The sequence below is a fragment of the Halorubrum xinjiangense genome (assembly GCF_900102375.1).
Lineage (GTDB): Archaea > Halobacteriota > Halobacteria > Halobacteriales > Haloferacaceae > Halorubrum > Halorubrum xinjiangense.
In genome coordinates this window covers 111,748-167,276 of the sequence record NZ_FNBO01000003.1, presented here as the reverse complement: position 1 = coordinate 167,276, position 55,529 = coordinate 111,748, and the positions used below count along the sequence as shown (strand labels likewise).

The 55,529-nt window shown below is 69.9% G+C and carries 54 protein-coding genes (2 of these 54 only partly in view); 29 read left to right on the top strand and 25 right to left on the bottom strand.

All coding sequences use genetic code 11. The features are described from left to right. On the bottom strand, positions 1-202 hold the 5' portion of the coding sequence (locus F3H13_RS05380) for a potassium channel family protein (protein WP_149798026.1). The gene continues 452 nt to the left of window position 1, outside the view; 202 of the gene's 654 nt are visible here — the first part of the coding sequence; it begins with the start codon at positions 200-202; its stop codon lies off the left edge, out of view. Between the two features lie 207 nt (positions 203-409). On the opposite strand from F3H13_RS05380, the gene F3H13_RS05375 reads away from it, so the two are divergent. Beyond that, entirely contained in the window at positions 410-1,864 is a 1,455-nt protein-coding gene (locus F3H13_RS05375) for an APC family permease (RefSeq protein WP_149798025.1), read from the top strand. 4 nt (positions 1,865-1,868) lie between these two features. Next, entirely contained in the window at positions 1,869-2,522 is a 654-nt protein-coding gene (locus tag F3H13_RS05370; protein ID WP_149798024.1) for a potassium channel family protein, read from the top strand. A gap of 24 nt (positions 2,523-2,546) precedes the next feature. On the opposite strand, the gene F3H13_RS05365 is transcribed toward F3H13_RS05370, so the two are convergent. The 5 genes from F3H13_RS05365 to F3H13_RS05345 form a co-directional block, all read right to left on the bottom strand. Then, a complete protein-coding gene (locus F3H13_RS05365; protein ID WP_149798023.1) occupies positions 2,547-3,911 on the bottom strand; it encodes a glutamate-5-semialdehyde dehydrogenase in 1,365 nt (454 codons plus the stop codon). After that, the gene (gene proB / locus F3H13_RS05360; protein ID WP_149798022.1) at positions 3,895-4,770 is read right to left on the bottom strand and encodes a glutamate 5-kinase; all 876 of its coding nucleotides are present in this window, start codon (positions 4,768-4,770) and stop codon (positions 3,895-3,897) included. The genes F3H13_RS05365 and proB overlap by 17 nt, the downstream gene beginning before the upstream one ends. Beyond that, positions 4,763-5,539: a pyrroline-5-carboxylate reductase gene (proC, locus tag F3H13_RS05355; RefSeq protein WP_149798021.1), complete on the bottom strand. Its 777-nt coding sequence runs from the start codon at positions 5,537-5,539 to the stop codon at positions 4,763-4,765. Before proC ends, proB begins: the two co-directional genes overlap by 8 nt. 88 nt (positions 5,540-5,627) lie before the next feature. Next, on the bottom strand, positions 5,628-6,662 hold the full coding sequence (locus tag F3H13_RS05350) for a glycosyltransferase family 4 protein (RefSeq protein ID WP_149798117.1): 1,035 nt from the start codon (positions 6,660-6,662) through the stop codon (positions 5,628-5,630). Between the two features lie 34 nt (positions 6,663-6,696). Continuing rightward, positions 6,697-7,563, bottom strand: a complete 867-nt coding sequence (locus tag F3H13_RS05345) for a hypothetical protein (RefSeq protein ID WP_149798020.1) — start codon at positions 7,561-7,563, stop codon at positions 6,697-6,699. Positions 7,564-7,712: 149 nt separating this feature from the next. Here F3H13_RS05345 and F3H13_RS05340 point away from each other — a divergent pair, with 149 nt between their 5' ends. Next, complete coding sequence (locus F3H13_RS05340; RefSeq protein ID WP_149798019.1) at positions 7,713-8,726, top strand: lysylphosphatidylglycerol synthase transmembrane domain-containing protein; 1,014 nt, start codon at positions 7,713-7,715, stop codon at positions 8,724-8,726. A 186-nt stretch (positions 8,727-8,912) separates the two neighbouring features. Here the strand turns inward: F3H13_RS05340 and F3H13_RS05335 are convergent, their stop codons facing one another. Both F3H13_RS05335 and F3H13_RS05330 read right to left on the bottom strand, forming a co-directional pair. Further along, positions 8,913-10,658, bottom strand: coding sequence for a DUF2070 family protein (locus F3H13_RS05335; RefSeq protein WP_149798018.1), 1,746 nt, complete (start codon positions 10,656-10,658; stop codon positions 8,913-8,915). Further along, entirely contained in the window at positions 10,659-11,723 is a 1,065-nt protein-coding gene (locus F3H13_RS05330) for a glycosyltransferase (protein WP_149798017.1), read from the bottom strand. Between the two features lie 286 nt (positions 11,724-12,009). Here F3H13_RS05330 and F3H13_RS05325 point away from each other — a divergent pair, with 286 nt between their 5' ends. Continuing rightward, complete coding sequence (locus tag F3H13_RS05325) at positions 12,010-13,467, top strand: NAD(P)H-hydrate dehydratase (protein WP_149798016.1); 1,458 nt, start codon at positions 12,010-12,012, stop codon at positions 13,465-13,467. Next, on the top strand, positions 13,460-13,993 hold the full coding sequence (gene moaC, locus F3H13_RS05320) for a cyclic pyranopterin monophosphate synthase MoaC (protein WP_149798015.1): 534 nt from the start codon (positions 13,460-13,462) through the stop codon (positions 13,991-13,993). The genes F3H13_RS05325 and moaC overlap by 8 nt, the downstream gene beginning before the upstream one ends. 32 nt (positions 13,994-14,025) lie before the next feature. Here moaC and F3H13_RS05315 read toward each other — a convergent pair whose 3' ends face one another. Beyond that, the gene (locus F3H13_RS05315; protein WP_149798014.1) at positions 14,026-14,505 is read right to left on the bottom strand and encodes a hypothetical protein; all 480 of its coding nucleotides are present in this window, start codon (positions 14,503-14,505) and stop codon (positions 14,026-14,028) included. Positions 14,506-14,598: 93 nt separating this feature from the next. Beyond that, positions 14,599-15,783 (bottom strand): glycine cleavage system aminomethyltransferase GcvT, encoded by a 1,185-nt coding sequence (locus tag F3H13_RS05310; protein ID WP_149798013.1) that lies wholly within the window; start codon positions 15,781-15,783, stop codon positions 14,599-14,601. A gap of 182 nt (positions 15,784-15,965) precedes the next feature. On the opposite strand from F3H13_RS05310, the gene F3H13_RS05305 reads away from it, so the two are divergent. Then, positions 15,966-16,628, top strand: coding sequence for a S26 family signal peptidase (locus F3H13_RS05305; RefSeq protein WP_149798012.1), 663 nt, complete (start codon positions 15,966-15,968; stop codon positions 16,626-16,628). A gap of 462 nt (positions 16,629-17,090) precedes the next feature. On the opposite strand, the gene F3H13_RS05300 is transcribed toward F3H13_RS05305, so the two are convergent. Further along, a complete protein-coding gene (locus F3H13_RS05300) occupies positions 17,091-17,693 on the bottom strand; it encodes an NYN domain-containing protein (RefSeq protein WP_149798011.1) in 603 nt (200 codons plus the stop codon). A gap of 104 nt (positions 17,694-17,797) precedes the next feature. Here F3H13_RS05300 and F3H13_RS05295 point away from each other — a divergent pair, with 104 nt between their 5' ends. Then, positions 17,798-18,124, top strand: coding sequence for a hypothetical protein (locus F3H13_RS05295; protein WP_149798010.1), 327 nt, complete (start codon positions 17,798-17,800; stop codon positions 18,122-18,124). 114 nt (positions 18,125-18,238) lie between these two features. Continuing rightward, complete coding sequence (locus tag F3H13_RS05290) at positions 18,239-18,493, top strand: hypothetical protein (RefSeq protein WP_149798009.1); 255 nt, start codon at positions 18,239-18,241, stop codon at positions 18,491-18,493. A gap of 410 nt (positions 18,494-18,903) precedes the next feature. On the opposite strand, the gene ilvD is transcribed toward F3H13_RS05290, so the two are convergent. The 4 genes from ilvD to purS form a co-directional block, all read right to left on the bottom strand. Beyond that, a complete protein-coding gene (gene ilvD / locus F3H13_RS05285) occupies positions 18,904-20,691 on the bottom strand; it encodes a dihydroxy-acid dehydratase (protein WP_149798008.1) in 1,788 nt (595 codons plus the stop codon). Between the two features lie 110 nt (positions 20,692-20,801). Continuing rightward, a complete protein-coding gene (locus F3H13_RS05280; protein ID WP_149798007.1) occupies positions 20,802-21,194 on the bottom strand; it encodes a VOC family protein in 393 nt (130 codons plus the stop codon). A 37-nt stretch (positions 21,195-21,231) separates the two neighbouring features. After that, positions 21,232-21,909 carry a phosphoribosylformylglycinamidine synthase I gene (gene purQ / locus F3H13_RS05275; RefSeq protein WP_149798006.1) on the bottom strand — a complete coding sequence of 226 codons (678 nt, stop codon included), beginning with the start codon at positions 21,907-21,909 and terminating at the stop codon, positions 21,232-21,234. Next, positions 21,906-22,157 carry a phosphoribosylformylglycinamidine synthase subunit PurS gene (gene purS / locus F3H13_RS05270; RefSeq protein ID WP_008442483.1) on the bottom strand — a complete coding sequence of 84 codons (252 nt, stop codon included), beginning with the start codon at positions 22,155-22,157 and terminating at the stop codon, positions 21,906-21,908. Before purS ends, purQ begins: the two co-directional genes overlap by 4 nt. A gap of 180 nt (positions 22,158-22,337) precedes the next feature. Here purS and F3H13_RS05265 point away from each other — a divergent pair, with 180 nt between their 5' ends. Both F3H13_RS05265 and F3H13_RS05260 read left to right on the top strand, forming a co-directional pair. Next, the gene (locus tag F3H13_RS05265) at positions 22,338-23,318 is read left to right on the top strand and encodes a formyltetrahydrofolate deformylase (RefSeq protein ID WP_149798005.1); all 981 of its coding nucleotides are present in this window, start codon (positions 22,338-22,340) and stop codon (positions 23,316-23,318) included. Between the two features lie 127 nt (positions 23,319-23,445). Further along, complete coding sequence (locus F3H13_RS05260; RefSeq protein ID WP_149798004.1) at positions 23,446-23,634, top strand: hypothetical protein; 189 nt, start codon at positions 23,446-23,448, stop codon at positions 23,632-23,634. Between the two features lie 19 nt (positions 23,635-23,653). Here F3H13_RS05260 and F3H13_RS05255 read toward each other — a convergent pair whose 3' ends face one another. From F3H13_RS05255 to F3H13_RS05240, 4 genes are read right to left on the bottom strand one after another with little or no spacing between them, the layout of a single operon-like run. Then, the gene (locus F3H13_RS05255) at positions 23,654-24,427 is read right to left on the bottom strand and encodes a class I SAM-dependent methyltransferase (RefSeq protein WP_149798003.1); all 774 of its coding nucleotides are present in this window, start codon (positions 24,425-24,427) and stop codon (positions 23,654-23,656) included. Further along, positions 24,424-25,560, bottom strand: a complete 1,137-nt coding sequence (locus F3H13_RS05250; protein ID WP_149798002.1) for a glycosyltransferase family 4 protein — start codon at positions 25,558-25,560, stop codon at positions 24,424-24,426. The genes F3H13_RS05255 and F3H13_RS05250 overlap by 4 nt, the downstream gene beginning before the upstream one ends. Positions 25,561-25,567: 7 nt before the next feature. Further along, positions 25,568-25,939: a 6-pyruvoyl trahydropterin synthase family protein gene (locus F3H13_RS05245; protein WP_149798001.1), complete on the bottom strand. Its 372-nt coding sequence runs from the start codon at positions 25,937-25,939 to the stop codon at positions 25,568-25,570. Beyond that, a complete protein-coding gene (locus tag F3H13_RS05240; RefSeq protein ID WP_149798000.1) occupies positions 25,927-26,988 on the bottom strand; it encodes a zinc-dependent alcohol dehydrogenase in 1,062 nt (353 codons plus the stop codon). Before F3H13_RS05240 ends, F3H13_RS05245 begins: the two co-directional genes overlap by 13 nt. 160 nt (positions 26,989-27,148) lie before the next feature. Here F3H13_RS05240 and F3H13_RS05235 point away from each other — a divergent pair, with 160 nt between their 5' ends. Beyond that, the gene (locus tag F3H13_RS05235; RefSeq protein WP_149797999.1) at positions 27,149-27,508 is read left to right on the top strand and encodes a DUF7475 family protein; all 360 of its coding nucleotides are present in this window, start codon (positions 27,149-27,151) and stop codon (positions 27,506-27,508) included. Positions 27,509-27,545: 37 nt separating this feature from the next. Here F3H13_RS05235 and F3H13_RS05230 read toward each other — a convergent pair whose 3' ends face one another. After that, positions 27,546-28,340 (bottom strand): CDP-alcohol phosphatidyltransferase family protein, encoded by a 795-nt coding sequence (locus F3H13_RS05230; protein ID WP_149797998.1) that lies wholly within the window; start codon positions 28,338-28,340, stop codon positions 27,546-27,548. A gap of 1 nt (position 28,341) precedes the next feature. Continuing rightward, a complete protein-coding gene (locus tag F3H13_RS05225) occupies positions 28,342-31,350 on the bottom strand; it encodes an ATP-dependent helicase (RefSeq protein WP_149797997.1) in 3,009 nt (1,002 codons plus the stop codon). 132 nt (positions 31,351-31,482) lie between these two features. On the opposite strand from F3H13_RS05225, the gene cmk reads away from it, so the two are divergent. After that, positions 31,483-32,097 carry a (d)CMP kinase gene (gene cmk, locus F3H13_RS05220; RefSeq protein WP_149797996.1) on the top strand — a complete coding sequence of 205 codons (615 nt, stop codon included), beginning with the start codon at positions 31,483-31,485 and terminating at the stop codon, positions 32,095-32,097. A gap of 202 nt (positions 32,098-32,299) precedes the next feature. Continuing rightward, the gene (locus tag F3H13_RS05215; RefSeq protein WP_149797995.1) at positions 32,300-32,539 is read left to right on the top strand and encodes a hypothetical protein; all 240 of its coding nucleotides are present in this window, start codon (positions 32,300-32,302) and stop codon (positions 32,537-32,539) included. A 135-nt stretch (positions 32,540-32,674) separates the two neighbouring features. Here F3H13_RS05215 and F3H13_RS05210 read toward each other — a convergent pair whose 3' ends face one another. Then, positions 32,675-33,145: an MGMT family protein gene (locus tag F3H13_RS05210; RefSeq protein ID WP_149797994.1), complete on the bottom strand. Its 471-nt coding sequence runs from the start codon at positions 33,143-33,145 to the stop codon at positions 32,675-32,677. Positions 33,146-33,275: 130 nt separating this feature from the next. On the opposite strand from F3H13_RS05210, the gene trpC reads away from it, so the two are divergent. The 5 genes from trpC to F3H13_RS05185 all read left to right on the top strand — a co-directional run bounded on the left by trpC (position 33,276) and on the right by F3H13_RS05185 (position 38,420). Further along, a complete protein-coding gene (gene trpC / locus F3H13_RS05205) occupies positions 33,276-34,148 on the top strand; it encodes an indole-3-glycerol phosphate synthase (protein WP_149797993.1) in 873 nt (290 codons plus the stop codon). Next, on the top strand, positions 34,145-35,449 hold the full coding sequence (gene trpB / locus F3H13_RS05200) for a tryptophan synthase subunit beta (RefSeq protein ID WP_149797992.1): 1,305 nt from the start codon (positions 34,145-34,147) through the stop codon (positions 35,447-35,449). Before trpC ends, trpB begins: the two co-directional genes overlap by 4 nt. Further along, complete coding sequence (gene trpA / locus F3H13_RS05195; protein ID WP_149797991.1) at positions 35,450-36,295, top strand: tryptophan synthase subunit alpha; 846 nt, start codon at positions 35,450-35,452, stop codon at positions 36,293-36,295. Positions 36,296-36,397: 102 nt separating this feature from the next. Continuing rightward, positions 36,398-37,189, top strand: a complete 792-nt coding sequence (locus tag F3H13_RS05190; RefSeq protein WP_149797990.1) for a 2-amino-3,7-dideoxy-D-threo-hept-6-ulosonate synthase — start codon at positions 36,398-36,400, stop codon at positions 37,187-37,189. A gap of 58 nt (positions 37,190-37,247) precedes the next feature. Next, a complete protein-coding gene (locus F3H13_RS05185) occupies positions 37,248-38,420 on the top strand; it encodes a 3-dehydroquinate synthase II (protein WP_149797989.1) in 1,173 nt (390 codons plus the stop codon). A 65-nt stretch (positions 38,421-38,485) separates the two neighbouring features. On the opposite strand, the gene F3H13_RS05180 is transcribed toward F3H13_RS05185, so the two are convergent. Both F3H13_RS05180 and F3H13_RS05175 read right to left on the bottom strand, forming a co-directional pair. Beyond that, entirely contained in the window at positions 38,486-38,743 is a 258-nt protein-coding gene (locus F3H13_RS05180; RefSeq protein ID WP_149797988.1) for a hypothetical protein, read from the bottom strand. Further along, entirely contained in the window at positions 38,743-40,440 is a 1,698-nt protein-coding gene (locus F3H13_RS05175; RefSeq protein WP_149797987.1) for a sugar-transfer associated ATP-grasp domain-containing protein, read from the bottom strand. Before F3H13_RS05175 ends, F3H13_RS05180 begins: the two co-directional genes overlap by 1 nt. Positions 40,441-40,701: 261 nt before the next feature. On the opposite strand from F3H13_RS05175, the gene F3H13_RS05170 reads away from it, so the two are divergent. Then, positions 40,702-41,319, top strand: coding sequence for a hypothetical protein (locus F3H13_RS05170; protein ID WP_149797986.1), 618 nt, complete (start codon positions 40,702-40,704; stop codon positions 41,317-41,319). Between the two features lie 139 nt (positions 41,320-41,458). After that, entirely contained in the window at positions 41,459-42,562 is a 1,104-nt protein-coding gene (locus F3H13_RS05165) for a sensor histidine kinase (protein ID WP_149797985.1), read from the top strand. 34 nt (positions 42,563-42,596) lie between these two features. On the opposite strand, the gene F3H13_RS05160 is transcribed toward F3H13_RS05165, so the two are convergent. Further along, positions 42,597-44,123 (bottom strand): carboxypeptidase M32, encoded by a 1,527-nt coding sequence (locus F3H13_RS05160; protein WP_149797984.1) that lies wholly within the window; start codon positions 44,121-44,123, stop codon positions 42,597-42,599. Positions 44,124-44,248: 125 nt separating this feature from the next. On the opposite strand from F3H13_RS05160, the gene F3H13_RS05155 reads away from it, so the two are divergent. From F3H13_RS05155 to F3H13_RS05115, 9 genes are all read left to right on the top strand, one after another. Next, positions 44,249-45,295: a threonine aldolase family protein gene (locus F3H13_RS05155; protein ID WP_149797983.1), complete on the top strand. Its 1,047-nt coding sequence runs from the start codon at positions 44,249-44,251 to the stop codon at positions 45,293-45,295. A gap of 165 nt (positions 45,296-45,460) precedes the next feature. Further along, positions 45,461-45,817 carry a DUF2209 family protein gene (locus F3H13_RS05150; RefSeq protein ID WP_149797982.1) on the top strand — a complete coding sequence of 119 codons (357 nt, stop codon included), beginning with the start codon at positions 45,461-45,463 and terminating at the stop codon, positions 45,815-45,817. Beyond that, the gene (hflX, locus tag F3H13_RS05145; protein WP_149797981.1) at positions 45,814-47,166 is read left to right on the top strand and encodes a GTPase HflX; all 1,353 of its coding nucleotides are present in this window, start codon (positions 45,814-45,816) and stop codon (positions 47,164-47,166) included. Before F3H13_RS05150 ends, hflX begins: the two co-directional genes overlap by 4 nt. A gap of 168 nt (positions 47,167-47,334) precedes the next feature. Beyond that, positions 47,335-49,290, top strand: coding sequence for an acetate--CoA ligase (gene acs, locus F3H13_RS05140; protein ID WP_149797980.1), 1,956 nt, complete (start codon positions 47,335-47,337; stop codon positions 49,288-49,290). 69 nt (positions 49,291-49,359) lie between these two features. Then, on the top strand, positions 49,360-49,599 hold the full coding sequence (locus F3H13_RS05135) for a DUF2061 domain-containing protein (RefSeq protein WP_149797979.1): 240 nt from the start codon (positions 49,360-49,362) through the stop codon (positions 49,597-49,599). A gap of 159 nt (positions 49,600-49,758) precedes the next feature. Then, positions 49,759-51,546, top strand: a complete 1,788-nt coding sequence (locus F3H13_RS05130) for a bacterio-opsin activator domain-containing protein (protein WP_149797978.1) — start codon at positions 49,759-49,761, stop codon at positions 51,544-51,546. Positions 51,547-51,694: 148 nt separating this feature from the next. Next, a complete protein-coding gene (acs, locus tag F3H13_RS05125) occupies positions 51,695-53,689 on the top strand; it encodes an acetate--CoA ligase (protein WP_149797977.1) in 1,995 nt (664 codons plus the stop codon). 108 nt (positions 53,690-53,797) lie between these two features. Continuing rightward, positions 53,798-54,337: a DUF4212 domain-containing protein gene (locus F3H13_RS05120; protein ID WP_149797976.1), complete on the top strand. Its 540-nt coding sequence runs from the start codon at positions 53,798-53,800 to the stop codon at positions 54,335-54,337. Beyond that, positions 54,334-55,529, top strand: the 5' portion of a protein-coding gene (locus F3H13_RS05115; RefSeq protein ID WP_149797975.1) for a VC_2705 family sodium/solute symporter. Its footprint extends 592 nt past the window's final position; only the first 1,196 of its 1,788 coding nucleotides appear in the window; the start codon lies at positions 54,334-54,336; its stop codon lies beyond the right edge, outside the window. Before F3H13_RS05120 ends, F3H13_RS05115 begins: the two co-directional genes overlap by 4 nt.

The window sequence follows — 55,529 nt, the reverse complement described above, 5'->3', positions numbered from 1 at the left end:
CGAGGTCCGCCTGCCTGAGGATCGACTGCTGCGTGGCGTCGCCGTGGATCACTGGGCCGAGGTACGCGTCGGACAACTCCGCGACGCGGTCCCCGTCGATCTCGATCAGCAGCACCTCGTGACCCTGTTCGGTGAGGTTCTCCGCGGTCTGAAGCCCGACTCGCCCGCCGCCCGCGATGACGAATCGTTTTGACTGGGTCATCGTGTCGCGTCTCGACGGCCGGCTCCTTTAATCCGACCTGAATTCCGGTGCGTCCGGAACAGCGGGCTCACGCGGCGGCTCACGGACGCCGGTATCACTCCCTGCCAGAATTCCGAGACCGACGAAATTCACCATAGAGATAAAGTGGCAAGAACACGGTCTGTGGGAGCGTACGATGGACGACACGGGACGAGACGACCCCGAGCGATGAGCGGGAGCCAGACTCGGTCGCCGGAGGCCGAGCTCGGGCTGCTCGACGCGACGATGATCGGCATGGGGGCGATGATCGGGGCCGGTATCTTCGTGCTGACGGGGCTCGCCGCGGAGATCGCCGGGCCGGCGGCGATCATCGTCTTCGCACTGAACGGCGTCGTCACCGCGTTCACCGGCCTGTCGTACGCCGAGCTCGCCAGCTCGATCCCGAAGAGCGGCGGCGGGTACGCCTTCGTCCGCGAGATCTTCGACGACCTCTCGTCGTTCATCATGGGGTGGATGCTCTGGTTCGCCTACATGATCGCGGGGGCGCTGTACGCGCTGGGGTTCGCCCCGAACTTCCTCGAACTGCTCCACGTCTACGGGGTCGTCGCGCCGCCGGGAGAGGTCGGCGCCGTGGTCGTCCCGGTCGTCGACACCGCGGTCACGCCCGGCTTCCTCTTAGCCTTCGTCGCCGTCTTCGGACTGGTGGCGCTCAACGCCGTCTCCACGGCCGCGAGCGGGAAGGCAGAGACGGTGTTCACGATCGTCAAGGTGAGCATCCTGGTGGTGTTCGTCGCCTTCGGGCTGGCGTCGCCGATGTTCTCGGGGGCCGAGTTCCAACCGCTGTTCCCTGCCGGCAGCGGAGCGGGCGCGGTCCTCCCGGCGATGGGGCTCACGTTCATCGCCTTCGAGGGGTACGACCTCATCACCACCGTCACGGAGGAGGTGAAGAACCCGCGCGAGAACATCCCGAAGGCGATCTTCGTGAGCCTCGCCGTGACCGTGGTCGTCTACCTGGCCGTCGTCACCGTCGCCCTCGGGACGCTCGGGGCAGGAGGCCTCGCCGACGCGGGAGAGGCGGGGATCGCCACGGCGGCCACCTCGTTCATGCCGACCGGGATCCCGATCATCCGAAACGGCGGCGCGCTCGTCGTCTTCGGTGCGGTGTTCTCGACGTTGACGGCGCTGAACGCGGTCGTGATCGCCTCCTCGCGGGTCGCGTTCTCGATGGGGCGCGAGGGACAGCTGCTCCCGTCGTTCGGCCAGATCCACCACCGCTACGGGACGCCGTTCGTCGCCATCCTGGCCAGCGCGGTGGTGATGCTCGGCTCCGTCGCGCTGCCGACCCAGAGCGCCGGCAACATGTCAAGCCTGTTTTTCCTGCTGTCGTTCGTCATCGTCAACGTCGCCGCGATCCGGCTGCGCCGGGAGCGCCCGAACATGTACCGCCCCTACGAGATGCCGTTCTACCCGGCGCCGCCGCTGATCGGCATCGCGCTCAACCTGGTCCTGACGGGGGTGCTCGTGGAGTACCTGCTCCGGACGGACCCGTTGGCGCTGGCGCTCAGCGCGGCGTGGATCCTGCTCGGCGGCGTCGCGTACCTCCTGCTCAACAGGGCGCGCGCGGACCCGGATTCCGCGTCGCCGACCGGCGAGGGCAACCCCGCACCGCGGGGAGAGGACTGAACTCATGGCAAACTCACTCGATATCGTCATTGCGGGCGGCGGACGCGTCGGCTTCCAGACAGCGGAGATCCTCTCGGAGCGCGGCCACGGGGTGACCATCGTCGAGCGCGACGAGCGGGTCGTCTCCGAGATAGCCGACGAGTACGTCGCAACGGTGATCCGCGGCGACGCGACGAACCCCGATATCATCGAACAGGCCGGTATCGAGGGGGCAGACGCGATCGCGGCGCTCACGGGCGAGACGGGCCTGAACCTCGCAGTCTGTCTGGCGGCGAGGGAGCTGGCGCCGGGTATCCGGACGGTCGCCCGCATCGACCGCGCCGCCGGCAAGGCGTACACGCGGTTCGTCGACGCCGTGCTGTTCCCGGAGCGCGCCGGCGCCCGCGTGGCGGCGAACGAGGTCCTCGGCAGCGACGTTCAGACGCTGGCAGACGTGACCGGAAACCTCGACATCATGCTCATCCGCGTCGCGGAAGGGGCGCCGGCCGCGGGGAAGTCGCTCACCGAGGTCCGCTTCCCGGCGGGGGCGGTGGTCGTCTCCGACGCCGATGGGCACCGGATCGCCCGCTCCGACACGACGCTGACGCCCGGGGAGCGCTACGTCGTCGCCGTCGAACCCGACGTCGCAGACGAAGTGTTGAACCTCCTCCAGGGGTGAGCCGCCGCGGCCCGCCGGGGTCGCTTACTCTCCGCCCGGGCTCCACTCGGCGCCGTCGAGCTCGCGGTGCGTGAACGGGAGGGCGTCCTCGCCGCTGTAGCTCGCGACGAGATGGCCGTCGCCCTCGAGGTAGTACTTGTACGTCGTCAGCCCTTCCAGCCCGACCGGCCCACGAGCGTGGATCTTCCCGGTCGAGATGCCGACCTCGGCGCCGAGCCCGTAGCGGTAGCCGTCCGCGAAGCGGGTCGACGCGTTGTGGAAGACGCTCGCGGCGTCGACGCCGGTCATGAACGTCTTCGCCGTCTCCGAGTCCTCGGTGAGGATCGACTCGGTGTGTTTCGACCCGTGGTCGTTGACGTGGTCGATCGCGTCGTACGCGTCGTCGACGACCCTGATCGACAGTTCGAGGTCGCCGTACTCCGTGTCCCAGTCGTCGTCGGTCGCCGGCGCGACGTCGACGACCTCGCGGGTCCGCTCGTCGCCGCGGAGTTCGACGCCGGCGTCCTCGTAGCGCGCCACGAGCTCCGGGAGGAAGGTGTCCGCGACGGAGTCGTGGACGAGCAGCGTCTCGACGGCGTTGCACACCGCCGGATACTGGACCTTCGCGTCGAAGGCGACGTCTTCGGCCATCGTCAGGTCGGCGTCCGCGTCGACGTACACGTGACAGATCCCCTCGGTATGGCCCAGCACAGGAATTTGGGTGTTCTCTTGGATGTAGGAGACGAACTCCGAGGAGCCGCGCGGCATGACGAGGTCGACCCGGTCGTCCAGTTCGAGCAGGCGGTCGACCTCCTCGTGGGCCTCGATGAGCGCGGCCCACCCGTCGGGGAGGTCCGCGGTCGCGTCGACGATAGCCTCGTGGAGGACGCGGTTCGACTCGCTGGCCTCGCTGCCGCCCTTGAGGACGACGGCGTTGCCGGACTTCAACGCGAGCGCCGCGATCTGGACCAGGGCGTCGGGCCGCGACTCGAACACCGTTGCGACGACGCCGATCGGCACCGCGACCCGGTACAGCTCCAAGTCCTCGTCGAGCTCGCGCGCCGCCAGCGTCTCGCCGAGCGGGTCGTCTTGGTCGGCGACCGACTCGACCATCGACGCGATCTCCTCGACTTTCGTCTCGTCAAGCTTCAGCCGGTCGACCAAGGCCTGCGTGTACTCGCCGTCCGCGAGCATCTGCTCCGCCTCCTCGACGTCGACAGCGTTCGCCTCCAGTATCTCGGACTCGCGCTCGCGGATCGCGTCCGCGATCGACCGGAGCGCCTCGTTCCGGGTCGCCTCGTCGGCGTTCGCGAGCCGTAGGGCGGCGCGTTCGGCTCGGCGGGCCAGTTCGTCCGTGTCCGCTTCGACGTCCGTCTCCGGTTCGGTGTGGCTCTCACTCATGCTCGTCACCCATCTTCGGCACGAATAGCGTGCCCGTCGGCTTACCCGCTGCGATCCGGGCTAACACGTCCCGCTCGGCGGAGCCAGCGATGATCGCGGGGATCCCGTGGCGGCTCACGTCGTGGGCGCCCTCCACCTTCGTGCGGATGCCGCCGAAGTCCGTCTCGGTGCCGTCGCCGACGATCTCGCGCAGCCGCTCGTACCCGTCGTCGACCGCCTCGATGAGCTCGGCGTCGTCGTCGCGCTTCGGGTTCCCGGTGTAGACGCCGTCGACGTCGGTGAGGGTCACGAGGAGATCGGCGTCGAGGCCGATCGCGACCGAGGCCGACAGCATGTCGTTGTCGCCGATCCGCAGCTCATCGGTCGCCACCGCGTCGTTCTCGTTGACGACCGGGATGACGCCCCACGACAGCAGGGTCTCGACGGTGTTGGTGAAGTTGTCGAACCGCTCGGGCGCGTCGAGGTCGGTCCCCGTCACGAGGATCTGCGCGACGTCCTGGTCGAAGCGCTCGAAGCTCTGGGTGTAGTGGCGCATCAGCAGGCCCTGGCCGACCGTCGAGAGCGCCTGGCTCTCTGCGATGGAGTCGACGCCCTCCCGCGACTCAGGCCCCTCGGCGAGCCGGCCCGTCCCGGCGCCGACCGCCCCCGACGAGACGAGGACGACCTCCGCGCCGCGCCCGCGGAGGTCCATCACGTCGGCGACGAGCTTGTCCAGCTTCACGCGGTCGAGCCGGGAGTCCTCGTCGGTCAGCGAGTTCGTTCCGGCCTTGACGATCACGCGGTCGGCCCCGGCGGCCTCCCGTCGGGCGGCTTCGACGCGCTCGGGATCGGCCGCGCCGACGCGCTCGACGCCCGCGTCCTCAGGCATCGTCGAACGCCTCGGCGAGTTCGCGGGACCGGCGCTCCGCGGCCGCGACGGCGTCCTCGACCGCCGCGTCGGCGTCGCTGTCCCACAGCACCTCCATCCCCTCGATGGTCGTCCCGTTCGGCGAGCAGACCGCGTCGATCAGTTCGTCGACGCTCCGGTCGTCGCGCAGCACCGTCTCCGCTGCGCCCTTGAACGTCTGCGCGGCCAGCGTCTCCGCCTGCTCGGGGTCGAGCCCGCCGTCGATCCCGCCCTGTTTCATCGCGTCGATCAGGTAGAAGGCGAACGCCGGCCCGCTGCCGTTGACCGCGGTCGAGACGTGCATCAGCGACTCGTCGACCTCGACGAACTCGCCGACCGCGTCAAGCATCGCGCGGACCTCGTCGGTGAGGCCTGCGTTCGTCGCCGCCGCGGCCATGTCGCCGGTCTCGGCCGCGAGGTTGGGCATGATCCGGACGACCGACGCGTCGGTGCGCTCGGCGACGAACTCGCGGGGGAGCCCCGCCGCCAGCGTCACGAGCTGCTGGTCCGCGCGGAGGTCGAGCTCGTCGAGGACCGCCGGCGCCACGTCGGGCTTCACCGCGAGGACGACGATGTCCGCGTCGCGCGCCGCCGCCACGTCCTCGGTCGTCTCGTCGGCGGCGTCTTCGATCGCGGCGAGCGCCTCGGGATCGAGGTCGATCGCCGTGAGGTGGTACCCCTCCGCGCGGGCGAGCCCCCTGAGCAGGGCGCCCCCCATGTTCCCGCAGCCGATAACGCTCACTCGAGTCATTTGGGTCAACGCACTCGACGGGCGGACATACCAACTGCGGTTTTCGCAAGATTCCGCGATCGGCGCGGGACCTGCCGCTCGGCGCCGCCTACGCCAGATCCGCGTACAGCGAGCGGTAGCGGTCGGCGATCGCGTCGAGAGAGAACTCCTCGCTGCGCTCGGCGGCGCTCGCGCCGAGCGCCGCGCGGCGGTCGGCGTCGCGGAGCTCGTCGATCGCGTCGACGAAGCCCTCGACGTTGTCGCCGCGAGCCTCGGTGTCGGCCGCGCTCGCTTCCCCCGTCGCGTCGCGCTCGTCGCCCACCTTCAGACACTCCTCTCCGTCTTTCAGCCACGAGAACGTCTCGATGTCGCGGACGACGAGCGGCTTCCCGGCCGCCATCGCCTCCAACAGCGCGATCCCCTCGTTTTCCTCGTGAGTCGGGAAACAGAAGATGTCGCCCGCGGCGTACGCGCCGCGGATGTCGTCGACGAAGCCGGTGAACGTACAGTTCGCGGGCGCCTCGTCGACCAGCCGCGTTGTCTCGCGCCCCTTCAGCGACCGGTCGATGGGGCCGAACCAGACGAAGTCGACGTCGGGGGTCCGGTGGGCTGTCTCGACGAACGTCTCTAACCCCTTCCGCTTGATCACGTGCCCGACCATGAACACCGTCGGCAGGTCCAGGTCGTAGCGCCCGCGGTACTCGTCCTCGAAAGACTCGAACCCCGCCAGCTTCTCGCGGTCGACGCCGTTCGATATCACGGTCGTGGGCACGTCCGCGTACTCTTCGATTAGGTCGCGGTTGTACTCAGAGGGGCAGACCAGCCGGTCGGCGAGCCCGTACGCGCGCCGGAGGTACGGCTTCAGCGGCCTCGCGAGCGCGTTGGTGAACCGGAAGCTGTCGCCGAAGTCCTCGGCAGTGACGTGGGTGTGCGCGACGACCGGGACGCCCGCCGACCGGGCGCGGCGCGCGTACCAGACCGATCGCGGCCCCATCAGGTTGAAATGGATCACGTCGGCGTCCAGCGTCGGCTCGGTGGTGTACTCGATCCCCACCCGGTCGAACATCTTCCGCTGGTGGTCGACGGACGCCGCCACGCCGCCGGTGACGTGTTCCTCGAACTCGAAGTAGTGGCTGACCTTCATCGTCGACACCGAGGGCTCCCCCCGACGCGGCCGGTCACTCGACTTCTAGCCACGGGACCTCCATCAGCGCGGGGATGTACGTCTCGATGTGGTGTTCCCAGACGCCCTCCTCGCCGAACGCCTCGCCGTGGTCGGCGGTGACGACGACGTCGCCGTCGAGCTCTTCAACGAGTTCGGCGACGCTCTCTAAGGCGATCCGGAGGTTCTCCTCGTACATCGACAGCGCCGTCACGCGCGTGCCGTCCGTCACGAGGTCCTTCGGGTCGAGTTCGAGCCACAGGCCGGCCTTCTGGGCGAACTCGCTGTCGTCCAGCCGGCTCTCTATCTTCGGCCGGACCGAGTCGCTGAGCGAGGAGAGCAGCCCGCCGTCGTCGTCGCTCCCGCCCTCCGCCTCCTCTTCCTCCTGGCGTTTGATCCCCTTCTGGATCTGCTTGAGCTTCTGGCCCTTCCCGCGAGAGAGGTAGGGCGCGTGCGGCTGCATGTAGTGGAGAACGGTGCGGTCGGCGCGCTCGACCGCGTCGAGGTTGTTCCGGTACGCCGCCGCGAGCCCCTCGGGCGGCACGGTGCCGAGGTCGTCGTCCCACTGGGTCTTCCAGACGTCGTGGATGTCGCTGATGTGCTCGGAGGCCGTCCACTCGTAGTCGCAGCTGGCGCCCCACTTCAGCTCGTTCAGCGGGATCCCCAGATCGTTGATGAAGGGGTTCCCGGAGAAGTACGCAATGTCGTGATCGCCGGTGAACGTGCGGTAGGCCCACTCCGGCGTCGAGGAGCCGACGCTGCGCCGCTTCTCGAGCGTCCCGTCGAGGTACTCGTCGTACACGTCCGCGAACACGTCGTACCGGCACGCGTCGAGCACCAGACAGTAATCCCACTCCGACTCGAGGAACCGCTGATCTTCCATTGGGTGGGCCGTCGGCCCGCCGGTACGTATGTATTCTCATTCTCGCCCCGAGGCGGCCGATCGCGGGAGAGCCGCCAGCGCCGGAGAGCCGCCCTTGCGGGGCGGCCGCGAAGCAGACGTTTCAAGTTCGCTACCGCGTCACTCCGTCTATGGAAGGCCCACAACGGCGCGCGCTAATCTTAGGGGCGGGCGGCGCCGTCCTCCTCCTCGCGGTGCTGTTCGTCGTCGTCGGGGTCGACCGCGTCGTCGACGCGCTGGCGGCCGCGGACCCGGCGCTCGTCGGCGTGACCGCCGGCCTCGGCCTCTGCTGGCTGGCGGCCTGGAGCCTCATGCTGCGCGCCGTGTTGGGTGCGCTCGACGTCGAGATGTCGGTTTGGACCGCGTTCCTCGTCTACAGCGGCGCCGCCTTCGCGAACAACGTCACCCCGTTCGGGCAGGCGGGCGGCGAGCCGGTCGCCGCGGCGCTCATCTCGAAGGTTGGCGAGGCGCGCTACGAGACGGGGCTCGTGGGCATCGCGAGCGTCGACGTGCTCAACGTCGTCCCCTCGGTGTCGCTCGTGTTCCTCGGCGTGGGGTCGTACGCGGCCACCACCGCGGTCGGCGAGCGCGTCGAGTTCGCCGTCGCGAGCGCGGTCGCGCTGATCGCCGCGATCGTGACGACGATCGCGTTCGTCTGGCGCTACCGCGTCGCCGTCGTCGACCGCGTTCCGGGCGCGATCGGCCCGTTCCTCGGCCGGTTCGACCGCTTCGACGCGGAGACGATCGAGACGGGCCTCGCCGACCGACTGGGGAACTTCTTCGCCGACATCGAGCGCGTCGGCACCGACCGCACCCGGCTCCTCGGGATCGTCGCGCTCTCGCTCGTGGGCTGGCTCTTTCAGGCGGCCGCGCTCACCGCCGCCTTCGCCGCCGTCGGCCACCCGATCTCGCCGCTGATCCCGATCTTCGTCGTCCCGCTGTCGTACGTGGCGGGCGCGACGCCGCTTCCCGGCGGCCTCGGCGGCATCGAGGCCGCGCTCGTCGGCCTGCTCGTGCCCACAACCGGCGTGGCCGCGTCCGCGATCACCGCCGCGGTCTTGGTGTTCCGCGGCGCCGTCTACTGGCTCCCGATGCTGATCGGCGGCGCGTCGGCGTCGGCGCTGGGCGTTCGGGTGCTGGAGTAGCGCGGAGTTTCGCGCGGACTCGGCGCGCTCCGAGCGACGCCGCGACGGAGGCGACCGCGCCGAGCGCGACGTTCGAACCGCGACCGGTGCCGCGGAAGAGGGCGTCCGGGAACACGGCCCGCGATCGGAGCAAGGGCGCAAAAAGCGCTCTGGGAAGCGTGAGAGAACCGCTCCGGGTGAGTCGCCTCAGAAGAACAGCCACAACACGAGGAGCGCGTACAGCGTCACGAGCGAGATGATCGTCAAGCGGATGAGGATATTGACGCTGAACACGAGCCCGTTGTAGTCGTTCTTCAGGAGCTTCACCGGCTCGGTGCGGCGGCTCTCGAACCCGACCGTCGCGGGCGCGAGGTCGTCGACGGCGCGGTCGACCGCGCGCTCGATGGCGTCGACGTCGGACTCGCGCATGTTCGCCAGCTCGTGGATCGAGGCGTGGGTGTCGGTCGAGAAGGGGATCACCGCGTCGAACTCGTCGCGGTACGCGTCCGCGGTGGCCCGCACGTCGGGGGTGAGCCCGTTCGTGTCGACGCCGATCCAGAGGGCCTCCTGGCCGTCGACGCGTTCGACCATCGCCAGCGCGTTCTGCTCCGTCCGCGTCACCGCGAAGCCGGCGGCGTAGTCGTCGGCGAGCTCGGCGTCCGCGAGCCGGTCGCGGAAGTCGTCGAAGGCGCGCTTCAGGCGGTCGGCCTCGGCGGAGCCGTACTGGATCTCGACGTCGGGGCCGTTCTGGATGTCGTGTTTATGCTGGTCGATCAACAGCACGTCGTCGTGGTCGACGTCGCGCATGAACACGCCGGTGTCGTAGTCGTCGATCCCTTGACCGTGGAGGACGACCACGTCCTTGTCGCCGATCCGGCGGCCGTGGAACCGGACGTCCGCGTACCCGTCGCGGTCGCCGTACGACTCGGTGACGAGCCGCGAGGCGCGCCCGGTCCGCTCCGGCTCGGCGACCGCGTCGAGGATCCGCTCCGCGTCCGCCGGGTTCGAGAGGTCCTCCTTGTGCGTACACGGGACGTGGAAGAAGAACCCGGCCGAGCCGTCGGTCGCGGCGGCCTCGGCGCCCCCGTCGGCCGCGGCCTCCGCCTCGGCGCGCTCGGTCCCCTCAGCCTCCCGACCGTCGTTCAGCGCGTCGATCAGGTTCCTGCTCAGCTGGCCGCCGCCGAACCCACCGAGCGGTCCCGGGTGGACCCACGGGGCCGCGACCGTGAGCCGATTCCCGTTGTCGACGGTGAACGTCTCCACGGCCGGGCGGGCCTCGACGCCCAGGTCGAGCGACTCGCGGTCGTTCCGGAGGAGCCCGGAGGTGAGCGCGAACGCGGAGACGTCGGTGTTGCTCCGGATCAGGTAGTCGACGACGAGCAGGACTAAGACGAGGAAGCCGGCCGCGATGAGCAACGAGGCGAACGCGAACACGTGGCGGTACGTCGAGAAGCCGAGGTCGCTGCCGCCGAGGGCGTAGAAGGCGGCGATGAGCAGCGCCGGCTCCGCGAGCGACGCGAGGAGGATCCGGTCCGAGTGGTCGATGCCCGTCGAGACGACGAGCACTAAGATGTTGATCAGGTACAGCGTGATGAAGCTCAGCCAGATGATGCTCCACGCGTTCCCGACGTTGTTCGCGCCGGAGAGCACCAGCGCGTACACGAACAGGACGAACTGCGACGTGAGCGCGAGAAAGTAGCTCCACGGACGCGGGTAGCCGTCGAGGACGCGGGGGAAAAGCTCCGCGGCGACGACGAAGGGGATGAAGAAGATGAGGACGGCCACCGGAACGATTCGAGAGGGATCCGGCGCGAACGGCGTGAAGAGCGTTATCGCCGCGACGGTGGCGATCCCGTACAGTCCGCTGAGGAGGACGAGCGCGGCCGCCTGAACCCGGAGCCGCGGCACCGAGAACACCAGCCGCTGGAAGGCGTCGACGTTGTCCGCGCCCATCTAGCCGGTCACCCCGTATATCGACTCGAGCTCGTCTATCGTCCGCTCGACCGAAAACCGCTCGACTGCGGCGCGGGTGTCTCTGTCGCCGTCGAGGCAGTCGCGGACCGCGCGCTCCATGTCGTCGAGGTCGCCGAGCGCGAAGCGGGCGCCGTTCTCGGAACCGATCGTCTCGTCGAACGGCGCCACGTCCGCGGCGGCGACCGGGGTGCCGCAGGCGTTCGCCTCCAGCGTCGAGAGCCCGAGCGTGTCGCAGGTCGACGCCGTGAGGAAGACGTCGAGGGCGGCATAAAAGTCGGGGAGCTCCTCCCGCGGGAGGAAGTCGTGGAACCGGACGTTCTCGGGCGCTTCGGCCTCCAGCTCCGCGCGGACCGGCCCCTCGCCGACGAGTTCGAACCGCACCTCGGGCAGCCGCGCCGCGAGCCGGAGCGTCTCGTCGACGTTCTTTTTGTGAGTCATCCGGCCGCTGTACCCGACCACCGACGCGTTTGCCGCGGTCGGACCGCCGTCGGTCGCCGGCGCGGCCATCCACGCGCCTTCCCGCGGCCGGAACCGGTCCATTTCGATCCCGACCGGCAGTCGGTACGGCTCCACGTCGCGGCGGATCCGCGAGGTCGAGGCCGTGACGCAGTCGAACGCCTTCAGGAAGCGGTTCTCGTAGGCGACGTACGCCCGCCCGGCGAGCGAGGCGAGGCGCTCCGATTTGAGGCCTTGGACGAAGTAGTCCTCGACGGGAGTGTGGTGGGTGTACACCGAGGTGGCGTCGTACCGTTTCGCGTACCGCAGCCCCATCAGGCCGGTCGACGCCGGGCCGTGACAGTGGACGACGTCGAGGTCGGGGAGCGTCGACAGGCGACGGTAGGTCGGGAGGCGGTACTGTCGGTAGAAGGGGTTCGGCAGCGACGGGACCGGTATCTCCCGCTCGTCCGGCTCGTGGCTGCTCTCCGGATACACGACGTACACGTCGTGGCCCCGAGACTCGAGGCGGTCGCGCCACGCCTGAATCGTGTAGGTGACCCCGTCGATGCCGGGGAAGTAGCTGTCGGTGAAGAAGCCGATGTTCATGGTCGCGTCTGGCGGTTGGGGGGGCGCCGGCGGCCCGGGCCGCCACGGAGGAGCCGACCGGCGGGGACGGCGCCGGTCGGGGCGGGGCTCGGGTCGTCGTCCGCGCCGACGGCTACTGCGAGTACCACGGTCATTCGCCGACTTCACTACCTGACCGCTTCAACATTTTCATTTCCGGAGACGCCGCTCCGGGGCCGGTAGCGGGCGGCGCGGCGCGACCCCGCCCGCTTCTCCGTCCGCTCTCGGACCCCGCCCGCTTAATCCGTCCGCGCCCGAACCGCCGGCCATGATCACGACCGACCGCATGGCGGCCGTCGACGCCAACGCGGCCGCGCTCGGCGTTCCCCGCAAACAGCTGATGGAGTCGTCCGGCAACGCCGTCGCCCGCGAGGTCCGCGCCGTCGCGGAGCCCGGCGCGACGGTCGCGCTCGTCTGCGGCCGCGGGAACAACGGCGGCGACGCGCTCGTCGCGGCGCGCTTCCTGAAGGGCTACGACGTTACGGCTCACCTGCTCGGCCGTCCGGAGACGATCCGCACCGACATCGCGAGAGAGAACTGGGACGCGCTCGAAGCCGCCGAAATCACGGCCGAAACCGTCACCGACTCCCGCGACATCGACCTCGCCGGTCCCGACGGCGACGACCCCGACGTGATCGTCGACGCGATGCTCGGATCGGGCGTATCGGGCGGCCTCCGCGAACCGGAGCGGACCGCCGCCGAGGCGATCAACGCGACCGACGCGACGGTCATCGCGGTCGACGTGCCCTCGGGAATCGACGCCGACACGGGCGACCCGACTGGCGGCCCGGACTCGGTCAGGGTGCGCGCAGACCGCGTGGTGACGTTCCACGCCGAGAAGCCCGGGCTGGCCGCGCTCGACGCCGACGTGACGGTCGCCGACATCGGGATCCCGGCCGCCGCAGAACGGTTCACCGGGCCGGGCGACCTACTCGGACTCGACCGCGACTCGGACTCGCACAAGGGCGACAACGGCGAGGTGCTGGTCGTCGGCGGGGGGCCGTACACCGGGGCGCCGACGCTGTCCGCGCTCGCCGCGCTCCGCGCCGGGGCCGACCTCGTCCGCGTGGCGTGTCCCGAGCGCGTCGCCGGCGCGGTCCAGGGGTTCTCGCCGAACCTCATCGTCCGCGCGCTGCCGGGCGACCGCGTCGGTCCCGCCCACGTCGATCGGGTCGCGTCGCTCGCGGCCGGAAACGACGTCGTCGTCCTCGGGCCGGGCCTCGGGCGCGGCGACGGTACCCACGAGTTCGTCCGGGAGTTCCTGACGGCGTTCGAGGGGCGCGCGGTCGTCGACGCCGACGCGCTCCGGGTCGTCCCCGACGTCGATACCGACGCCGACCTCATCTGTACGCCGCATCAGGGCGAACTCGTCGGCATGGGCGGCGAGACGGCGTCGGACCCGGACGCGCGAGCCGAACTGGTCCGCGAGTTCGCGGCCGAGGTGGGCCACGCGCTGCTCGTGAAGGGCGCGGTCGACGTGATTTCCGACGGCGAGGACGTCCGGCTGAACCGCACCGGCAACCCCGGGATGACCGTCGGCGGGACCGGCGACGTGCTGGCGGGGACGGTCGGCGCGCTGGCGGCCGTGACCGACCCGTTCCGCGCGGCCGCGGCCGGCGCGTACGTCGTCGGGCGCGCGGGCGACGCCGCCGCAGAGGCGAACGGAGCCGGGCTGGTGGCGACGGACTTACCCGACCGGCTGCCGGAGGCTATGCGTAATGAGTGACGAGGAAGCGGCCCGGTCGGGCGGACCGAGCGCGGAGTCCGCGGGGACGGACGCGCTGACCCACACCGACGAGGCGGGCGACGTCCAGATGGTCGACGTCGGCGCGAAGCCCGACAGCAGCCGACGCGCGGTCGCTCGCGGCGAGATCCGGCTGACGCCGGAGACGGTGGCCGCGGTCGAGGCCGACGCGGTCGAGAAGGGCGACGTGCTCGCGACCGCCCGGGTCGGCGCGGTCCAGGCGGTCAAACACACGTGGGAGACGATCCCGATGTGCCACCAGATCCCGATCACGAACGTCGACACCGAGTTCGCGGTCGGCGACGACCGGATCGAACTGACCGTCGCGGTCGAGACAACCGGGAAGACGGGCTGCGAGATGGAGGCGTTAGAGGGCGTCACGACCGGCCTCAACACCGTCTGGGACATGGTGAAGGCGGCCGAGAAGAACGCGGACGGCGGGTACCCGGACACGCGGATTTCGGACGTCGAGGTCGTTGAGAAGCGGAAGCGCCCTACGGAGGAGTGAACCGCGGTCGCGGCTATCGCGCGTTCACGACCTCACGCTTCGCTCACCGTGACCGCGTATTCGTAGTCTTTCGAGCGGCGCTCGCCGACCGTCTTCCCGACGTTGAACCCGTACTCGTACCTACCGGGTTCGGCATCCTGCGCAGCTTCGACCCTCACGTGTAGCGTCGTGCTGGCGCAGTCGTCCCACAGATAGATCGGCGGACAGGAGTCGGCCTGCGCGTCTATCGGGTTTCTGAACTCGACGTCCCTGAACTGTACCGGTGCGTCACTCGGACCGCACTTGTACAGCCGCGAATCGAACGAGAACTCCGTAATACCGTCTACGCGGATGTCGAACACCTCCGAGTCGCCGGGAGCGAGCTCCGGTTCCTCAACCTCGACAGTCGGCGGCCAGCTCCCCTCACCCGTACACGACGGACAGTCGCCGAGACAGATCTCGTCGCCGAGACAGCCACCCAACCCTGCCACCGTCGTCCCGACGCTTCCGGCGAGGAACTGACGTCTCCGCATGGGTTCAGATTCGTGTGAATCGGAATAAAACTGCCCCAGCGTCGTCCGTTCTGGACGCCGCTCCGTCTCGATCGCGCCCGGACCCGGTTTCCCTTACCTATCGAGGAACGGCGGGATCACGACCTCGGCGCGCTTCTCGTCGCCGCGCACGACGACGCTCACCTCGGTGCCCGCGTCGGCGTACGACTCGTGGAGGTAGCCCAAGCCGATCGGCTCGTCGAGCGTCGGGCTCATCGTCCCGGAGGTCAGCTTCCCGACGCGGGTGAGGTCGCCGTCGGTGACCGCGTAGCCGCCGCGGGGCACGCCGCGGTCGCGGAGGCGGACCCCGACGAACTTCTCGGCGACCCCCGCCTCCTTCTGCGCCTTTAAGGCGTCGCGACCGACGAACTCCGTGTCGAGTTCGACGACGAAGCCGATCCGCGCCTCGTAGGGGGTCCGGGGCTCGTCTTCGGGGTCGAAGTCCTGTCCGGAGAGCAGGAACCCCATCTCGGTGCGGAGCGTGTCGCGCGCGCCCAGCCCGCACGGCTGCGCCTCGCGGGGCGCGTCGACGAACGCCGCCCAGACCGACTCGACGGCGTCGGCGGGACACATCACTTCGAAGCCGTCCTCGCCGGTGTAGCCGGTGCGCGCGACCCAGCTCTCGGTGCCTGCCACCGCCGCAGCGGTCGCCTCAAACTTCGAGAGGTCGACGACGCGGTCGCGGGGCGTGGCCTCGTCGAGGGCGTCGGCCGCGTCGGGGCCCTGGACCGCGAGCATCGCCCAGTCGTCGGTGGCGTTCGCGACGGTCGCGTCGAGTCCCCACTCGTCTCGGTGCGCGGTCCATCGGTCCTGCATCTGCTCGTCGTGGCCCGCATTCGGCACGAAGAGGTACGCTGGGTCGCCGCTCGGCGCGTCGAGGTCGCCGTCGTGGGCGTCCTCCAGGTCCGCGAGCGACGCGGCGGCCTCCCCGGCCGCGGTCCCGTCGGGGAGCCGGTAGACGACGGTGTCATCGAGCATCACGCCCTCTTCGTTCGTGATCGCGGCGTACTGGGAGTCGCCGGGGTCGAGCGCGCGCACGTCGTTCGTCGTGAGCCGGTTCATAAGCTCGGTCGCGTCCGGGCCGGCCACCTCGATCTCGCCCATGTGCGAGACGTCGAAGACGCCGACGGCGTCGCGGACCGCGGCGTGTTCCGTCTGGATCGAGTCGAACTCGACGGGCATCTGCCAGCCGCCGAAGTCGGTGAACTTGGCTCCGCGTTCGTCGTGGGCGTCGTGGAGCGGAGGAAGGCGATCGGTCATACTCGCACCTCTCCGGGACGAACCTAAGGTTTTGTCATCGACCAACGACTGAAGCCGCGAGCTTCCTCCTTGTATCCGTGTGACATCGGGTGTCCCCGTGTCCGGAGCGGGCCCGGTGCGTCGCTCTCGGCGGGCTCCTCGCGGCCGACAGCCTCAAGCGGTCGCCGCTCCCCCTACCGGGCGTGAGCAGTCCCCGACTCGATGGCACGGGCGCGGTCGCCCCCGCGGTCGCGGTCCTCCTCGCCGCGGTGCTGCTGGGCGCGCTCGTCGGGACGTGGCCGCCGTTCGTCGCGGTCGAGAGCGGCAGCATGACCCCCGGCGTCGAGCGCGGCGACCTCGTGGTCGTCACCGCGACCGACCGCGAGCCGTGGGGCGACCTCTCGACCGCGGCCGACCCGGACGCGCCGACGCGGCTCGGGGAGACGGGCGACGTGGTCGTCTACACCGTGCCGGGCGCCGGGGGGAGACCGGTGTTTCACCGCCTCGCGTTCCCCGTCGAGGCCGGCGAGGACTGGACGGAGCGGGCGGACCCGGAGCTCCTCGCCGCCGATTGCGCGGAACTCGCGACCTGTCCCGCGCCGTACGACGGGTACGTGACGCGCGGCGACGCGAACGAGCTGTACGACCAGAGCGCCGGCATCGCGCCGGTCGTCCCCGAGGAGTGGATCGCGGGGAAAGCGCTGTTCGCGGTGCCGAACCTCGGCTGGATCCGCGTGGGGGTCGACGCGGCGGCCGCGCGGTACGGCGGCGTCGCGACCGGCGTCGTCCTCGTCGGCGGCGCGGGACTGGCCGGCGGAGTCGGTGCGCTGCTTCTGGGTCGGTTTCGGCGGAAAGGGTCGCGGTGAAGTAGCTCGATGGCAGCGATAATTTATAAATAGCGGAGCGGTTGGCGCGCGCCTCCGAGCGGCCGCCCTCGGCGGCCGCGAGGAGCGCGTGCGAGGGACGCCGCGAGCGACCGAAGGGAGCGAGCGGCGAGGCTGGGGAGGTGAGAGGCTGCGGTGCTGTGCGGTGGGGCGGGATTCAAAGGGGCAGCCGGGAGGCGGGCGCAGGCGACGTAAGCACCGCAAGGAGCGAGTGAAACGAGTGACTGAGGAGCGCAGCGAGCGTGCGCCCGCCTCCCGGCTGGGGCTTTGGAGGTGTTCTCCGCGGTGGCAACGACGTAGTACCGAGCGGCTGGGGCTTTTTACGGTGTCTGTTGTCGATCCCTTATAAATAGCTTCTAACTGAGAAGTGGGGATATCAGAAGCGCTCACTACGGTATCGTCGCTCACTTATAAACAGCCACCGCCGACACCGTGTTTCGATCGCTACTGCGTCGATGCCGATTCGGCGTCTGCCCCGTCGCCTCCGCTGTCGGCCACGTCGTTCTCGTCGCCGTCGAGCGTCACGGAGCCGTTGGCGGCGTTCCGCAGCGCGTCCGAGCGGCCGAACTCGCCGGGCGCGATGGCGAGCGTCCGGATCCCGTAGCCGTTCGCGGTCTCGACGACCGGCTTGAAGTCCGTGTCGCGCGAGGCGATCGCGAGCGTCTCCATCCGGCCCTCGGCCGCGAACCGCGCGGCGTCGACCGCGAGCTTCACGTCGACATCGCCGCTCGTGATCACGACCTCGAAGCCGCGGGCCTCCGCGGCCTGAATGAGGCCCGGCGTCGCGTGTTCATCGAGGTAGAGGCGTGTGGTCACCAGCGGTCCCTCGGCCTCGCCAGCTCGCCGCACGTCGTCTAAGTCGACGTCGAACTCCTCGCGCAACACGTTGGGGCCGTCCACGAACAATGCCACGCCGCCGGCGGCCCCGTCCGTCACGCCGTCCGGCCCGATCTCGGTCTCCGTCTCGTCCACCGGTCCGACCTCGCCGTTTGCGCTCGGCTCGCCGTCAGCGGTCGTCTCGCCTTCCGGCCCGTCGCCTCGGTCCATGGCCGGCCTTCGCCGTCGTCGGGAATAGGCGTACTGATCCGCAGGCAGGTCTCGGATCCGACACCGGCGACAGTTTTTATCGCCTGCGTGAGACTTGAGGTGGCATGCCCGCCGAGCGACTCCGCAAGGTCAGAGACGCCGTCGTCGCACAGCGGACGGCCCTCATCGAGCGCGCCGCGCTGCTCGCGATCGGGCTGGCGATCGCCGGGTGGAACATCTACGCGCTCGGGTCGGTGTCGCGGATCGGGACGTTCCGGTCGGTCCCGTTCTTTTTCGGCGCCACGATCGCGCTGCTCGCCGTCTCCGAGTTCCTTCCCGAAGAGCGGACGACGGCGATCCTCGCGATCCGGCTGGCGTTCCTCGCGCTCGCGCTCGTCACGGTCGCGTTCGGCGCACTACTGCTGCTGTTCATGGCGAACAACACGCCCTGAATCCGCCTGATCGTTTCGGAACTTCAATACCTTATATCGATATTACGACTTCGGTGACGACCGTAGTGAATATACGGAGATTTGAAATAGGATGTCCAGCAATAACGAGATAAGATGTCGCAATCAAACGCGTACACCGTCATTTCAGCACAGAATGATCACGAATGTACCACGGTACGTGCCCATCCGCGCAACGAGACGTACCACGTCGTCGAGTACGCCGACGAGGACGCCCGCGAGCGCGTCGCCGACCTGCCGGTGGGGTCGGTAGTAAAGATGGAGCTGTCGCGCGCCGGCCGCCGGAGCAACGTCTGGCGCGCCGAGTCGGTCCGGACCGCACGGACCGACGGCGGAGCGAGTGAAGAGTAGTTCGAGTGGCTACTGCTGTGGATCTCCGGATTTACTAATTTCTCTGTAATAACTGATCGAATGCGCTGCGGAGGACACTTCCAAATCCTCAGCCGCTCACTTATAAATAACCGACCGCCGATCGGCGACAGATATCTCCAAAGCCCCAGTCGCGACGGCTCGCGCGGCTTGCTGCGTTCCTCGCTCGGTCGCTAGCCCTCCCTCGCTGCGGTACTTGCTGCGCCGTGCTTCGCCCTCGCGACTGCCCCTTTGAGTCCCGCCCCGCAACCGCACCTCACACCTCCCCAGCCTCGTCGCTGGCGCCAAACGGCGCCAGCGACTCCCTCGCGCGGCGCTCCTCGCGCCCACCGGGCGCTCGGAGGCGCGCGCCACAGCATATCTAAAAACCACAAAACGCCCGCTCGTCTCGTTTATAAGTCGCGCGTGAGCCGCGGGTTCGTCACGGCGCCGTCAGCGGCGGAGGCGAAGTCGCGGCCGTACTTCGCTAGGATGCCGCCCTCGTACGGCGGTTCGGGCGCGTCCCACGCCTCGCGGCGCTCGTCGAGTTCCTCCTCGGAGAGGTCGACCGTCAGGTCGCGTTCCGGAATGTCGACGGTGATGTGGTCGCCGTCCTCGATGAGACCGATCGGGCCGCCGACGGCGGCCTCGGGCGCGACGTGCCCGATCATCGGGCCGCGGGTGCCGCCCGAGAAGCGGCCGTCGGTGAGCAGCGCCACGTCGTCCTCGTGGCCCGCGCCGACGACGGCGGCGGTGACGCCGAGCATCTCGCGCATCCCGGGCCCGCCGCGGGGGCCCTCGTTGCGGATGACGATCACGTCGCCGGACGCGATCTCGCCGGACTGGACGTACTCCATCGCGTCCTCCTCGTTCTCGAACACGCGGGCGGGCCCCTCGTGGTAGAACTCGTCGTCGCCGGTCACCTTCAGCACCGAGCCGTCCGGCGCGAGGTTGCCGTCGAGGATCTTGATCGCGCCCTCCTCCTCCTTCGGGTCGTCGACGGTGTAGAGGAAGTCGGCCTCGATCTCGTCGTCGTCCGGGAGGTCGCCGTTCTCCTCCAGCGCCGCGATCTCCTCGGCGAGCGTCCGGCCCGTCACGGTCATCGCGTCGCCGTGGAGCAGGTCCGCCTCCAGCAGGCGCCGGAGCACGACCGGCACGCCGCCGACCTCGTGGAGGTCGTTCATCACGCGGCTCCCGCCGGGCTGGAGGTTCGCGATCTTCGGCGTGCGCCGCGATATCTCGTCGAAGTCCTCGATCGAGAGGTCGACGTCGGCCTCGGCCGCGAGCGCGAGCAGGTGGAGCACCGCGTTCGTCGAGCCGCCCATCGCGGTCTGGGCCGCGATCGCGTTCTCGAACGACTCCCGCGAGAGGATGTCGGATGGGCGGCGGTCGTTCTCGATACAGTCCATCGCCAGCTCGCCCGCGCGCTCGGCGACCGCGTATCGCGCTTCGTCCTCGGCGGGCGGTGAGGCCGAGCCGAGCGGCGCCAGCCCGAGCGCCTCCGAGAGCGACGCCATCGTGTTGGCGGTGAACATCCCGCCACAGGAGCCCGCGCCGGGGCAGGCGTGCCGCTCTAAGTCGTCGAGCTCGTCGGCGTCCATGTCGCCCTGCGCGTACGTGCCGACGCCCTCGAACACCTGGACGATCGTCACGTCGCGGCCGTCGTGTTGCCCGGGCATGATCGAGCCGCCGTAGAGGAAGACGCTGGGGAGGTCCGTCCGGATCGCGGCCATCATCATCCCGGGGAGGTTCTTGTCGCAGCCCGCCACCGTAACCAGCGCGTCCATGCGCTCCCCGAACGAGACCAGCTCGACGGAGTCGGCGATGACCTCCCGCGAGATCAGGCTCGCCTTCATCCCCTCGGTCCCCATCGAGATGGCGTCGGAGATGGTGATCGTCCCGAACTCGATAGGCATCCCGCCAGCGGCGTCGATACCCTCGAGCGCGGCGTCCGCCACGTCGTCGAGGTGGACGTTACACGGCGTGATGTCGGCCGCCGGGTTCGGCACGCCGATGATCGGCGACGAGAGGTCCTCGTCGTCGAACCCCATCGCGCGGAACATCGCGCGGTGCGGCGCCTTGTCCGGCCCCTCCGTCACGTCGCGGCTCCGCAGGCTCTCGTCTTTCCCGCCGGCGAATCGGTCCGTCTCCCGGCGACGCCGCCGCTCGTCGTCGTCGGATTTCGGCTGCTGTTCGCTCATACTCGACCCTGTCGCTCGGGACTCTTAAACGGCCGCGTCGGGGCGAGGGTTGCTCGACGGGGCGAACTGGTTCGGGGCGAGCGTTCGAAACCGTTGGCGAGGGGGCGTCCTCACACCCGCGCCTTCAGCTCCACCCGGTAGCCGAACGGGTCCCTGACGTACACCGCGCCCGCCTCCCCGGTCGCGCCGAGCGGCGAGTCGAGGGTCTTCTCGACCGCGACGCCGGCGGCTTCCAGTTCGGCCTCGATCTCCGCCGCCGACTCCTCGACGACGACCGCGACGTGGTCGTAGTTCGTCTTCGTCGGGCGCTCGAACTCGTCGGTCGGCCACAGGTGGATCACGGCGGTCGCCGAGAGCCGCACGTCGAAGAAGGGCTTCTCGTCGGCCGCGTACAGCGCGTCCTCGATGCCGAATCCGAGCCGCTCGCCGTAGAACTCGCGGGCGGCGTCGGCGCCGTCCGCGGGGATCCGGAGGTTGACGTGGTCGATGTGTCGCGCTCGCATGGCGGATCGTTCGTCGGCGAAGTTAAAAAAGCGACAGTCAGGCGAACGCCCGGAGGATCCCCGCGCCGTCGGTGCTGCGACCGAGGTCCGGGAGCGTGGCGCGCTCGGGGTGGGGCATCAGCACGGCGACCGTCTCTCGCTCGCCGAGGACGCCCGCGACGTTGTCGGTCGAGCCGTTCGGGTTGGCGGCGTCGGTGACGTTCCCGTCGGCGTCACAGTAGCGGAAGAGGACGCGGTCGTCGGCGACGAGGTCGGCGTGGGCGTCCTCGCTTATCTCGAAGCGCCCCTCGCCGTGCGCGATGGGGACCTCGATCACGTCGCCCTCGTCGTAGGCGGCGGTCCACGGGGTGTCCGCGCGCTCGACGCGCAGGTGGACGGGCTCGCACTGGAAGCGCGCGGACGCGTTCGTGGTGAACGCGCCGGGCGTCAGCCCCGACTCCGAGCCGATCTGCGCGCCGTTACAGATCCCGATCACGGGGACGCCCTCGTCGGCAGCCTCGCGGACCGCTTCCATGACCGGCGCACGGGCGGCCATCGCGCCGGCGCGGAGGTAGTCGCCGTAGGAGAACCCGCCGGGGAGGACGATCCCGTCGGCGTCGTCGGGAAGGCCGTCCTCGTGCCAGACGCGCTCGGCGTCGACGCCGAGGTGGTCGAGCGCGCGGACGGCGTCGCGGTCGCAGTTCGAGCCGCCGAATTGAACAACTGAGACCGTCATCGCTCGGCGACCGCGACGTCGTAGTCGTGGATCGTGGGGTTCGCGAGCAGCCGCTCGGCCATCTCGTCGGCGCGCGCGGCCGCCTCGTCGGCGTCGGCGGCGTCGAGGTCGACCTCGAAGCGGTCCGCCGAGCGGAGGTCGGACAGCTCGAACCCGAGCCGTTCGAGGGCCTGCTGGGTCGTCTCGGCCTCCGGGTCGAGGACGCCCCGCTTCAGCCGGACCGTCACCGTCGCCGTGTATGCGGTCATGGTCGTTGGTGCGGAGTCGTGTGTAAAAACCGTTTTGGAACGCCGTTTATAGGCACGTTCGTGGATAGTTACCGGTCGATAATGCGGGAGGCAGGGACCGAACGGAACGAAAGGGGCAAACCCCTCCGCCTGTTGGGGAGAGTGTATGCAGCCGTTCGAACCCGCGGAGGTGATCGTCGCATGACCCGCGAACTGACCGAGATCACGGTCGTCGGAGGAGACAAGACCGGACTCATCGCGCGGGTCACCTCCCTGCTGTTCGAGCGGGGAATCAACATCGAGGACCTCGATCAGGCGGTCCGCGAGGGCGTCTTCCGGATGACGACCCGCGTCGACACCGCGGAGATGGAGACCTCTCGGGGCGAGCTCCGCCGCGCGCTCGCCGAGCTCGGCCGCGAGCTCGACGTCGACATTCAGGTCCGCTTCCCGAGCGACCGCGACGCGCGCCGGATCGCGCTGCTGGTCACGAAGGAGACCCACGCGCCCGAGGCGCTGCTGGAGGCCGAGGCCAGCGGCGACCTCGCCGACGACGGCGAGGAGGCCGAGATCCCGGTCGTCATCGGCAACCGCGGCGACCTCCGGTCGCTCGCCGAGCGCTACGACAAGCCGTTCTACGACGTCGGCGACGGCAACGGCAACACCGACGAGGGGCGCCTGCTCGACCTGCTGGCCGAGTACGACGTGGACCTGATCGCCTTGGCCCGCTACATGCGCATCCTCTCGCCGGAGGTGGTCTTCCGGTACGAGGGCCGGATCATCAACGTCCACCCCTCGCTGCTGCCGGCGTTCCCCGGCGCGGAGGCGTACCGGCAGGCGAAGGACGCCGGCGTCCGCATCGCGGGCGTCACCGCCCACTACGTCACGACGGACCTCGATCAGGGCCCGGTCATCGCCCAGCGCGCCTTCGACGTGCCGCCCGGCGCCGACGTCGACGAGATCAAGCACCGGGGGCAACCCCTCGAGGCCGACGTGCTACTCGACGCAGTCCGGCTCCACCTCGCGGACGCCATCGCGGTCCACCGCGGCACCGTCCACGTCCGCGAGAACGCCGACGTCGACGCGCAGCTCGGCCTCCCCGACGCCGCCGTCGACGCGAACCCCGACGAGCCGGTCGACGGCGAGCCCCTCGGGCGCACCCGCCCGTCCCCCTCAGACGACTGAGCGACGCGCCGGCTCGGCGGCAGGCCGACCCGTCGTCTCAACTCACCGACTTGTCTCCCCGACTCACCGACCCGTCGCCCCGACTCACCGACCATTTTTAAGCGGACGCGAGCGCAACGACCGGTCGATGCCCCGCTTTCGCCTCCCGACGCGGTTCCTCGCGGACACCGCCGCGGTCGTCCGCAGCGACGAGCGGCTGATCCTCCTGTTCCTGCTGTTGCTGTCGGTCGCGGCGCTGGCCGTCTTCCTCCACTACACGACGCTGCTGCTGGAGGGGCTCCCCGACCCGCTCCCGACAGGCCTGAGCGGGTCGTAGTCGGCGCGAGCGGCCGGGATCACTCCAGCCGGACCAACAGGTCGCGGTTCGCCGCCTCGTAGCGCAGCCGGCCCTCGTCGAGCGCCTCCCGCCGCCGGTCCGCCCAGTCGCCCGCGTCGTACCCGGTCTCCCCGACCGCCGACTCGACCGTGTCGAGCAGGTGCGAGAGGACCGTCCGCTCGCCCGACTCGTACGGCGGTTCGATCGCCCACGGCGACGGCCCCTCGGCGATCACGGCCGCCTCGCGCGCCAGCGCCGCCGCGCCCGCTGGGCCGCCGGGTCGGAACTCCCGCATGTGTCGATGATAGCGGTCGAGGACCGTCTCATCGTCCGGGTCCGGCGGCGCGAAGCGCGTCTCGCCGTCGTAGGTGATCGGCGCGTACGCGAGCGGCGCCACCTCGGCGAGGGCGTCGACCGCGGGCGCCGCGTCGACCACGTCGAAGAACGCGCAGCCGACGACGGCGTCGAACCGCCGTCCCGCGGCCGCCGCCTCCCGTGCGAACTCGAAGGCGTCGGCGACCCGATACTCGACGACGACGTCGCCGACCGAGCCGCCGATCCGGTCCTCGCCCGCCGCGAGCGCCTCCTCGTGGGAATCGACCGCGACCCAGCGGCCGCCGTCGATTGCGTCCCAGTCGACGAGGCGCTCGACCATCGTCGCTGTGCCGGCGCCGACTTCGAGCACCTCGGGCTCCGGCGGGAGCTCGGCGGCGAACCGGTCGAGGACCGCGCGGTTCAGCGACCGGTCGTCGAGCGCGCGCTTCGCGTCGAGGTACGTCGCGTGGTCGGTCACGCGGCGTCACCCCGCGTCTCCGTGCCCCGGACCGTCGCCGCGAGAAAGTCCACGACGCGGTCGAGCGTCTCCGGCCACCCCGGCCGCGACTCGTAGTCACGGCGCGCGGCGACGCCCGTCTCGGCGAGGCGGTCGCGGTCGTCGAGGTCGCGGACCGCTCGGGAGACGGCGCCCGGGTCGTCCGGGGGCACGAGGATCCCCGACTCGCCGTCGCGGACGAACTCGCCCGCCCCGCCCGCGGTCGTCGCCACCGGAACGCAGCCGAACCCCATCGCCTCCAGGTACGCCATGCCGAACGGCTCGTAGCGCGAGGGGACGGCCAGGGCGTGGCTCTCGCGGAGCCGCGCCGCGACCGCCTCGTCGTCGAGCCGACCCGCGAAGCTGACTCGGTCGGCGATCCCGGCCGCCGCGACCGCGTCCGCGACCGCCTCCGCGTGGGCGGGTGCGACGGTCCGGTCGCCGACGACCGTCAGCCGCCAGTCGACCTCGCACGGGTCGAGCCGCGCGAGCCCGTCGACGAGCGCGTCGAGCCCCTTCCGGGGAACGACGTTGCCGAGGAACGTCACCTCCAGGGGCCCGGACCGCGCTCGCTCGCGGATCTCCGACTCGGAGACCACGGGCTCGAATCGGTCTCCGGCCGGCGGCGCGACGACGATCCGGTCCGGGCCGCCGAGCCCGGTCGCGTCCCGCCGCGTCGTCTCCGCGTTGTACACGGCGCCGTCGACTCCGCGGAGGAACCGGCGCTCGACCGCTGCTATCGCGCGACGCTCGACTGCCGAGCGGACGCGCTCGACGCCGCTCGCCGCGCCTCTGGCCGCCCCCGCCGCCGCCCGCGCCCGCCAGGCAATCATGTGGACGAGCGCGACGGTCGGCGCGTCGAGCCGCCGGTTGACGCACAGCACGGAGGGGTGCGCCAGCCCGTCCTCGACGACGACGTCGAACCCGGTGAGCCGGTCGGCGAGCCGGCGAGCGCGGAGGTTCGGCGCGAGGCGCCGGCGGTACGACCCCCGCGGGAGGGAGACCACCTCGACCGCGTGCCCGCGCTCGCGGAGCCGGTCGCGGAGCCGCCGATCGTAGTAGAACCCGCCGGACTCGGACTCGATGTCGCCGGCGAGGACGAGCGCGACGCGCATCGGGCGGTCACCGAAGTTCGCCGGCGTAGGCGACGCTCGCGATGTCGTCCTCTCGGACCGTCACGGACAGTTCGGTCGCGGCCGGCGCGTCCACCGCCGCGAGGTCGTCGAACAGCGCCCGGGCGAGCCGCTCGGCGCTCGGGTTGCCGTCGAGGTGCTCGTTGAGCGTCTCGTCGCGGTAGCGGTCGGCCGCGTCGGCCAGCGCGTCGAGCGCGAGGTCGATGTCGAGCAGGTAGCCGTACTCGCCGAGCTCGGGCCCCCGGAACGTCGCCTCCGCGGTGAAGGTGTGCGAGTGAAGCTCCGCCTCGTCGGCCGGCGGGTTCGGGACGGTGAGGTAGTGCTGTGCGACGAACGACTCGCTGACGGTCAGTTCGTACATGCGTAGGTGAAGAGGAGTTGGAGGGTCGGTTCGGTCTCGTCGGCGAGCCGCCGGTACGCGGTCGGCGCGCCCGTGACGGCGACGCGGTCGGTGACGAGGCGGTCGGCGACGTCGAGGTCGTCGTCGAGGCGCCGGAGTTCGCGCCAGGCCGTCTCGCGGCGACGCGCTCGGTCCCAGCGCCCACGGAGCTCCGGCGCGATGGTGGTGACCTGGCTGCTCTGTACGGTCACTCGCCCGCGGTGGAAATGGTCGCCGAAGCCGAGGTCGGCGCGCTTGGTCCCGTACCACGATCCCACGAGGACCCGCCCGTCGAACCGCGTGGTCTCGACGGCCGTCTCGAGCGTCTCCGGGCGCCCGGAGACCTCCACCGCGAGGTCGACGCCGCCGCCGGCCTGCTCGCGGACGGCGTCCACGACGCCAGCGCGCCCGTCGTACCGGCTCGGATCGACGACGGCGTCGGCGCCGAAATCGGCCGCGAGCGACCGTCGGCGGTCCTTCGGCTCCACGGCGACGACGGTCTCGGCGCCGCTCCGCGCGAGCAGCGCGGCCGTGAGCAGCCCCACGACGCCCGCTCCGAACACCGCGACGCGCTCGCCGATCCGGGGGGCGGCGTCGAGCGTCAGGGTGACCGCGGTCTCCGCGTTCGCGAACAGGGTCGCCGTCTCCGAGTCGATCCCCTCGGGGACCGGGCGGAGCGCGTCGGGCGAGACGGCGAACCGGCTCTCGTGGGGGTTGAACGCGAAGACGGTCCGGCCGCGCCACGAGGGGTCGACGGCGTCGCCGACCGCGGTCACCCGGCCGACGACCGCGTAGCCGTAGCGGAGGGGGTACGAGAGGTCGCCGTCGAGCGAGGACAGCTCCTCGTCAGCGACCGTCTCCGGGTCGAGTTCCCCGCGGTACGCCAGTAGCTCGGACCCCGCGCTCACCGCCGAGACGGACGCGGAGACGACCACCTCGTCGGGCTCGGGGACGGGCGGCTCGATCGAGACGACCTCGACGCGCTCAGGGGCCGCGAACTCCACCGCTCGTTCGGTTCCTTCATCGCTCACGCGGACTCACCCGTCCGCGGGCGACGATTTAACCGGTGTGGCATTAACGGTCAGACGAGCCGATCCAACATAAAGCCCCGGCGGCGGGGGATCGGAGATGGACCGACGGCGGCCGCGCGGGAGTAGACATAAGCCCGCCGAGCCCGTGTTTCACGTGTTCATGGCACACACCGACGCCGGCGCCGACGTCGAATCGCTGACGCCCCTCCACTGGGTCGGGATAGTCGCCGCGACCGTGACCGGGATCGCCCACGTCGTCTTGGGGGTTCAGTCCGGCGGGACGTTCATGGTCCTGTTCCTCTTCGCGACGCTCGGATTCGGCGCCGGCGTGGCGGCCGTCGTCGTCGGCTACCGCCGACGCCTGGTGTACGCGCTGGGGATCCCCTTCACGGCGGGGCAGATCGTGCTGTGGTGGGCGCTCAACGACCTCCCGCCGATCCCAACGAGCCACGCGATCGACAAGGTCGCGCAGGTCGTGCTGATCGCCGTCCTCGCGGTCCTTTTGTACCGGGAGTCGTGAGGCGCCGGCCTCCGCATCGCTTCCGCCACCGGCCCGATCAGGGACCGTCTCGCCCGGCCGCAATCGGGGGGTCGTCGCGACCGAGCCGACCCGTCGCGGCCGCCCAGTCGCGGACAAAACTCGCCAGCAGCGCCGCGAGCGCGACTCCCGCGGCCGCGGTGAGTCGGGAGTCCCCGCCCGCGCCGGCGACGTCCGGAAGAAGCGCGAGCGCGACGACGGCGAACTGCGCGGTGCCGATGAACGGGCGGACCCGGCTTGGCGGGAGTTCGAACACCGGCGCCCCGGCCCGTCGCCGCCGCCACAGCGACCCGGCGTAGGCGTACCAGACCGCGCCGGCGAGGAGGTACCACGCCGGGAGGGACCCGAGCGCGACGCCGACCGCGGCGCCGACGAGGACGGCCAGGGCGTCGGTCGCGCCGTCGAGGCGCGCGCCGAGGACCGTCTCTCGGGTGCGCCGGGCGACCGCCCCGTCGACCGCGTCGAGGCCGACCGCGCCGACGAAGAGGGCGAGGGGGACCTGCGGGTCCGGCGGCGGAGCGACCACCGCGCCGGCGAGGACGGCCGCGAGCCAGCCGCGGACCAGCGTGATCGCGTTTGCCGGGCCGAGCCGCGGGCGCGGGTCGCCGCCGTCGGGCGGGCGGTTCGCGTCGAGGTTGGTCCACGCGTACGCGGCCAGGTACGCTCCGGGGAGGGCGGCCGCGAGGACCCACGCGGTCCCGAGCGGGCGCGACAGCGCGGCGAGTCCGAGGGCGCCGAGCGCGACGGCGCCGGCGAACCGTAGGCGGATCTGAGACGGGGCTGCCGCGGTCGGGGAGGAATCGGGGCCCGGCATGTCAGTCCGGTCGGCGGTCCGCCGGCGGTTCGGCGTCGCGGTCCATCGCTCCGTCGCTTCCGGGTCCGGTGTCCCCGCCGCCTCGGTCCCGTTCGGCGCTCCGCTGTACCTCGCCGATCTCCTCTATCACGCGGGCGTGGAACTCGCGGAGGACGGCGGACTCGTCGTCGGCGATGACGGTGTCTGAGTCCACGAGCGTCGCGAGGCCGAACGCGACCGGGCTGGGCGAGTCGATGACGCGGTGTTCCACCGCGAGGTCGCCGCCCGCGATCCGGCCGACGACCTCGCTGATGCCGTCGACGTCGAGCCGGTCCTCCAGCAGCTCGCGGTACGTCTCCTCTACCACCGCGAACTCCTCCAACTCGGCCGCGAACGACAGCAGCATCTCCGCGGACACCTGCTGTTCGGCGGCCGACTTCTCGTACCCTTTATACCGCTTTAAAATGAGCAGCGCCCGCCCGGCGTTGATTCGGAAGTAGCGCTGGAGCAGGTCGGTCCCCTGGACGGCCTCGCGGAGGTCCTCGCGGACGGTCTCCGGGTCGAGGTCGGCCAGAATCTGTGCCACGTCGACCTTGCGGTTCAGCGGGAGCGCGAGGCTGAAGCCGCGGTCCGCGACCGCGACCGCGACGTTGGCGTCGGTCCGGTTCGCCACTTCGGCGGCGACCAGCCGCGAGAGGCCGTCGTTGAACCGCCGACCGTAGGTCGAGTGGACGTAGAAGCGGCGATTGTACTCGTTCCGGTCGAGCTCCTCCTCGACGACGAGGCGGTCGGGCGTCGAGACCGAGTCCGGGCCCGCGTACCGGACCTGCTCGTCGTACATGCGGGCGAGCGCGCGGACCGCGTTCTCGTCTACGGGGAACTCACGGAGCCACGCGCGCACCGCGGCCGGCCCGGCGCTCGGGCCGTCGCCGACAAGTCGGTCGAGGAGTTCGGCCTGGAAGTCGAGGACCTCCCGCGCGAGGTCCGCCGAGAGCGGGAGCCGCTCGGCGAACCACGAGGGGACCGTCGGGCGCTCGCTCGTCCGGTCGACGTACACCTTCGAGCCGCGGCGGTAGCGGAATGCGAACCGCTCGCCGCCCAGCGCGAACACGTCGCCCGACTCCAGCGTGTCGAGATAGGACTCGGCTAAGGTGCCGACCCACTCGTCGTCGCGCGTGAACACGTCGCAGGTGAACGAGTCGGGGATCGTGCCCACGTTCGTCATGTAGATGACGCGCGCGAGCCGCCCCCGCTTCCCGACGAGCGTCTCGCCGACCGGGTACTCGGGGTAGTGGTGCTCGCCGTCGGGCGGGTCGTTCTCGTCGCGCCACACCTTCGGGTAGACGTTCTTCGCCTCCAGCCCGTCGTAGTCGCCGGTGAGGTAGCGGAACAGCCGCTCGTAGGCCGCGTCGTCGAAGCCGCGGTACGGGTTCGCCCGGCGCAACACCTCCCGGACCTCGCGGTCGGGGCGGATCCGGTTTATCGCCATCCCGTACACGTGCTGCGCGGCGACGTCGTACGCGCCCTCCGGCGGGAACACGCGGTCGACGAACCCGTCCTCGGCGCGGGCGAGCAGCGTCGCGCACTCGATCAGCTCGTCGCGGTCGAGCGCGAACACCCGCCCCTCGACGGTCTCGCCGGGGCTGTGGCCCGCGCGGCCGACGCGCTGGAGTAGCGCCGCGACGGACTTCGGCGAGCCCACCTGGACCACTAAATCGAGGTGGGGCATGTCGATGCCCAGTTCGAGGCTCGTCGAGGTCGTGACGACGTCGAGCTCGCCCGCCTTCAGCCCCTCCTCGACGCGCGTCCGCTGGGCCTCGCCGAGGCTCCCGTGGTGACACCCCGAGTCCGACTCGTCGTAGTCGAACCGCTGGCGGAGCTCCTGGAGCGTCCGCTCGGCCCCGGAGCGCGAGTTCGTGAAGACGAGCGTGTTCTCGTGAGACTCGATCAGGTCGCGAAGCGACTCGTAGAAGCGGTCGGTGACCGCCGACCGCGGCGTGTGTATCAGGTCGGCGGCGGGCGTCCGGAGTTCGAGGTCGAACTCCCGGGAGAACCGCGCGTCGACCACCTCGCAGGGGCGCGTCTCGAACCCGTCGACGTCGCCGACCGCTCCGCTCGAGCGCTCCTGACCGACGAGGAACGAGGCGATCCGGTCCAGCGGCTCGACGGTCGCCGAGCAGCCGATCCGAGTGATCTCGGCCGCCCCCTCTCCCTCCCCCTCCCTCTCCCCCTCGTCGTCGTCCGCTCGTCTCCCTTCGCCACCGCCGGTCCGCGTCAGCTCGGTCAGCCGCTCCAGCGACACCGAGAGGTGCGTGCCGCGCTTGTTCGCTGCCAGCGAGTGGATCTCGTCGACGATCACGTACTCGACGGTGCGGAGCTTCTCCTTGAACTTCGGCGAGTTGAGCAGGATCGCGAGCGTCTCCGGCGTGGTGTTGAGGACGTGGGGCGTCTCCGAGAGCATCGCCTGCCGGTCCGCCTTCGAGGTGTCGCCGTGGCGGATCGCCTGTCTGACACCGGGGTCGTAGGGGGCAGTGTCAGCGTCGCCGTCGCCAGCCTCCGCAGCGGCCACCGCCTCACCGATCCCCTCCAGCGGGGTTTCGAGGTTGCGCTCGATGTCGTTCGCGAGCGACTTCAGCGGCGAGACGTAGAGGCAGTAGACGGCGTTCTCCAGTTCGCCGGCGCGGTCGCGCGCGAAGAGGTCGTCGAGGACCGAAATAAACGAGGCGAGCGTCTTGCCGCTGCCTGTCGGGGCGGCGACGAGGCAGTTCTCCCCGGCGTCGACGTGGGGGATCGCCTCGCGCTGCGGCGGCGTGAAGAAGCCGCCGTTCTCGCCGACGTACCCGCCGAAGCGCTCGACCCACCAGCGCCGGACTGGCGGCGAGAGCCGGGCGAGCACGTCGGCGTCGGCGATCGGGACCGTCTCCGGGTCGAAGCCGGGGTTCCCGATCGCGCCGCGCTCGACCGCGTCGCGGAGGAGCGCCCGCGCGGCGGCCTCGTCGCCGCGGTCCGTGGTCTCGCTCACGGCGATCACGAAGGCTCGGGAAGGGAAATCGGTTGCGTCGGCTCCGCGGACATTCGCGGAACCGACCCACCGTTCCGTCGATTCCGCGGAAAATCGCGGAACCGACCCGTTTATCCGGCGGCCATCCGTGTCGCCACACGCATGAGCGGCACCTCGCCGGAGCCCGACCGACGGATCGACCGGAACCTGTTCGTCACCGTCTCCGGCCCGCCGGGCTGCGGGGCCACGACGCTCGTCGAGGGGATCGCCGAGTCGCTCGACTGCGGCTACGTCTCCGGCGGCGAGCTGTTCCGCGAGATAGCCGCCGAGCGGGACATGAGCCTCTCGCAGCTGATCGCCGAGACCGGCGAGTCCGAGGAGATCGACCGCGCGCTCGACCGCCGGCTCCGCCGCATCGCCGAGAAGTGGGGGGCCGCGAACAAGGCGTTCGTACTGGAGTCGCGGCTCGCCGGCTGGATCGCCGGCAACCGCGCCGACATCCGGATCTGGCTGGACGCGCCGGACGAGGTCCGCGCGGACCGCACGGCCGAGCGCCAGGAGATGACCTCCGAGATGCAGGTCCGCGAGGTAATCGAGGAGCAGCGCTACAAGTCCTACTACGGGATCGACCTGTCGGACCGCTCCATCTACGACCTCGTCATCAACACGGGCCGGTGGGACGCCGCGGCGACGATGGACCTGGCGCTCACCGGGATCGAGCGCTACGACGTCGACGCCGACGAGGGCGCGTTCGACACGCCCGACTTCGAGGTCTGAGCGGTCGATCCTGCGGCGTAGCACTTGCCTCTGAAGGCGCGGGACACCGTACCGTGACGAATGTCCGTGAGCGGAGTCCGCGGTCAGGGTCGAAGGCCCGAAACGAGTCGGCGGGCGGCGTCGGTGCGGCCGGAGGTCCGAGCTCGATTTGGTAGCATTGTATAGGCTGGGTCCATTTCACCTTGCGGATGTTGAATGGCGTATGGTCGATACAGACGACGACCCGGCGGGCGAAGCGTTCGAAGAGATGGGCACAGACGGCCTCGGGCTCCCGGTAATGGCCGCCCTCGGCTCCGTCGCGCTCGCGCTGTACTTCTACTACGTCCGTGGCGACAAACAGCGCGGCCAGTTCGTCGGACTGTGGCCCAGCACGATCCTCGCGCTCGCGTCGTTCTTCAAGCTCGAGGAAATCAAAGAGGGCATCGAGGAACTCTCGGACTGACCCGAGGACCGGCGAAACCGATCGGTGCGGAGTCGCGCGCGCCGACGAGGCGTCACGGCAGCGTTCAGCTGTCCGAACGTTTTTCGACCGTTCCCGTCCATCGCGGCGAGCCGTCCCATCGACGCCCGAGCGGCATCACCGGGAGAGTCCCTCGACGCGCCGGAGCGCGCTCCGGACGTCGCCCGGCGTCGCGTACGGCCCGCCGCTCACCCGGTGGTCCGGCAGCAGGACGGGGATCGGGTTGTCGTCGAGCGCCCCCGTCACGGTCGCTACGTCGTCCGGGTCGTCGGGGTCGAACCCGCCGAGCCGCGCGAGCCGGCTCACGGAGACCTCCTCGCCGTACGGGAGGCTCCGGAGCGCCTCCAGCACCTCCCGCTGGTCGGTCGGGACCGTGAGGCCGAGCGCCACCTCGGCGAACTCGTCGCGCTCGCCGTCGAGGTACGCGTCGATCCTGTCCAACAGGTCGTGGTCGCCGTTGGCGTCCGCCGGCGGCTCGGCGGGGAACGACACCGAGATGACGCGACCGCCGGCGAACCCGACCTGAACGGTCCGGTCGATCTCGTCGAACTCCCGCGCGAAAACGCCGGACGTACCCGCCATACTCATACCCTCCATGAGACGGGTCGCTCACTTAAAATATCCCCCGAGAGCCCGGCGCCCGCCGCCGACGGCGGGCCGAGACGCGACCCGGTCCCCCGCAAGCCTTATGAACAGATACGTACATTAGTGTATAGTAATGGACGATCCAGACGAGCTGGCGCCGGCGGTCAGGTCGATCCTGTCGGCCGCTCGGGAGCGGGCGACCGCGCGAGCGGCGGCGGGAGAGACCGTCTCGGTCGCGCCTCGTGACCTCTCGGCCGCGTTGGAGCGAGCCGAGGCCGACGGGCGCGTCCCGGTGATCGCCGAGGTGAAGCCGACGAGCCCGACGACCGAGGGGGCCCGCGAAGACGACCCAGTCGCGCTCGCGGAGGGGATGGTCGCCGGCGGGGCGGCCGCGCTGAGCGTGCTCACCGAGCCGGAGCACTTCGGCGGGAGCGTCGACACGCTCGAACGCGTGCGCGACGCCGTCGACGTGCCGGTCCTCCGGAAGGACTTCGTCGTCGACGAGGCGCAGCTGGACGCCGTCGAGAGCGACGTCGTCCTCCTGATCGCCCGGTTCGTCGGGGACGACCTCCCGGACCTGCTCGCCGCCGCGCGCGACCGCGGCTTCCAGGTCCTCGTGGAGGTCCACGACCGCGAGGAGCTGGAGCGTGCCCTCGACGCGGGGGCGACGACGATCGGCGTGAACAACCGCGACCTCGCGGAGCTTGTCGTCGACCTCGGAACCTTCGAGTCCGTGGCGCCCCACGCTCCGGACGACGCCACGCTGATCGCCGAGAGCGGCATCGGGTCGCGCGGGGACGTCCGCCGGATGCGGGCGGCGGGCGCCGACGCCCTGCTCGTCGGCAGCGCGATCATGGACGGCGACGTGGAGGCGAACACGCGCAGACTGGTGCGGACGGAGGCGGCGGACGGTGCGATCGACGCGGACCACGGCAACGACGCGCGCGGCGACGACGACGCGAACGGCGAAAGCGACATCCGAGACGCGACGGAGACACCCACATGAGCGAGACTGACACGCGGACGACGGAGGAGACGGAGCGAGCGCGACGCCCCGGCCGCGAGCGCGGCCGCGACGACGGGAAGTTCGGCCCCTACGGCGGCCAGTACGTCCCCGAGGCGCTGATGCCCGCGATAGAGGAGCTGGCCGACGCTTACGAGCGCTACGTGCTGAAAAACGAGGACGGCTTCCTGGACGAGTTCCGGGAGCGCCTCGCGGACTTCGGCGGGCGGCCGACGCCGCTCCAGCGCGCCGACCGACTCTCCGAGCGCTACGACACGGAAGTATTCCTCAAACGGGAGGACCTGCTCCACGGCGGCGCACACAAGCTGAACAACGCGCTCGGCCAGGTCCTCTTGGCGCAGTACATGGGCAAAGAGCGTATCATCGCGGAGACCGGCGCCGGCCAGCACGGCACCGCGACCGCGATGGCGGCGGCCCACCTCGACATGCCCTGTACGATCTACATGGGCGAGCGCGACATCAACCGCCAGCGCCCCAACGTGTTCCGGATGAAGCTGAACGGCTCCGAGGTGAAGCCGGTGACGACCGGTCGCGGCACGCTCAAGGAGGCCATCTCCGAGACGATGCGCGACTGGGCGGAGACGGTCGAGGACACCCACTACGTGATCGGCTCCATCGTCGGCCCGCACCCGTTCCCGGTGATGGTCCGCGACTTCCAGGCGGTCATCTCCGAGGAGGCCCGCGAGCAGGCGATAGAGAAGACGGGCGGGCTCCCGACCGACGTGGTCGCCTGCGCGGGCGGCGGGTCGAACACGATGGGCGCGTTCGCCGACTTCGTCGACGACGAGTCCGTCGCGCTCCACGCGGTCGAGGCCGGCGGCTCCACGCTCGACGTCGACGAGGAGGCGGGGGTCGCCCCGAACTCCGCGTCGCTGTACACCGGCGACGAGGGCGTCCTCCACGGCGCGCGGACGAAGCTCCTTCAGGACTCAGACGGGCAGATCATGGAGAGCCACTCGATCTCGTCCGGACTCGACTACGCCGGCGTCGGCCCCGAGCTGGCGTACCTCGTCGACGAGGGCCGCGTGGACCCGGTCGCGGTCGACGACGACGCCGCGCTGGAGGGGTTCCACCGGCTCTCGAACACCGAGGGGATCATCCCCGCGCTGGAGACGGCCCACGCGTTCGGCTTCCTCGAGGAGCACCACGAGGAGCTCGGCGATCGCGTCGTCGTGAACGTCTCCGGACGCGGCGACAAGGACCTCGACGCCGCCATCGAGGAAACGGACCAGCGGGACGTGGCGAACGCGCCGGACATGTCGATGTTCACGGGGGGAATCTAGATGGCGAACTCCGAGGCGATCGCCGCCGCCTTCGCCGACGGCCCGGCCTACGTCCCCTACCTCGTCGTCGGCGATCCGGACTACGAGTCGTCGAAGGCGTACGTCGAGGCGCTCGACCGCGGCGGCGCCGACGTGATCGAGCTCGGCCTCCCCTTCTCCGAGCCGATCGCGGAGGGCTCGACGATCCAGGACGCGCTCGTCCGCGCGCTCGACGCGGGGATGACGCCGGAGCGGTTCTTCTCGTTCGCGGAGGAGCTGGACGTCGACGCCGCGCTGGTCTGTATGACGTACTACAACTTGATCTACCAGTACGGCGACGAGACGGGTCCCCGGCCCTTCGTCGAGCGCGCCGCCGCGGCCGGGATCCAGGGCCTCGTCGTCCCGGACCTCCCGGCCGAGGAGGCGGACCCGCTTCGCGAGGCCTGCGACGAGCTCGGGCTCGACCTCGTCTTCATCGTTGCGCCGACGACGCGCGCGGACCGCCTCGACCGGCTCATGGAGCGGGTGTCGGGGTACGTGTACGTCCAGGCCCGGCTCGGGACGACGGGCGCGCGCGACGACGTCTCCGACCAGACCACGGAGAGCCTCGACCGGCTCCGCGAGTACGACGTGCCGAAGGCCGTCGGGTTCGGCATCTCGGCCGGCGACCACGCCGAGCGCATCGTCGCGGGCGGCGCCGACGGGATCATCGTCGGCTCCGCGCTCGTCGACATCGTCGCCGACGGCGTCGCGGAGGACCGCCCGACTGCGGCGGTCGCCGACCGCTTGGAGGCGCTCTCCCGCGAACTGAAGCGGGGGGCCGAGCGCGGCCACCGCTCGCGGACGGAGGCGGTCGACTCCGTCTGAGCCGAGGCGGGGCCGCCCGCGGACCGAAACGGACCAATACCACCCCGAACGAAACCCACTTACCTCCGATTGCCACACTCTCACACAACGACTCACCTCACAATGACAGCAGGACTCTCGGCACGACTCGACCGCATCTCCACGAACGACCGATACCTCATCGTCCCGATGGACCACGGGATCACGATGGGCGCCGTCGAGGGGCTCGTCGACATCGAGTCGACGATCGACGGCGTCACGGCCGGCGGCGCGGACGCGGTACTCACGCAGCGCGGCGTCGCGCCGCGCGTCCACGACAACAAGAACGGCGCGGGCTACATCGTCCACCTCAACGGGTCGACGACGATCGGCCCCGACGAGAGCGACAAGCGCGTCACCGGGACCGCCGAGGATGCCGTACGCGCCGGCGCCGACGCCGTCTCCTTCCACATCAACGTCGGCTCCGACCACGAGCCGGACCAGATCGAGGAGCTCGCCGAGCTGACCGCCGACGCCGAGCGCCTCGGGCTCCCGGTCCTCGCGATGGCGTACGCGCGCGGCCCGGGCGTCGACGAGTCCGACCCCGAAGCGCTCGGCCACGCTGTCCGTCTCGCCGAAGAGCTCGGCGCCGACGTGGTGAAGACGGGCTACTCCGGCGACGGCGACTCGTTCGCTCGCGTCACCGAGTCGACCCGGCTCCCGGTCGTCATCGCGGGCGGCTCGAAGGGGACCGACCGCGAGACGGTGGAGATGGTGCGCGGCGCGATGGACGGCGACGCGGCCGGCGTGTCGATGGGGCGGTCGATCTTCCAGCACGACGACCCCGAGGGGATCGCCCGCGCCGTCTCCGCGGTCGTCCACGACGGGGCCGGCGTGGAGGAGGCGCTGCGGGCGGGCGGGTTCGTCGAGGCGTGAGGTCGGGCTCGCTGTTCCTTTCGCAGTTTTCAAGCCGGCGCGCCGTGAGGTTCCGACAATGACACGCACAGTCTGGGTCAAAGCCGACGGCGACGTCGGCGACTGGGAGGCGCGCAAACGACGGGTCACCGCCGCCATCGAGGCCGGCGCGGACTGGGTGCTCGTCGACGAGGACGACATCGGCCGCGTTCGCGAGCTTGGCGACGTGAAGGTGGCCGCGTTCCGCTCCGACGCCGACGTGATCGACGACGCCGAGAGCAACGCGGAGGCCGACGCGTACTTCGTCGGCAAGGGCGGCGAGGGCGACGGGACGGTCTCGATGCCGGACGACTTCTCCGGGTCGGCGGACCTGACCACGCTGCGCCGCCGCGACGACCGCGCGCAGGGCGCGTACGTCCGCGTCCTCGGCACCGAGTACGAGGAGTTCGCCGAGGCCGCGGCCGACGACGCCGACTTCACCGTGGTCGTCGGCGAGGACTGGTCGATCATCCCCTTGGAGAACCTTATCGCGCGGGTCGGCGAGGAGACGCACCTCGTCGCGGGCGCGACGACGGCCACGGAGGCCCGGACCGCCTTCGAGACGCTGGAGATCGGCGCCGACGGCGTCCTCCTCGATTCCGACTCCCCCGACGAGATCCGCGGCGCGGTCGAGGCCCGCGACGCCGCCGACCGCGAGACGCTCGACCTCCGACACGCCGCGGTGACCGAGGTCGAACAGACCGGGATGGCCGACCGCGTCTGCATCGACACCGGGTCGCTGATGGACGACAGCGAGGGAATGTTAGTCGGATCGATGTCGCGCGGGCTCTTCTTCGTCCACGCCGAGACCGCGGAGTCGCCGTACGTCGCCTCGCGCCCGTTCCGCGTGAACGCCGGCGCGGTCCACGCGTACGTCCGCAACCCCGAGGGCGGCACCAACTACCTGGCCGAGCTGTCGAGCGGCGACGAGGTCCAGGTCGTCGACACCGACGGCCACACCCGCGAGGCGGTGGTGGGCCGGGTGAAGATCGAGAAGCGTCCGATGTTCCGGATCCAGGCCGAGATCGAGACCGACGACGGCACCGACCGGATCGAGACGCTCATCCAGAACGCCGAGACCGTGAAGATAGCCACGAGCGAGGGGCGCAAGGCCGTCACCGACGTCGAGCCGGGCGACGAGGCGCTCGTCTACTACGAAGACGTCGCGCGCCACTTCGGCGAGGCCGTCGAGGAGAGCATCATCGAGAAGTGACATCCTCCTCGCCGTACACGACGGGGCTTCCACCGCAGGTGGAATAGCTAACCGACCTTCGACTGCTAATTTGCTTCGCTCCCTCCGAATATCCCGTAAAACTGTGCGACACGATATACGGCGAATACAGTGAACACGAGCGGCATCCCGATAAAGAACAGCAAGAGCACCTCCTCTCGCGTGAACAGGCCGGTGATCGGCGTTCGAGCGACTCCGGGCAGTCCCGCGAGGACGATGGGGATGAAAAGGAGGATACTGAACAGTAGAGCGGCTGTAAGCTGCGTGTACGGCCACGCGGTGTCACCGACTTTGCTCGATGACATCAGATACTCACCTCGCTTGCGGTCTTGCGGTCCGTCGATGGTTGCTCGACCATCTCCCAGTCATGCGTTGCCCATTCCTGCGAGCGGCGCACGCGGTTGTGTGCGGATTGGAATTGGTCCAGATCACCGTGCGCTTCGACGGTGCGAAGGCGGTGGAGCAGGCCGTCCATATTCGCGTTCTGGATGCCGAGACCGGGACGTCGATTCACTTCAAGCACCATCGGTCCGTCCTCCTCATCGAAGACGATGTCCACGCCGGCGAACCCGAGGCCGCTCGAGATGGCGGCCTGTGACGCCATTGTGAGGACGGCTTCCCAGTCGGGAACGCTGAATTCGAGGTCGGCTCCCGAATCGGGGTGGGAATCGATGAATTCGTCGTGCGTCTGCTGGTAGCCACCGGACGCTTCACCGGTTGCAATGTCGATAGCGACGGCGACGGCACCCGTATGGATATTCGCAGTTCCGTTCGACTCCTCGGTCGGGAGCCGGACCATCGACATCACCGGAAAGCCGAGGAGGGTGATGACTCGAAGGTCGGGCACTCCGTCCGTTATTCGGTTCGCAAGCATCCCGTCGGGTGTGATGAACCCCTCGACGAGGGCCTCTCTGCGAGCACCGTAGTCACTGACACCGCCGACGCAGATATTTCGAGTGTGAGCCACGATCTCATCGGCTGTTAGCCGCCCGCGGTTCGTGAGGAATTCGTCGGTCTCCTCGTCGCGCCCCCGAACGGCGAGCACGTCACGGCCACCGGATCCATCGATCGGTTTAATGGCGAACTCGTCTTTTGTCTCGAGGAGCGTCCGAAGTTCTTGGAAATCGGACTCGTCCGCAGCGATGAGATAGGTGGCGGGCGTGGGGATTGAAAGCCCGTGAAGCGTTTTCTTCATGTCGCCCTTATCGAACGCCGCCATGACCGACGCGGGGTTGTATCTGCTGATGAACTCTCGATTTCTGATCCGCATTGTGAGAATATTTCCGGCGTTTTTCGTCCCGAGAGAGCGCCGTAACGTCCTGAATCGGAGGTATTCGGCGAGACGAGTGTCGGTGACCGTCCCAAAAAGAATGTTGACCGCGACAAGCGCGACCCACAGCTCCGGCGAACGGATGACGAGTCCGACGAGCGGCTCGTAGGTGACGACAAAGAACGCCGCAGCGATACTAAGAAGCGTCGCGGCGAGGCGGCGAGTCGCAGGCGGCCAGCCGGTCTCGGTGAGACTGCCGACGAAGCGCTCAGCGTACCAAGTGGTCAACACCACCGGGAAGAGGATGACCGCTTGGAGCGATTGGAGATTTTGGAGTTGAGCGGCGGCTTCGAGGACGAACAGGCCGATGGCTGCGACGACGAGGAGTGACGCCACACGGTGGGCGGTCCCGAGGTCTAAGTCACTGATGGCGACGCGGGCGAGCGACGTGATGATAAAGATGTACGCAATGATAACGAACCCCCAGAACGGGCCGATAACCACCCACGAGAAAGAGAGGATCACTGGCCCGAACACGCCGAAGGTGCTCATTCCGAGCTCGTTCCGAATGACCGCGATAACCGTCCCGGCGATCATCAGCCGGAAGGCGAAGTCGAGGTCCTGCGCGACCGGCACGAACAGATCGGAATTGGCCCGCAGAAACACCCCGACGACTGTCAGCCCGAACAGAAGCACCAAACTCGGGAGATGCTGTTTGAGATCTAATTCCACGATTCACCCGCGAACACATCGCCGAGTATGGGTAGGCTACTCTCTTCGTTCTGGGACGAGAAGCCCCTCTCATACCCGCCTACGAGATCGCATCTGAAGCACATCATCTACCTATCAATTCTCCTACGAGTACTTAAGTTAGCCTCTAGCTACCTACTGTGGCCCCCGATTAACTCACGACACACCAGTCGATACTACGGAAAACCGGCCGCGATCGTGTCGACCAGAACGCATTTTACGCTTTCTCCGGATTAGGTGTCCATGGCAGTCGCTACCGAAGGCGGGCGTCGCGTCGCGGAACTCGGGTTCCTCGAACGTATCCGACACCTCGCGGACGCCGCGAACCCGGCGTTCGCGGCCGGGAGCTTCCTCGTCCCGTTGGCTTTTCTCGCCGCGAGCCTCGCGCTCGCGAGCACCGAGTTGCTCTTTTATACGCACATCGCCGCCGGCGCGGTGTGGTTCGGCTTCGCGCTGATCTTCCCCGCGATCATCGGCCCGACGCTCGGCGGGCTCGACGAGGAGGCGGCAGCGGCGGTAAACGAGACGCTCATCCCGAAGGCCGTCTTCTTCCTCGTCGGCTTCTCGCTGACGACGGTGCTGTCCGGAACGGTGCTTCTCACGCCAGGCCTCGGCCTCGGCTACGGCTTCGGCGGGACGTGGTCCGGACTCGCGCTCGGCCTCGGCTGGGGACTGTTCGCGTTCGGACTGGCGGTCCCGCACCGCCTCCAGCTCAGCGCGTACTACGAGACGGTGTCGCCCGACCCGGACGCCTCACGGCTCGAATCGATCGAGAAGAAGAACCTCGTCGTCGGCCTGTTCGAGGGCGCCGTGATGCTCGCGATAATCGTGTTGATGACGGGGTTCCGCTTGGGCGTGTGACCGCGTCGAGGAGCAGGAGGGCGAATCCGGTCCGGCGGCTCGAACCGGTCGAGAGTAGGAGCCCTCGACGCGACTCCGGCGAGACAGAGTCGAAGTGACTGACTGTAAGATTCATTACACTCCGTTTTGATTGATGGATATGGGACGCGCCCGGCGCGCGGCCGTCATCGAAACGCTCCACGACGTCGCGACGACGATCCAGACAGAGGAGACAGTCGCGGGCGTCTGCGAACGGACGGTCGCAGCGGCCGCCAACCTCCTCGATTTCAACCTGTGTACTATCATGATACGGGACGGCGAGCGGCTCGTCCCGCGCGCCACGTCCGCGGCCGCGCCGCCCGACGGCAGCCAGCAGATGCGTATCGACGAGGGGCTGGCGGGCAAGACCTACCAGACGGGAGAGTCGTACACCGTCGCCGAGGTCACGCCGGACGACGAGACGGTGCCGGCCGACGCGTCGTACAGGTCCGGGATCAGCGTACCGATCGGCGACCACGGGGTGTTTCAGGCGGTCGAGACGACGCCGGACGCCTTCGACGACGACGACGTTGAGCTGGCGGAACTCCTCCTCAGCCACGCCGAGACGGCGCTGGACCGGCTCGACCGGGAACGGGAGCTCCAGCGGCAGAACGACCGGCTCGACCAGTTCGCGTCCGCGGTGAGCCACGACATCCGGAACCCGCTCGGCGTCGCCACGGGCCGGTTAGAACTCGTCGCCGCGGACTGTTCGAGCCCGCATCTCGAGGCGGTCGCAGACGCGCACGACCGGATGGAGCGGCTCATCGACGACCTGCTGCTGTTCGCGAAGATGGGCTCCGAGACGCTCTCGCTCGCGGCGGTCGATATCGGGGCGCTCGCCGCCGACTGCTGGGACCCGCTCGCGACGCCTTCGGCCACGCTCAGCGTCGAGTGCGACCGCGACGTCCGCGCCGACCGCGACCGCCTGCGCCAGCTCCTCGAGAACCTACTGAAAAACGCGCTCGACCACGGCGGCGACGACGTCTCCGTGACGGTGGGCGAGTTGGCCGACGGCTTCTACGTCGCCGACGACGGCCCGGGCATCTCGCCGGACGACCGCGGGGACGTGTTCGCGGCCGGCTACACGTCAGACGACGGGACCGGATTCGGCCTGTCGATAGTCTCGCAGATCGCCGACGCCCACGGGTGGGACGTCGAGATAATGGAGAGCGCGCCCGGCGGCGCTCGGTTCGAGATCCGCGGCGTCGAAACCGCCGAGCCGTGAGACAGCGAATCGCAGTTGTGCGTTCGTGTCCGCCTCAGATCCCGTACAGCTCGCCGTACTTCTCCTCGACGTAGTCGAGGAACGCGTCCGCCGAGAAGTCCTCGCCGGTCGCGCGCTTCACCAGCTCGTTGGTCTCGTAGCGGGAGCCGTGCCGATGGACGTTCTCGCCGAGCCAGTCGTGGAGGGCGTCGAACTCGCCCGCCGCGATCTTCCCGTCGAGGTCGTCTATCTCCGCCTCGGCGGCCGCGAACAGCTGGGCGGCCATCACGGAGCCGAGCGAGTAGGTGGGGAAGTAGCCGAAGTTGCCGTGGCTCCAGTGGATGTCCTGGAGACAGCCCTCGCTGTCGGTGTCGGGGCGGATACCGAGGTACTCTTCGTACTTGTCGTTCCACACTTCGGGCACGTCCTCGACGTCGAGGTCGCCGCGGATCAGGTCGCGCTCGATCTCGAACCGGATGACGATGTGGAGGTGGTAGGTAAGCTCGTCGGCCTCGACGCGGATGAGATTGTCCTCGTACACCTGGTTGAACGCCTCGTAGGCGTCCCGGACCGTCGCCGCCTCCGTCTGCGGGAAGTGCTCTTTGAAAATGGGGAGGAACTCCTGCCAGAACGCCTCGCTGCGCCCGACGTGGTTCTCCCAGAGGCGCGACTGCGACTCGTGGACCGAGAGGTCACGCGACTGGCCGAGCGGCGTACCGAACTGCTCTTGCGGGAGCCCGAGGTTGTACTGGGCGTGGCCGAACTCGTGGATCGTCGAGCCGACGGCGCCGAGCGGGTCCTCCTCGTCGAACCGGGTCGTCACGCGGCAGTCGAACTGGTTGCCCGAGGTGAACGGGTGCGAGGAGACGTCGAGGCGCCCGCGATCGAAGTCGTAGCCGACGAATTCCAGCGCGTCCCGGGAGAGCGCCTCCTGATCGTCCTCGGGGAAGGTCCCCTCGAAGGTGTCGACGGCGAGGTCGACATCGGACTCGCGGATGTCCTCGATCATCGGGACGAGCGCCTCGCGGAGCTCGGTGAGGATCGACTCGGCGCGCTCCATCGAGAGGCACGGCTCGAACTCCTCGAAGAGGACCTCGTAGGGGTCGCGGTCGGGGTCGATGTGCTCCGCGTACTCGCGTTTCAGCTCGACGTGCTTCTCGAGGTACGGCGCGAACTCGTCGAAGTCGTCCTCGGCCTTCGCCGCTTCCCACGCTTGGAGCGCCTCGGAGCCCGTCTCGGAGATCTCCTCGACGAGCTCGACCGGGACCGCGTCGGCGCGCTCGTACTCGCGGCGGACCTCGCGGACGACCGCCGCCTGCTCGTCAGTGAGGTCGGCGTCGTCGAGCTCGTCGAGCAGCTCGCCCGTCTCGTCGGCGGTGACCATGTCGTGGTGAACGGAGGAGAGCGCAGAGAGCTGCTTCGATCGGGCCGGGGTGCCGCCCTCGGGCATCATCACCTGCTGGTCCCAGCCGAGGACGCCGGAGGCGCTGCCGACCGCGTTCCACCGCTGGACGCGGTCGAGGAGGGCGTCGTAGGCGTCCGGTGCGTCGGCTGCGTCGTCTGCCGCGGCTTCCGTTGCCATACGTCACGGATCGATCCCGGCAGTTAAGAAGGGACCGAACCCGGAACCGTCAGAATCCCCTCCTCGCCGCGACGCTTCGCCGAGCGCGGGATATATGCCCGGCGCCGCGGAAGGACAGGTAACAGATGTCCGACGACGACTTCATCGACCTGCGGTCCGACACCGTCACGGCGCCCTCGGCGGAGATGCGCGAGGCGGCCGCGACCGCCGAGGTCGGCGACGACGTGTACCGCGACGACCCGACGGTCAACGAACTGGAGCGCCGGGCGGCCGAGGCGGTCGGCACCGAGGCCGCGCTGTACGTCCCCTCGGGGACGATGGCGAACCAGATCGCGGTTCACACCCACACGGAGCCGGGCCAAGAGCTCCTCTTGGAGCGCGAGTCGCACATCTACCGCTGGGAGCTGGCGGGCGCGGCCAAGCTCTCGGGCGTCCAGACCCGGACGATAGACGCCGGCGAGCGCTGCGTCCCGACGCCGGACGCGGTCCGCGAGGGGCTCGTCGACGAGGACCTCCACCGCCCCGGCACCGGCCTCCTCTCCGTGGAGAACACCCACAACTACCGCGGGGGGATCGCGGTCCCCGTCGACCGGATCGCGGCCGCCGCGGAGGCCGCCCGCGACGCCGACGTGCCGGTCCACCTCGACGGCGCACGCGTGTTCAACGCCGCGGTCGCGCTCGGCGTCGACGCGAGCGAGATCGTCGACCCCGTCGACAGCGTCACCTTCTGCCTCTCGAAGGGGCTCGGCGCGCCGGTCGGGTCGATCCTCGCCGGCGACGAGGCGTTCGTCGAGGAGGCCCGCCGCGTCCGCAAGCTGTTCGGCGGCGGGATGCGGCAGGCCGGCATCATCGCCGCGCCCGGGCTCCGCGCGCTGGAGAACGTCGACCGGCTCGCCGAGGACCACGGCAACGCGGAGCGGCTCGCGGCCGGCCTCGACGCGCTCGACGGCGTCGACGCGCCCGCGCCCGACACCAACATCGTCGTGGCGCACACGGAGGCCGCCGGCATCCCGGCCGAGTCGCTCTACGCGGCCTGTAAGGACGCCGGCGTCGGCTGCGTCGAGTTCGCCGAGCACACGACGCGGTTCACCACGCACCTCGACGTCGACGACGCCGACGTGGACGAGGCGGTCGACCGGATCGCGGCCGTCGTCGACGAGCTGCGGGAGTGACCTGCCGAGTATTTCGGACCGCCGTCAGGCGGGGATGCGACGGTCCCACGGAAACGTTCAATTCGGCTGCCGACCAACGCCCTCGCATGGACGCACAGGCAGTCGACGCGGCTGCGCGGACCGCCCGAACCGAGGTGGACGACGCCCGCCCCTGAGGTCGTCGGCGTGGACATCAGCGGCCGCCACGAGGAGGACGGCGAGTGCCTGATGGTCGCGGCCGCGGTCCACGCGCGGGTCGACTCCGCGCGGATCCGCTCGGTGGAGGGGATGAGCTTCGCCGCCTCGCGCGAGGGGCCGACGCTGGAGGCGACCGTCGCGCTCGCCGCGGATGCGGTCGGGAACCTCCCGACTCCGCCGGCGGGGCCGGTCGTCGCGGAGGGCGGCGAGTTCTACGAGGAGCCGGCCGCGCGCGTCGGACTCAGCTTCCAGCCCGAGTTTAAATACGTCGAGAGCATAGGCGAGCGCGAAACAGTGCAGGCAGCACACCACGCCGCGTACGCCGCCCGGGAACTCCTCCGATGAGCGGGGACGCCGGGCAGGCGGACGCCGACTCGTCGACCGAGGGACGCCGCGCAGTCGTTGCCAAGCGCGTCGACTCCGGAGAGGCCGACCTCGCCGAGATATCGCAGCTCGCGGCCGCCGCGGGCTACGAGGTGGTCGGCGAGCTCACCCAGACCCGCACCGAGGACGCCGCGTTCATGTTCGGCGAGGGGAAGGTCGCGGAGCTCCGCGACCTCGTCCGGCGGACCGACGCGAACGCCGTGATCATCGACAACGACGTGGGGCCGTACCAGACGTTCAACGTCGGCGGGAAGCTCCCCGAGGGCGTCGAGATGATCGACCGGTTCACGCTCATCCTCGAGATATTCGGCCAGCGCGCCAACACGCGAAAGGCGCAGCTCCAGGTCGAGCTCGCGGAGCTCCGGTACGAGCTCCCGCGCGCGGAGGCGAAGGCGAGCCTCGCGAAGCGCGACGAGCGCCCCGGGTTCATGGGGCTCGGCGAGTACGACGAGAGCGTCGAGCGGGACATCAAACGGCAGATATCGGAGATCCGCGACGAGCTTGAGTCGATCGCCGAGAAGGAGGAGGCGCGCCGCGAGCAGCGCCGCGACTCCGGGTTCGACCTCGTCGCGCTCGCGGGCTACACCAACGCCGGGAAGTCGACGCTGATGCGCCGGCTCGCGGACGAACTCGAGGTCGACGAGAACGCCGACCGCCACCGCGACCTCGACACCACCGCAGAGTCGCAGGACATGCTGTTCACGACGCTCGGCACCACAACGCGCCGGGCCGAGATGGAGAAGCGCGACGTCCTCCTCACCGACACGGTCGGGTTCATCGCGGACCTCCCCCACTGGCTCGTGGAGTCGTTCGAGTCGACGCTCGACTCCGTCTACCGCGCCGACCTTGTGTTGCTCGTCGTCGACGCCAGCGAGTCCGTCGAGGAGATGCGCGAGAAGCTGGTCACGAGCCACGACACCCTCTACGAGCGCAACGAGGCGCCCGTCGTCACCGTGTTCAACAAGATCGACCGGCTGGAGCCGGGCGAGCTGGCGGACAGGCGCGCCGCGCTCTCCGGGGTCGCGCCCGACCCGATCGCCGTCTCCGCGAAGACGGGCGCGGGGGTGGCCGAGCTCCGGGACCGCGTCGAGGACGAGCTCCCGAACTGGGAGCGCGAGCGGCTCGTCCTTCCGGTCTCGGACGACGCGATGAGCCTCGTCTCCTGGGTCCACGACCACGGGCACGTCGCCGAGGAGACGTACGCGGGCGACCAGGTGACGGTCGACTTCGAGGCGAAGCCCTCGATTGTCGCCCGCGCTCGCGCGAAGGCCGCCGACCTCTCGGCGCCGCCCGCCGAGGAGTCGGCCTGACCGCGGGCGGTCGGCGGCGATCGGTCCGCCGCCGCGCTCGCTGTGGCTCTCACTCGCCGGGGCTCTCACTCGCCGGGGCTCTCACTCGCCGGGGCTCTCACTCGCCGGGGCTCTCACTCGCCGGTGACCCGGACAAAGTATACGGGTCTGCGCGGGCCATACGGTGTCATGGACAACCCCGGGACCGACGGTCGGCTCGTCGACGGCGACGAGGACGTCGTCCCCCCGCCGGCCGACTTCAGGCAGCGAGCCGCCGCGAGCGACCCCGCGGTGTACGACCGGTTCGACCGCGAGGGGCGGGATGCGTGGCGCGCGGCCGCCGACCTCCTGACGTGGGACCGGGAGTACGAGACCGTCCTCGACGACAGCGACCCGCCCTTCTACGAGTGGTTCCCGGACGGCCGGCTCAACGCCGCCGTGAACTGCGTCGACCGCCACCTCGACGAGCGCCGCAACCAGCTCGCGATTCGGTGGTTCGGGAAGCGCGGCGAGCGCCGGTCGTACACGTACCTCGACCTCCACCGAGAGGTGAACGCGGTCGCGGCCGGGCTCCGCGAGCTCGGCGTCGAGGAGGACGACGTGGTGACGCTGTACCTGCCGATGATCCCGGAGCTGCCAATCGCGATGCTGGCCTGCGCGCGCATCGGCGCGCCGCACAACGTCGTCTTCGCGGGGCTGTCGGCGGAGGCGCTCGCGACCCGGATCGACGCCGCCGACTCGGAGTTCCTGATCACCTGCGACGGCTACTACCGCCGCGAAGACGCGTTCAACCAGAAGTCGAAGGCGGACAACGCGCGGATCCGCGCCGAGGGGGAGCTGTCGGCCGCGGTCGTCGTCGATCGACTCGGCGACGAGCTCGCCGTCTCGCTGGGCGACGACGAACACGAGTACGACGCGCTCGTCGAGGCCCACGACGGCGAGACGGTCGAACCGGTCGCCCGCGACGCGACGGACCTGCTGTTCGTGATGTACACCTCGGGGACGACCGGGCGGCCGAAGGGGGTCGAACACGCGACGGGCGGCTACCTCGCGCACGTCGCGTGGACGACGCGGAAGGTCTTGGACGTGCGGCCCGAGGACACCTACTGGTGCGCCGCCGACATCGGCTGGATCACCGGCCACTCTTACGGCGTGTACGGCCCGCTGGCGACGGGGACGACCACGGTGCTGTACGAGGGGTCGCCGGACTACCCCGACCGCGACCGCGTCTGGGACCTGATCGAGCGCAACGCGGTGAGCGTCTTCTACACCTCGCCGACCGCGATCCGGTCGTTCATGAAGTGGGGCGCGGAGTACCCCGAGTCGCACGACCTCTCGTCGATCCGCCTGCTGGGGACCGTCGGCGAATCGATCACGCCGAAGGCGTGGCGCTGGTACCGCGACCACGTCGGCGGCGGCGACGCGCCCGTCGTCGACACGTGGTGGCAGACCGAGACCGGGGCCATCGCGCTCGCGACGCTCCCCGGCGTCACGCCGATGAAGCCCGGCAAGGTCGGCCCGCCGTTGCCGGGGATAGACGCCCGCGTCGTCGACGAGGACGGCGAGCCGGTCGACCCGGGCGAGTCGGGCTACCTCACGCTCGCCTCCCCGTGGCCCGGCATGCTGCGCGGCCTCCGCGAGGGCGACGAGCGCTACCTGCGGGAGTACTGGCTGGAGGGCGGGGACGGCTGGCGCTACCGCACCGGCGACGGGGCGACCGTCGACGAGGACGGCTACGTCACGATCCTCGGCCGGGTGGATGACGTGATCAACGTCCGCGCACAGCGGTTCAACACCGGCGAGTTGGAGGCGGCCATCGTCGACGCCGACGGCGTGACCGAGGCCGCGGTCGTCGGCGACGACGACGGGAGGATCGTCGCGTACGTGACGACGAAGAGCGCGGTCGAGCCCGACGAGGGGCTCCGCGACACCATCGCGGACCGCTTGGCGAGCGCCGTCGGCGACGTGGCCCGTCCGGACCGGATCGTGTTCACGCCCGAGCTCCCGAAAACGCGCTCGGGGAAGATCATGCGGCGGCTGCTGGAGGACATCGCCCGCGGCGAGGAGTTCGGCGACGTGAGCGCGCTCCGCAACCCCGAGGTCGTGGGAGAAATCGAGTCGACTGTGCGTGAAAAGAGAAACTGAATACAGTTTCTCTAAGCCCATCGAGATACGAGTAATAGTTACTTGTCGGCGGCGACCGTGGGACACGGCATGGCCACCAGCGTTTTCTCACGGGACGCGGTCCACGCGCGCCGCCGCGCCGTCGTCAAGACCCTCTGCTATCGTGCGTTGATGGTAACGATCACGGTGCTGGTCGCGTGGCTGGTCGTCGGCGACGTCGGCCAGGCGGCGAGCATCGGCTTCGTGACCAACGGGGTAAAGACGATCACGTACTACGGCTACGAGCGCCTGTGGGACCACGTGTCCTGGGGCGTCGGCCTGTCCGGGTGACCGGCGAGCAGCGTTTCGGAATCGCGTAGTTAACCGAAATACAACGGTAGGAAAACGGACCCGATAAGAAGGGCTTTCGCGGCGAAAGCGCGGTCACCCCGCTGAAGAGCCGTTTTCCGGAAGAATTTTGTTTCGGCTACTTGTTGATTTCCGAAACGAATGGTCGATGGCCTCGACGCGGACGCCTACGACGCGCTCGTCACCGCCGCGGAGACGTATCGCGCGGCGCTGGTCGTCAGGCTGGCGGGCGAGGCCGGGCTCCGTACCGAAGAGATAACCCGCGTCGCCCCGCGACACCTGCGCGACGCGGAGTCGGTCTCGGACGCGCGACTGCTCGCCGTCCCCGCGGGTGACGGCGACGAGCGAGCGGACGGGGATTCGCCCCCGACAGGCGACGAACGGATCGGCCGCGAAACGGTGGTTCCGGCCTCGCTGGCGGCCGATCTCGACCGGTACGCGACGAGCGAAGGGCTCGGCGACGACGACCCGTACGTCGACGTCTCGCCCCGGCGCGTCCAGATGATCGTGAGCGAGACGGCGGCGCGGGCGGCCGGCCTCGCCGACGGCGCGCTTGACGAGCGGGTCACCCCGAGCGCCCTCCGGAAGACGTTCGCTCGGCGACATCTCGTCGACCGCGGCGTCGACCCGCGAGCCGTCCGCGACGCCGGCGGCTGGGAGTCGCTCGGCACGTTCGACTCGTACCTCGACCCGCTCGATGGCGAGGCGCTCGCGGCCGCCATCGCCGGCGACGAGAGGGTCGGCGACGCGTCGGCAGAGCAGACCGTGATGACCGTCCTCCCGGGATTCGAGGCGCTCGCGGACCCGGGGTCGTCGGCCCCCGCGGCGGCCGTCGTCGCGGGGCTGATCGAGGTCGACCGCTGGGCCGAGGCGTGGGTCGTCCGCCGGGCGGTCGGCGGCGAGCGGGCGGCCGTGACCGCGGCGGCGGGCGTCGCTCGGGAGACGCTCGCGGACCGCGGCGTGACCGCCGGTGGGCCGTGGCTGGACGCGATACCGGAGGGTGCGTCGGCCGCGACCGACGGCCGAAAGGAGACCGACGGCCGGCCCGCGGTCGCGGTCCCCGCGGCCTACGAGGGCGCGGTCCACGGCGCGCTCTGCGTCGTCGCGGCCGACGACGACCCGGCCGACGAGCCCGAACGCCGAGCGCTCGCCGCGCTCGGGGGGTGCCTCGGGCGGGCGATCACCGCCGACCGGTGGCGAGAGCTGCTCCACTCCGACGCGGTCACTGAAGTCGAGTTCCACACGACCGACGACGCCGCGTTCCTCGCCCGGGCGAGCGACCGGCTGGACTGTTGGATCGAGCTGGCCTCGACCGTCGACGTCGACGACGACGTCTCTCGGGCGTACCTCTCCGTCAACGGGGCCCGACCGCAGGACGTCGCGGCGGTCGTCGAGGCGGCGGCGGGGGTCTCCGACTTCCGGGTGATAGAGACCCGTGAGGACGGCTGTTCGGCCTCGGTGCGCCTCGCGGACGGGTCGCTCGTCAGGGCGCTCATCGACCACGGCGCGACCGTGCGCGACGCGTCGGCGGCCGACGGTCGGGTCCGCGTCGTCGCGGACTTCCCCGAAGGGACGAACGTCCGTCCCGTCGCGGACGGGCTCCGCGACCGGTTCGCGGACGTCAGGCTCGCGAGCAAGGAGTCGGTCGCGCGCTCGCCGCGCGCGGAGTCCTCGCTCCGCGACGGGATCGCCGACCGGTTCACCGACCGCCAGTGGGCCGCGCTGTCGGCGGCGTACCACGGCGGCTACTTCGACTGGCCGCGCGGGAGCACGGCCGAGGAGGTGGCCGACGCGATGGACGTCTCGTCGCCCACGTTCCACAACCACCTCCGGAAGGCCCAGCGCGCCCTCCTCGACGGGGTGTTCGAGGACGACGCGGCGCGACCGGGCCGAGGGGACGACGAGCGAGCGGCCCCGCCCGGCGGGTAACCTCACGGTAGGCTCAGCCGGCGGGTACTCCGACCGCTCGCGCGTCCCGCGGCGCGGCTCTCGCCGCTCGATCCGGCGGAGTCTGTCACGATTTTTCGTATTTAGCGTCGACGTTTATATGCCGAGATCGGTTGGATACGACCGTACCATGACAGAGGGAGACGGCCAACTGGAAGCGAGATTGGCGGAACAGGAGGTATTCGAGCCGTCGGAGTCGTTCGTCGAGCAGGCGAACGTCTCCGACCCAGAGATATACGAGGAGTTCGACGAGAACTGGCCCGAGTGCTGGGAGACGGCTGCCGACCTGCTGGAGTGGGAAACCGACTACGACCAGGTGCTCGACGACAGCAACCCGCCCTTCTACGAGTGGTTCACGGGCGGCGAGCTGAACGCGTCGGCGAACTGCCTCGACCGACACCTCGACGACCGCGGCGACGAGGTCGCGATCGAGTGGGTCGGTGAACCGGTCGACGAGGACGACCGCTCGTACACGTACGAAGAGCTCCACCGCGAGGTGAACGAGTTCGCGGCCGCCCTCCGGGAGCAGGGCGTCGAGGAGGACGACGTCGTCACGATGTACATGCCGATGATCCCGGAGCTGCCGATCGCGATGCTGGCCTGCGCGCGCATCGGTGCGCCGCACAGCGTCGTGTTCGCCGGGTTCTCGGCCGACGCGCTCGCGACGCGGATGAACTCCGCGGACTCGGAGTACCTCGTCACCTGCGACGGCTACTACCGTCGCGGCGACCCGCTCGACCACCTCGATAAGGCGAACGAGGGGCTCGCGGGCGTCGACCACGACACGACCACGGTAATCGTCGATCGCCTCGGACCGAACGGCGACGACTTCGGTCACGACCTCGGCGACGACCAGGTCGACTACGGCGACCTCGTGGCGGAACACGAGGGCGCCGAGGTCGACCCGGTCACCCGCGACGCCGAGGACATGCTGTTCCTGATGTACACCTCGGGGACGACGGGGAAGCCGAAGGGCGTGAAACACACGACCGGCGGCTACCTCTCGTGGGTGTCGTGGACCTCGCAGTCGGTCCTCGACATCAAGCCAGATGACACGTACTTCTGCTCGGCCGACATCGGGTGGATCACGGGTCACTCCTACATCGTCTATGGGCCGCTCGCGCTCGGGACGACGACGATGATGTACGAGGGGACGCCCGATCACCCCGAACAGGACCGCCTCTGGGAGATCGTCGACGAGTACGACGCGACCCAGCTGTACACCGCGCCCACGGCCATCCGCGCGTTCATGAAGTGGGGCTCGAAGTTCCCGGACCGCCACGACCTCTCCTCGCTGCGCCTGCTCGGCACGGTCGGCGAGCCGATCAACCCGCGCGCGTGGAAGTGGTACTACCAGCACATCGGAAACGAGGAGTGCCCGATCGTCGACACGTGGTGGCAGACCGAGACGGGCGGGATGATGGTGACGACGCTGCCCGGGATCAAGGACATGAAGCCCGGCGCCGCGGGACCGCCCCTGCCGGGCCTCGACGTCCAGATCCTGGACACGCTCGGCGACGAGGTCGAGCCCGGGAAGGCCGGCTACCTCACGGTGCAGAAACCGTGGCCCGGCATGCTCCGGACGCTGTACAACAACGACGAGCGCTACATCGAGGAGTACTGGGCGGAGTACTCTGATACCGACAGCGACGACCCCGACGACTGGGTGTACTTCCCGGAGGACGGGGCGAAGATCGACGAGGACGGCTACATCACCGTCCTCGGCCGTGTCGACGACGTGCTCAACGTCTCGGGCCACCGGCTCGGGACGATGGAGATTGAGTCGGCGATCGTCGGCGTCGAGGGCGTCGCCGAGGCGGCGGTCGTGGGCGGGAACCACGACATCAAAGGCGAGGCCGTCTACGCGTACGTGACGACCGAAGACGGCTACGAGGGCACCGAGGAGCTCCGCGACGCGATCGTCGCGGGCGTCGAGGACGCCATCGGTCCGATCGCCCGCCCGGAGCAGGTCGTGTTCACGCCCGACCTGCCGAAGACCCGGTCCGGGAAGATCATGCGGCGCCTGCTGGAGAACATCGCAGACGGCAAGGAGCTCGGGAACACGAGCACGCTTCGGAACCCCGAGATTGTCGAGGAGATCCAACAGAAGGCCGACGCCGAGTAGCGCTCGGCGAACCGTTTTCAATCGGTTTCACTGACGACCACGACGGATCACACGACGATAATCATCACGAAAAAATCATACAAACGAACCCACAACACACGCCAAAACATGACAGATAATACCTCACACGAACGAGACGACGCGGTCGCTGACGGTGGCCGCGCAACTGACGACGCGGCCACCGACGGGGCTCGCGCAGCCGACGACGCGGCCACCGACGGGGGTCGCGCACCTAACGACGCGGCCACCGACGGCGGCGTCGCCTCGACCGGCGCCGCACAGACGCACAACAACACCGACTACCTCGGCGCGGAGGTGAACATCCTCAATCCGAGCACGCCGTACATGCGCGATCACCTCCGAATCGTCTGGACGGGGTTCGCCATCTGGGTCCTCGCGGTGTGGGGGCCGGTGACCCTGACGCGGCTCGCGCCCGGTCCGATGACGCAGACGATGCCGATATTGGGGTTCCCGCTCCACTACTTCCTCGTCGCGTTCGGCGCCCCGACCAGCGCGCTGATCCTCTCGTTCTGGTACTCGCGGAAGCGGGACGCGCTCGACGAGAAGTACGGCATCGAACACACTGACGTCGCAACGACTCAAAGCGGCGCTGACGCCGCGGCGGCCGACGGAGGGGTCGACGAATGACGGCGAGTTCGCTCCTCTTGCAGAGCGACCTCCTGCCGGAGGCCCTCGACATCTCGTTCAAGCTGGCGCCGGCGCTCCTCGTGATCGGGATGTTGGGGCTGTTCCTCACCATCGGCTTCGTCTTCCGCGTGGCCGACACCGACGACATGTGGGTCGCCGGCCGGTCCATCGGGAACGTCGAAAACGGGATGGCGATCGGGGCGAACTGGATGTCGGCGGCGTCGTACCTCGGGATGGCGGCGTCCATCGCGCTCGCCGGCTTCTACGGCCTCGTGTTCGTCGTCGGCTGGACGACGGGGTACTTCATCCTACTCATCTTCCTCGCCGCGCAGCTGCGTCGGTTCGGAAAGTACACGGCGCCGGACTTCGTCGGCGATCGGTTCAACTCCGACACCGCGCGCGCCATCGCGGCGGTGACGACGTTCCTCATCGGCTTCGTCTACGCCATCGGGCAGGCGAAGGGGATGGCCTTGGTCGGCCTGTACATCTTCGGTAACTACGGCGGTCTGATCCCCGGCCTCGACGGGTACCAGGTGATGGTCGTCGCCATGATGGTCGTCACCGTCGGGTACCTGACGCTGTCCGGGATGCTGGGCGCCACGAAGAATCAGGCGGTCCAGTACGTCATCCTGATCCTGGCGTTCGTCGTCGGGCTGTTCGTCGTCGGCTACACGAACGGCTACTCGACGGTGCTACCGCAGCTGGAGTACGGCGCGCTGATCAGTCAGCTCGGCAGCGAGTTCTCCGAGCCGTTCGCCGGGTCGAGCTACTACCTCTGGGTCGCCACGACGTTCTCGCTCATCGTCGGCACCTGCGGGCTCCCGCACGTGCTCGTCCGGTTTTACACGGTCGAGAGCGAGCGGACGGCCCGCTGGTCGACGGTCTGGGGGCTGTTCTTCATTTGCATCCTCTACTGGAGCGCTCCGGCGTTCGCGGCGTTCGGGACCGACCTCTACTCGCAGAACGTCGGTGCGACGTACGGTGACCCCGGCATGACGGGCGCGGCCAGCGAGGTCATCGTCGTGCTGGCGACGCAGCTGTCCGGGCTCCCGTCCTGGTTCGTCGGCATCGTCGCGGCGGGCGGTATCGCCGCGGCGATCGCGACGGTCGCCGGGCTGTTCATCGCCGGCTCCTCGGCGATCAGCCACGACATCTACACGAACATCATCAACGAGGACGCGACGCAGCGCCA

What these genes read in the sequence shown, in the direction of transcription:
- F3H13_RS05340 (WP_149798019.1), top strand. Translation starts at nt 7,713, where the DNA reads ATGGAAGGCCCACAACGGCGCGCGCTAATCTTAGGGGCGGGCGGCGCC.
- ilvD (WP_149798008.1), bottom strand. Translation starts at nt 20,691, where the DNA reads ATGAGCGAACAGCAGCCGAAATCCGACGACGACGAGCGGCGGCGTCGC.
- hflX (WP_149797981.1), top strand. Translation starts at nt 45,814, where the DNA reads ATGAGCGGGGACGCCGGGCAGGCGGACGCCGACTCGTCGACCGAGGGA.
- F3H13_RS05325 (WP_149798016.1), top strand. Translation starts at nt 12,010, where the DNA reads ATGATCACGACCGACCGCATGGCGGCCGTCGACGCCAACGCGGCCGCG.
- F3H13_RS05160 (WP_149797984.1), bottom strand. Translation starts at nt 44,123, where the DNA reads ATGGCAACGGAAGCCGCGGCAGACGACGCAGCCGACGCACCGGACGCC.
- F3H13_RS05280 (WP_149798007.1), bottom strand. Translation starts at nt 21,194, where the DNA reads ATGCGAGCGCGACACATCGACCACGTCAACCTCCGGATCCCCGCGGAC.
- F3H13_RS05290 (WP_149798009.1), top strand. Translation starts at nt 18,239, where the DNA reads ATGTCGCAATCAAACGCGTACACCGTCATTTCAGCACAGAATGATCAC.
- F3H13_RS05295 (WP_149798010.1), top strand. Translation starts at nt 17,798, where the DNA reads ATGCCCGCCGAGCGACTCCGCAAGGTCAGAGACGCCGTCGTCGCACAG.
- acs (WP_149797977.1), top strand. Translation starts at nt 51,695, where the DNA reads ATGACAGAGGGAGACGGCCAACTGGAAGCGAGATTGGCGGAACAGGAG.
- F3H13_RS05265 (WP_149798005.1), top strand. Translation starts at nt 22,338, where the DNA reads ATGACCCGCGAACTGACCGAGATCACGGTCGTCGGAGGAGACAAGACC.
- F3H13_RS05190 (WP_149797990.1), top strand. Translation starts at nt 36,398, where the DNA reads ATGACAGCAGGACTCTCGGCACGACTCGACCGCATCTCCACGAACGAC.
- purS (WP_008442483.1), bottom strand. Translation starts at nt 22,157, where the DNA reads ATGACCGCATACACGGCGACGGTGACGGTCCGGCTGAAGCGGGGCGTC.
- F3H13_RS05375 (WP_149798025.1), top strand. Translation starts at nt 410, where the DNA reads ATGAGCGGGAGCCAGACTCGGTCGCCGGAGGCCGAGCTCGGGCTGCTC.
- moaC (WP_149798015.1), top strand. Translation starts at nt 13,460, where the DNA reads ATGAGTGACGAGGAAGCGGCCCGGTCGGGCGGACCGAGCGCGGAGTCC.
- cmk (WP_149797996.1), top strand. Translation starts at nt 31,483, where the DNA reads ATGAGCGGCACCTCGCCGGAGCCCGACCGACGGATCGACCGGAACCTG.
- F3H13_RS05330 (WP_149798017.1), bottom strand. Translation starts at nt 11,723, where the DNA reads ATGAACATCGGCTTCTTCACCGACAGCTACTTCCCCGGCATCGACGGG.
- F3H13_RS05245 (WP_149798001.1), bottom strand. Translation starts at nt 25,939, where the DNA reads ATGTACGAACTGACCGTCAGCGAGTCGTTCGTCGCACAGCACTACCTC.
- F3H13_RS05315 (WP_149798014.1), bottom strand. Translation starts at nt 14,505, where the DNA reads ATGCGGAGACGTCAGTTCCTCGCCGGAAGCGTCGGGACGACGGTGGCA.
- F3H13_RS05335 (WP_149798018.1), bottom strand. Translation starts at nt 10,658, where the DNA reads ATGGGCGCGGACAACGTCGACGCCTTCCAGCGGCTGGTGTTCTCGGTG.
- F3H13_RS05260 (WP_149798004.1), top strand. Translation starts at nt 23,446, where the DNA reads ATGCCCCGCTTTCGCCTCCCGACGCGGTTCCTCGCGGACACCGCCGCG.
- trpB (WP_149797992.1), top strand. Translation starts at nt 34,145, where the DNA reads ATGAGCGAGACTGACACGCGGACGACGGAGGAGACGGAGCGAGCGCGA.
- trpC (WP_149797993.1), top strand. Translation starts at nt 33,276, where the DNA reads ATGGACGATCCAGACGAGCTGGCGCCGGCGGTCAGGTCGATCCTGTCG.
- F3H13_RS05185 (WP_149797989.1), top strand. Translation starts at nt 37,248, where the DNA reads ATGACACGCACAGTCTGGGTCAAAGCCGACGGCGACGTCGGCGACTGG.
- F3H13_RS05130 (WP_149797978.1), top strand. Translation starts at nt 49,759, where the DNA reads ATGGTCGATGGCCTCGACGCGGACGCCTACGACGCGCTCGTCACCGCC.
- F3H13_RS05165 (WP_149797985.1), top strand. Translation starts at nt 41,459, where the DNA reads ATGGGACGCGCCCGGCGCGCGGCCGTCATCGAAACGCTCCACGACGTC.
- F3H13_RS05370 (WP_149798024.1), top strand. Translation starts at nt 1,869, where the DNA reads ATGGCAAACTCACTCGATATCGTCATTGCGGGCGGCGGACGCGTCGGC.
- F3H13_RS05230 (WP_149797998.1), bottom strand. Translation starts at nt 28,340, where the DNA reads ATGCCGGGCCCCGATTCCTCCCCGACCGCGGCAGCCCCGTCTCAGATC.
- F3H13_RS05345 (WP_149798020.1), bottom strand. Translation starts at nt 7,563, where the DNA reads ATGGAAGATCAGCGGTTCCTCGAGTCGGAGTGGGATTACTGTCTGGTG.
- F3H13_RS05210 (WP_149797994.1), bottom strand. Translation starts at nt 33,145, where the DNA reads ATGAGTATGGCGGGTACGTCCGGCGTTTTCGCGCGGGAGTTCGACGAG.
- proC (WP_149798021.1), bottom strand. Translation starts at nt 5,539, where the DNA reads ATGACTCGAGTGAGCGTTATCGGCTGCGGGAACATGGGGGGCGCCCTG.
- trpA (WP_149797991.1), top strand. Translation starts at nt 35,450, where the DNA reads ATGGCGAACTCCGAGGCGATCGCCGCCGCCTTCGCCGACGGCCCGGCC.
- F3H13_RS05215 (WP_149797995.1), top strand. Translation starts at nt 32,300, where the DNA reads ATGGTCGATACAGACGACGACCCGGCGGGCGAAGCGTTCGAAGAGATG.
- F3H13_RS05180 (WP_149797988.1), bottom strand. Translation starts at nt 38,743, where the DNA reads ATGTCATCGAGCAAAGTCGGTGACACCGCGTGGCCGTACACGCAGCTT.
- F3H13_RS05170 (WP_149797986.1), top strand. Translation starts at nt 40,702, where the DNA reads ATGGCAGTCGCTACCGAAGGCGGGCGTCGCGTCGCGGAACTCGGGTTC.
- F3H13_RS05310 (WP_149798013.1), bottom strand. Translation starts at nt 15,783, where the DNA reads ATGACCGATCGCCTTCCTCCGCTCCACGACGCCCACGACGAACGCGGA.
- F3H13_RS05155 (WP_149797983.1), top strand. Translation starts at nt 44,249, where the DNA reads ATGTCCGACGACGACTTCATCGACCTGCGGTCCGACACCGTCACGGCG.
- proB (WP_149798022.1), bottom strand. Translation starts at nt 4,770, where the DNA reads ATGCCTGAGGACGCGGGCGTCGAGCGCGTCGGCGCGGCCGATCCCGAG.
- F3H13_RS05250 (WP_149798002.1), bottom strand. Translation starts at nt 25,560, where the DNA reads ATGCGCGTCGCGCTCGTCCTCGCCGGCGACATCGAGTCCGAGTCCGGC.
- F3H13_RS05135 (WP_149797979.1), top strand. Translation starts at nt 49,360, where the DNA reads ATGGCCACCAGCGTTTTCTCACGGGACGCGGTCCACGCGCGCCGCCGC.
- F3H13_RS05120 (WP_149797976.1), top strand. Translation starts at nt 53,798, where the DNA reads ATGACAGATAATACCTCACACGAACGAGACGACGCGGTCGCTGACGGT.
- F3H13_RS05300 (WP_149798011.1), bottom strand. Translation starts at nt 17,693, where the DNA reads ATGGACCGAGGCGACGGGCCGGAAGGCGAGACGACCGCTGACGGCGAG.
- acs (WP_149797980.1), top strand. Translation starts at nt 47,335, where the DNA reads ATGGACAACCCCGGGACCGACGGTCGGCTCGTCGACGGCGACGAGGAC.
- purQ (WP_149798006.1), bottom strand. Translation starts at nt 21,909, where the DNA reads ATGACGGTCTCAGTTGTTCAATTCGGCGGCTCGAACTGCGACCGCGAC.
- F3H13_RS05235 (WP_149797999.1), top strand. Translation starts at nt 27,149, where the DNA reads ATGGCACACACCGACGCCGGCGCCGACGTCGAATCGCTGACGCCCCTC.
- F3H13_RS05350 (WP_149798117.1), bottom strand. Translation starts at nt 6,662, where the DNA reads ATGAAGGTCAGCCACTACTTCGAGTTCGAGGAACACGTCACCGGCGGC.